Below are 56,779 nucleotides of genomic sequence, written 5' to 3' on the forward strand. Positions count from 1 at the left end.
ATACAGCCCCTCATAGGGTACTGCTACATCATCCAGGATCATGTGTTCTCCAGGTCCTCGGGAAGGGGTTCCCCACGGATCAGTGCGGCCACGGATTCGGCGGCGCGGCCGCTGGCGTTGCGGCGCAGCTGACGGTGGATTTCCGAAAAGATGGCTCGTTCGTGCTCAATGGTCTCCGGCGCGGTCAGCCGGGTTTTCAGGGCCGTACCCAGGGCCTCCGCCGTGGCATCCTCCTGCAGAAACTCGGGGACCACCGGTTCCGGGGCCAGCAGGTTGGGCAGCGCCACATGGTCCACATAGACCAGGCGTGAAGCGATCCAGAAGGTCAGCGCGTTCACCCGGTAAGCCACCACCATGGGCCGCTTGAGCAGGGCCGCCTCCAGTGTGGCGGTGCCGGAAGCCAGAAGAACGGCATCCGCGGCCGTCATCACAGTGCGCGACTGGCCGTCCACCAGCCGCACGTCCAGCGCCTGCCAGGCCTCGTTCCCACGGATCATCGCCTGGATCTGTTCCCGGCGCTGACGGTTGATGCAGGGAATCACGAACGTGGGCGCCGGCGTCATGGCGTCAGCCAGCCATTGGGCGGTTTCCAGGAACAGCGGACCCAGGCCGCCCACCTCACTGCCCCGGCTGCCGGGCAGCAGCGCCACCATCTGGCCGGCTTCGGGCAGGTCCAGCTCCCTGCGGGCCGCCTGCCGGTCTGGTTCCTCGGGGATCTGGTCGGCCATCGGGTGGCCCACGAACCGTACCGGAATGCCGTAGTCCCGATAGACGCTGGCCTCGAACGGCAGCAGCGTCAGCATCAGGTCCACTGATTTCGCAATGCCTTTCAGGCGCCCGCGCCGCCAGGCCCAGACGGAGGGACTCACGTAATGCACTGTGGGAATGCCGGCTTCCCGCACCTGGCGCTCCAGCCCCAGGGTGAAATCCGGCGAGTCGATGCCGATCAGCGCGGCAGGCCGATTGTTCAGGCAGTACTCGCGCACCCGGGCCCGAACATCGAACAGTTCCCGGATACGCCCGAGCACCTCCACCAGCCCCATCACGGAGAGCCGCTCCATGGGAACGATGGACTGGAGGCCGGCCGCCATCATGCGCTCACCGCCGATACCGACAAAATGGGCATGGGGAAAATGGCGTTTCAGGCTGAGAATGAGGTCCGCGCCCAGAAGGTCTCCCGAGACCTCTCCCGCCACCAGGACAATGACCGGGCCGGGCGCGGGGGCTGAGCCCCGGGAAAGCAACGATTCCATGGCCAATCAGCGGACGATGCCGCGTTCCGCCCGCCGCAGGGTGCTGGCAAAAAGCGCCACTTCGTCACTGCCCCCGAACTCCTGATCCAGGCGCTCGATCGCCTGCTGCAGGGTGAGGCCCTCACGGTAGACGATGCGGTAGGCACGGCGCAGCTCATGCAGCGCACTCTTGCTGAAGCCACGGCGCTTGAGGCCTTCGATGTTGAGCCCGTGGGCACCGGCGGACTGGCCACCGGCCATGACGAAGGCGGGCACATCCTTGAGCACGATACTGCCCCCGGCGGTCATGGCATGGGCCCCCAGATGACAGAACTGATGCACCATGGTGCCGCCGCCGAGAATGGCATGGTCGTCCACGTCCACATGGCCGGCCAGAGTGGCGCAGTTGGCCAGGATGGTGTTGTTGCCGATCATGCAGTCATGGGCCACATGGACATAGGCCATGAACAGGTTGTTGTTGCCGACCCGTGTCTCGCCGCGGTCCTGCACAGTGCCCCGGTGCAGGGTGCAGCTCTCGCGGATGATGTTGCCGTCACCGATCACCAGCGTGGTGGGCTCACCGCCGTACTTCAGGTCCTGGCATTCCTCACCGACACTGGCGAACTGGAAAATGCGGTTGCTGGCGCCGATCCGGGTGGGGCCATTGATCACCACATGGGAACGCACCTCGGTATGGTCACCGATCTCCACATCGGGCCCGATCCAGGTCCAGGGACCAACAGTCACCCCCTCCCCGAGCCGGGCTCCGGGATCAACAATGGCCTGGGGATGCACTCCCGGATGAGCATCGGCCGTCATCAGATTGGCCCCTCGGCGGTGGTGATCTCACCGGCACAGGCCAGTTGATCACCGACCCAGGCCTTGCAGTCGAACTTCCAGATATTGTGCTTGTCCGCCACCAGCGTGGCCTCCAGCGACAGCTGATCCCCCGGCACAACCTGGCGCTTGAAGCGCACCTTGTTGCAGCCGGCAAAATAGTGGGTGAAGCCATCCGCCGGTGAGCGCCCCACCGTGACAAAACCGAGCACACCCGAGAGCTGCGCCATGGATTCGACGATCATGACGCCCGGCATGATGGGCTTGGTTGGGAAGTGCCCCTCAAAGTAATGTTCGTTGACGGAAACGTTCTTGATCCCGGCAATGTACTCACCGGCACGCACCTCGGTCACCCGATCCACCATGAGGAAGGGGTATCGGTGCGGAAGGTACTGTTTGATGTCTTCAATCTGCATGCGCCACAGCCTCGACGTCATTCACTGAGTTTTTTTTCAATCTGGCGCAGGCGCTGAGCCATATCGTCGAGCTGACGAAACCGGACCACACTGCGACGCCAGTCACGATTGGGTTCCACCCCGGTCCCTGAGGAGTACACTCCCGCTTCCTTGAGGCTGCGGGTAACCATGGTCATACCGGTAAGCTGCACGCCATCGGCAATGGTCAGGTGGCCACCGATTCCGGAGGCACCGCCAAAAACGCAGTGCCGCCCGATGCGCGTGCTGCCCGAGATGCCGACCAGGGCCGCCATGGCGGAATGGTCACCGATCTCCACATTGTGGGCCACCTGCACAAGGTTATCGATCTTCACACCGTTGCCGATGACGGTATCATCCAGAGCGCCCCGATCGATGGTGGTATTGGCGCCTATGTCCACGTCGTCACCGATATGGACACCGCCAATCTGGGCAATCCGTTCCCAGTTCCTGCCGGTGTGCGCGTACCCGAAGCCATCACTGCCAATCACGGCACCACTGCTGATTCGGCAGCGCTCACCCATGGTGACGCCGTGGTAGAGCGTCACGTTGGCGGCCAGCACGGTGTCCGCACCCACGCGTGACCCCGCCCCCACAACACTGTTCGGCCCGACCCGCACCCGTTCACCGACCTCTGCATTTCTATCAATCACCGCACCCGGTCCGATCCAGGCAGTATCGGCCACAGCGGCGCTTTCCGCCACGGATGCCGAGCGGTCGATGCCCGCCTCGCGTACCGGTTCCGGATTGAAAAGGTGACTCAGCCGGGCGAAGCACTGATAGGGATCGTCCGTCACCAGTGCGTTGCACGGACACTGGTCGGCCTCCGCCGGCCGAACGAGAACCGCGCCAGCCCGGGTTGTACCAAGCTGACGCGTGTATTTCTCATTGGCCAGAAAGGTTATGTCATCCTCACCGGCACTGGCCAGAGTCGCCAGGCCGGTGATCCGTTTACTGCCGTCCCCCCGGAGCTCCGCGCCCAGCAGGTCAGCCAGTTCGGAAAGGGTTCGTTCCACGCTGTGCATCCACACTCCCGCCGCGGATCAGCGCCGCTCAATTGTTGTTGTCTGTGTTACCGTTGCCGGCCTGCTCATTGAGCAACTCGACCATTTCATCGGTCAGATCCATATCCGGCTTGGCGTAGATGACCGCCTCGGCCGGGATCACGATGTCCAGATCATGCTCTTCCAGCAGCGTTTCCATGGCTGAGTCCACCGCTGGGCGGGACTGCTGGAGAAACTGCTGCTGGCGCTGGTTCACGGCCTGCTGGAAGCGCGCACGGCGCTGCTGGTACTCCTGGACCTTCTGCTCAAACCGGGATTGCAGGTCTTCACGCTCGGATTCGTTCATCATGGCGCCATCACTTTCCAGGCGCTGCTGCATCTCCTGCGCTTCGCTTTCGAGCTGACTGATGGCGTTCTGCTCTTCCTTCAGCTGGCCCTGAATGACATCGCCGAACTCCGCGCCGGCATCCGATGAGAACACGGCCTCACGCAGATTGACCACGCCAATGCGTTCCTGTGCCAGTGCCGGCACCGATGCTGCCAGCATCAGCAGAGCCGCAGCGACTGTCAGCATCCGTTTCATGGATTGCCTCCCCGTGTTGATGTTTGTCATGCTGAATGAATGCTGCCCATTGTGCCCGCCCGGGCCGAATTCTTCCAGAGCCCCACTCAGAATTGCTGACCGAGCGAGAACTGGAAGCGGCGCGTGTCGTCTTCCGCCTCGTCGTTGAGCGGCTCCGCGAAACTGAAGCCCAGCGGGCCGATGGCGGTGATCCACTCAAAGCCGATCCCCACGGAATAACGGATCTCATCAACCGCCGGATCGAAGCCGCGCGCGGTATCAAAGACGTTACCGCCGTCCAGGAACACGGAGGACCGCATACTGCGGCTGTCAGCCGCGAACGGCACCGGGAAAATCAGCTGGGCACTGGCTTCGGCGAGGACGTTGCCGCCGAAGGGCCGATCATCGCTGAAGGGATCATCATCGGCGGGCGTCGCCTCATTGCCCATACTGTTGGCCTCATAGCCCCGCACGGAGTGATAACCACCCGCGTAATAATGCTCGTAGAAGGGCAGCGACCCCGTATCAGAGAAGCCATCGCCATAACCGAACTTGGTACGCAACCGTGCCACCCAGCGTTGGTTGCTGGTCAGCGGGTAGTAGGCATCCGTTCGCTGGGTGATCTTGTAGTAGGTCTGGTCACTGCCGGGCACCGCCGTCTCCACGCTCAGGCTGTTGCGCGAGCCGGCCGTGGGCATGCGCCCGCGATTGTGGGTGTTGCGCACAATGGAGCCCTGCAGCAGGAATGCACTCTGGGAGTTGCCCTCTTCGTCAATGAACCCGGTAACCTCCTGGGCCGGGAAACGCCCGGGCTCAATCCGGTTGTATTCATACCCGGGCCCGAAGTTCAGCCGCGTATACTGGCTGATCGGGTAGCCAAAGTTCATGCGCGCGCTGAGGGTATCCAGCACGAAGGAGGACACTTCCTCCTCCTCATAGTCTGTTTCCCGCGCCTGAAAGCTGAAGCCACGGCTGACCCCATCCACGGTGTAGAAGGGGTTGGTGTAGGACAGGTTGGCGCTGGTAACCGAATCACTCTTGTTCAGCCCCAGCGAGGCGCGCCGGCCGCTGCCGAGGAAGTTCTTCTCCGAGACACTGGCGCCAAAGATCAGCCCGGAAGTCTGGGAGAAGCCGATGTTGGCCGAAAGACTGCCGGTGGGCTGTTCTTCCACCGAGTAGGTGACGTCCACCTGGTCGTCCGTGCCGGGCACCGGCGAGGTGTCGGCATTGACCTGCCCAAAGAAACCGGTGCGCTCCAGCTCATTGCGGGAATTCTCGATCTGGCTGGAGGAGGCGACACCTCCTTCCATCTGGGTCATTTCCTGGCGCAGGACCTCGTCATGGGTCGCGGTATTGCCCTCAAAACGGATGCGGCGCACGTAGGTGCGTTTGCCCGGCTGCACATCCACTGCAATGGTCACGGTGCCGTCATCATGGGTGCGCGGCGTTGCTTCCACGTTGGCGAAGCTGTAGCCCTCGCGCCCGAGCCGGCGGGTAATGAGATCCGTGGTCATGGTCATGCGTTCCTGGGAGAAGAGTTCGCCCTCCTCCAGCACCACCAGATTGCGCAGTTCCTCTTCGTCCACGATCAGGTTGCCGTTGAGCGTGACCTCACGAACCTTGAACTGTTCACCCTCATCCACCGCCAGGGTCACGAATACCTGCTTCTTGTCCTGGGCCAGGGAGATATTGGTGGATTCAACATTGAATTCCACATAGCCGTTGTTCAGGTAGTGGGAGCGCAGACTTTCCAGATCCCCGGAGAGTTTCTCGCGCGCGTACTTGTCCGCGTTGGTGATGGAGTTCCACCAGCCGGTCTCGCGCAGCTCCATCAGGCTGATCAGCTCTTCCTCGGTGAACGCCTCGTTACCGATGATGTTGATGTGCTGGATGGCGGCAACTTCGCCTTCATTGATGCTGAAGTTGATGGCAACGCGGTTGCGCGCGAGCTCTTCAACCTCGGCATTCACGTCGGCGTTATAGCGGCCCTGGGCAACGTAGGAGCGCAGGATCTCGAGCTCAAGACGCTCCAGGGTGGCGCGCTGGAAGATCTGGCCTTCCTCCACCCCGGCCTGGCGCATGCCTTCCATGAGCTGTTCGGTCTCGATGTTCTGGTTGCCCTCAACCTCGATCCGGGCAATGGAAGGGCGCTCCTCGACGGAGACAATGAGCACACCGTCTTCTCGGGCGAGGCTGATATCGGCGAAGAGACCGGTCTGGAAGAGATTGCGGACGGCATCGGCGACCGTGGCGTCGTTGACCCGGTCACCAACCTCAACCGGCAGAGCGCTGAAGACGTTGCCCGCCGAGACCCTCTGAAGACCTTCCACCTGAATGTCCGAAACCCGGAAGGTCTCGGCTGGAGCCGACAGGCTGGTCAGTGCCAGTACTACTGCCGGCAGCAACGTCCGTAAAAGGCCTTTCATGGATTCGCTAAACGCCTTCTGATCTCGTGACTTGGAAAACAGGGCTGACAGCCTAACGGATACCATCAGTTCGGCGAACACGCCGCCCCATTACGAAAGTGTCATGGCGACCGGGCGCCGACAGAGCCGGGCAATTCTCACAATCGGAGCACGTCATTGTAAAGCGCAAGGACCGTCAGCATCGCGATCAACAGAAGGCCCAGCCGCAACCAGAGCCCCTGGACCGCCTCTGAAACCGGGCGTCCGCGTACCCATTCCCATCCATAGAACAGAATGTGACCACCATCGAGAATGGGGATCGGCAGCAGGTTGATGATGCCCAGACTGATGCTCAGATACGCCAGGAACCGCACGAACGACTCGAAACCAGTGGTCACCGTGGTCTCTGCCACGCGGGCGATGGTAATCGGACCGCTTATATTGCGCACGGAAAGCAGCCCACTGGCCATCTTGCCCACGGCCACCAGCGTGGTCCGGGTGTCGTTCCAGAACTGGTTGAACGCCTCCGGGACCGCCCGGATCGGCCCCAGCTGGGTCTGACGCTGCATGCCTTCAGGCCAGGACACCGACTCCACACCGGCCCCGATACGGCCAATGTGTTCGCCTTCCCCGTCCGTCCGGGAAGCGGGCGTCACGGTAAGGGTGCGCTCGCTGCCATCACGCTCAATGCGCATGGAAAGCGCCTCGCCAGGCGCCGCCTGAATGCGGTCCACCAGGGCGAACCAGTCCGCAACCGCCTCGCCCTCAACAGCCAGAATGCGATCGCCGGGCTGAAGACCGGCCTCCTCTGCCGGTGATCCAGGCCGGATCTCCCCCAGCACAGGGGGAATGTCAGGCCGCCACGGCTCTATACCGAATTCCCTCACTGGATCCGGGTCCCGGGCGCCCCCCAGCCAGCCATCCAGGGCTGTACTGCGCTCAAGACGGCGGCCTTCCTGTTCCAGCATGAGGCGCACCTCGCCCTGCTCACCGGCACGCTGCAGCAGCGCCATACCCACATGGCGCCAGGAGGGGGTCTGGCGTCCATCGACCTCCAGCACCTCCATGCCGGACTCAAGTTCCATGCGCTCCGCGGGGGTGCCAGGCTCCACATCGCCCACCACGGGCGCAATCGTCGTGAACCCGATCACGGCCAGCAGCCAGTAGGCGAAAACCGCAAAGATGAAGTTCGCTATGGGACCGGCGGCCGCCACGGCGATACGACGCGGCGGTGTCTGGCGGTTGAAGGCCAGATGTTTCTCGTCTTCCGGCACCTCGCCTTCGCGCTCATCCAGCATTTTCACATAGCCGCCGAGCGGGATGGCGGCCACGGCGTACTCGGTGCCATGGCGATCGCGGCGCATGAAAAGCGGCTTGCCGAAGCCGACCGAGAAACGCAGGACCCGGATACCCAGGCGGCGCGCCACCCAGAAGTGCCCGAATTCATGCACGGTCACCAGGATGCCCAGGGTGACGATCAGCGCCAGGACGGTCTGAATCACACTCATGAGGCGTTCTCCGCGGCGTTGAGTCGGTTCATGGCCCATTCACGGGCACGCCCATCACAGGCCATGACCGCCTCAATGGAGTCAGCCGGGCGCGGGGCCAGCTCCGCCAGGGCCTCGTCCACGAGACCGGCGATGCGGGTAAAGCCGATGCGCCCACCAAGGAAGGCATCCACTGCCACTTCGTTGACCGCGTTCAGGATGGCGGGCGCCGTGCCTCCGGCCCGGAAGGCCTCAGCGGCCAGGCGCAGGGCCGGGAACCGCTCCAGGTCCGGCCGCTCAAAATGAAAGGAGGCCAGCTCAAACAGATCCAGCGGTGCCACCCCTGCTTCAATACGCTCCGGCCAGGCCAGGGCGTTGGCAATGGGGGTACGCATATCCGGACTGCCCAGCTGCGCCAGCACGGAGCCGTCCCGGTATTCGACCATGGAGTGGATGATGCTCTCGGGGTGCACATGCACCTGCACATGCTCGGGCGTGGTGGCGAACAGCCAGCAGGCCTCAATCAGCTCCAGCCCCTTGTTCATCAGGGTGGCTGAGTCCACCGAGATCTTGCGCCCCATGGCCCAGTTGGGATGGGCGCATGCCTGATCCGGACCCACGTGCTCGAGTTCGCTGGCCGGTGTGGTCCGGAAGGGCCCACCGGAGGCGGTCAGGAGAATACGCGTGACGCCCGATTCCCCAACGCCGGCACCGGCCCGGGGCAGGCACTGGAAGATGGCATTGTGCTCGGAGTCTATGGGCAGCAGCGTGGCCCCGTGACGTTCAACAGCCTCCATGAAGAGCCCCCCGGACATCACCAGGGCCTCCTTGTTGGCCAGAAGCACCCTCTTACCCTGCTCAATGGCCGCCATTGTCGGGGCGAGCCCGGCAGCGCCCACTATGGCGGCCATGACCGTATCCACGGCGGCATCCGAAGCGGCCTCGCACAGCCCCGCCTCGCCACTGAGGATCGTGATGTCCAGCCCACTGAGTGCGCTCCGGAGCTCGGCCTCACGCTCAGCATCACTGATGACCGCAACCCGGGGACGGAACTGCCGGCAGAGTCGCGCCAGCTCCTTCACGTTGGCGTGGGCACTCAGTGCGTGCACGCGGAAGCGTTCAGGATGACGTGCAACCACATCCAGCGTGCTGGTGCCGATGGAGCCGGTAGCGCCAAGTATCGTAAGGGTCTGTGGTGAGATTTCACCCATCCGGGTTCCAGTCCGTATCGAAGCGTTACTGAACCGGCGTCAGCCAGCCCAGGAGGGTAAAACAGGACGCCAGCACCGGAATCGCAACCAGCAGGCTGTCGATCCGGTCCAGGATACCACCGTGGCCGGGCAGCAGCTGACTGCTGTCCTTGATGCCGCGGTGGCGCTTGAGCATGCTCTCGAACAGATCGCCCAGCACCGACGCGAGCGCGGTCAGGACCGAGGCAAGGACGAACTGAATCACCGCGATGCTGGCAAGGTCAAGCCACCAGGCCACAGCCAGCGCCAGTGCCGCCACCACTGCCAGACCACCCCAGACACCCGCCCATGTCTTGCCGGGGCTGACGGCCGGCGCCAGCTTACGGCGCCCAAAGGCACGGCCGGCGAAATAGGCGCCGATATCCGCGCCCCAGACCACCAGGAAGGTGTACAGGATCAGCAGCAGATTGTTACCGGTATGCCCCAGCGCCAGATCACCAGCACGCAGGTGATTGAGTGCCAGCCAGGCCCCGACAAGCGCCAGAATGCCCAGGATCAGCCGTACCGGGCGCGGATGCCAGACACCGGTGCCTGCGGGATAGGCGGCAACCATCGCCGCCACCAGCACCCAGAACACCGCCAGCGCCCCGAGAAGGGGCACGACCGGCAACGTCTGGAAGACGGCCATAAGAACAACCAGCACCAGCGCGAAAGCCCAGCGCTGCAGCCCCCCTTCAAATCCGGAGAGGTTGGCCCACTCCCAGCCGGCAATGGCCAGAAGGGCACCGGTGAAGACCGCAAACCCCATCGGAGGCAGCAGAAAGAGGCCGCCCACAACAATGGGTGCCAGAATGACCGCCGTTATCACCCGCTGCTTCAGCACTGCGCCCCCTTATCCATACTGCTTCTGGGGCATGGCGGGCTCGGCAACCTGTTCACCGGTACGCCCAAAACGACGCTGGCGCCCCGCAAAGTCCGCCAGTGCCTCACGCATGGCAGTATGCTGGAAATCAGGCCAGTACAGGGCCGAGAAATAGAATTCGGTATAGGCGAACTGCCACAGCAGGAAATTACTGATGCGCTGCTCCCCGCCAGTACGGATCAGCAGATCCGGCATGGGGCGATCTCCCAGACTGATGTACTGCTGCACAAGCCGTTCATCCACGTCCTCCGGGCTCAGGCTGCCCGCAGCCACCTCCTGCGCAATGCGCCGGCTGGCCTGGGCCACATCCCAGTGCCCGCCGTAGTCCGCCGCGATCACCAGCTCCATGCTGTCGCAATGCACGGTTTCCTGCTCCGCCCGGGCCATGTGCTCCTGGAGCGTATGACTGAAGCGCTCACGGTTACCGATGAAGGACAGGCGGATGTTGTTCTCCCTGAGGCGCCTTACCTCCTTGCGCAGCGAACGCAGGAACAGCGTCATCAGGGCGCTGACCTCCTCTTCCGGGCGGCGCCAGTTCTCACTGCTGAAGGCGAACAGGGTGAGCACCTCAACACCGGACTTGCCGCAGGTCTCTATGGCCGCGCGCACGGACTTCACGCCCGCCCGGTGGCCACTGATGCCACGCTGGCCCCGAGCCCGGGCCCAACGGTTATTGCCATCCATGATCACCGCCACGTGACGCGGGCAGCCCGCCAGTGGCGGCATGTCCGTTTCCTGGTCCGTCTCGCTCATGCTTGCCCCTGCAACCCGGGCCTCAGATGGCCATCAGGTCGTTTTCCTTGTTCTTGAGGAGCTCATCGATCTTGGCGACGTACTTGTCCGTAAGCTTCTGGATATCAGCCTCAGCCTTTTTCTCTTCGTCCTCGGTGATTTCCTTTTCCTTGAGCAGATCCTTGATGTCGCTGTTCACATCCCGGCGCACGCCGCGCACCGCGACGCGACCCTGCTCAGCCTCGTTGCGCGCATGGCGAACGTATTCCTTACGGCTGTCCTCGGTCAGGGTGGGCATGGGAACACGCACAACCTCGCCCGTGGTCGCCGGATTGAGACCCAGATCGGCTTTCATGATGCCTTTCTCAATCTTCGGCGCCAGGTTCTTCTCATAGGGCGACACAGCCAGTGTGCGCCCGTCCTCCACGGAGACGTTGGCGACCTGTTTGAGCGGTGTCTCCATGCCGTAATACTCCACCGTCACCTCATCCAGAATGCTGGGATGCGCCCGCCCTGTCCGGATACGTGCAAAGGCCTTGTTGACGGAATCCACCGCCTTCTGCATGCGTTCTTCAGCGTCTTGCTTGAGCTCGTCTAACACGGTTTCCGCCCTCTTGTTCAGGCTTCCTCAATGAGTGTTCCTTCGTTGCCGCCCAGTGCGATGTCACGCAGAGCACCGGGTTTGCCCATGTTAAACACACGGACCGGCATGTTGTGATCCCGGCACAGGCAGATGGCGGTGAGGTCCATCACACCCAGACGGCTTTCCAGCACCTGATCGTAAGTGAGCCGATCGTACTTGAAGGCTTCCGGGTTGGAGACCGGATCGTCGTTGTAGACGCCGTCCACCTTGGTCGCCTTCAGCACCACGTCGGCGTCGATCTCAATGGCCCGCAGGCACGCCGCCGAATCGGTCGTGAAAAAGGGATTGCCGGTACCGGCGGTGAACACCACCACATCGCCGCCCTTGAGGTCACGCATGGCCTCACGGCGATCGTAGTGCTCCACGATGCCGCTCATGGGAATGGCCGACATGACCCGGCTCTGGATGTTGGAGCGCTCGAGCGCATCGCGCATCGCCAGTCCGTTCATCATGGTGGCCAGCATGCCCATGTGATCACCGGTCACCCGGTCCATGCCGGCCTCGTTCAGAACGGCTCCCCGGAAGAGATTGCCGCCACCGATGACGATGGCCACCTGTACGCCAATGCTTACAAGCGAATCGATCTCGACCGCCATGCGGTCAAGAACCTTGGGATCGATCCCGAATTCGTGATCACCGATCAGGGCCTCGCCACTGAGTTTGAGCAGAACGCGTTTGTATCGGGTCTGTGTCGTACTCTGGGTGGGCATGGCCTGTGACCTCCTGACCGGTGTTCTGGATACAAACCGGCCGCACTCTCCCCAACGCGCCATGCGCCGGGAGATGCGGCCCGAGTTATTGGCGGGTCATGCCCGCCGGCTGCGTAGGGATCAGCCCTTGAGCTGCGCCGCAACCTCGGAGGCGAAGTCCGTCTCTTCCTTCTGGATGCCTTCGCCCACTTCGTAGCGTACAAAGCTCACGAGCTCGGCGCCATGCTCCTTGAGAAGATCCTTGACGGCCTGATCCGGGTTCTTGACGAAGCCCTGCTCCACCAGGCTGTTCTCCTTCAGGAACTTCTGGATCCGACCGGTCATCATCTTCTCGACAATTTCCGGCTTCTTGCCTTCCATGTCGGGCTGCGAGCGGATGACCTCACGCTCCTTCTCGACTTCCTCTTCAGGCATGTCCTCCGGCGTACCAACCCGCGGGTTCACGGCCGTTACGTGCATTGCCAGATCGCGGGCCAGCTCACCGGAGCCGCCCTTGAGCGCCACCAGCGCGCCCATGCCGTTAGTGGAGTGAACATAGCCACCCACAACGTCGCCCTCAAGGCGGACAGCACGGCGTGCGGTAATGTTCTCGCCAATCTTCTGGACGAGCTCTTCGCGCTCTTTCTCCAGGTCATCGACAACCAGCTTCTCGATGTCGGTTTCGCCGTTCTGGAACGCGGCGTCCAGCACGCGGTCCGCAAACGCCAGGAAACCCTCATCACGGGCGACGAAGTCGGTCTCGGAGTTGACCTCAACCATCATGCCGACGCTGGCATCATCGGTCACCTTCAGGCGCACGACGCCCTCGGCGGCGGTACGACCCGCCTTCTTGGCAGCCTTGAGGCCGGAGTTCTTGCGCAGATTGCTGATGGCGGTTTCGACGTCACCTTCCGCTTCCACCAGCGCTTTCTTGCATTCCATCATGCCCAGGCCGGTGCGCTCACGCAGCTCCTTGACCTGTGCGGCAGAGATTGCAGCCATTATCTGTTCCCCACTTGAATCAATTCGGTTATTGCCGTTCGCGCGGGCCGCGGCTTATTCAGCCGCCGGCGCCTGCGGTTCGTCTTCGCTGACTTCAACAAACTCATCAGCGGCACCACCACCTGCCTGGGTGCCTTCAATCACGGCGTCAGCCACGGCGCGGACGTAGATCTGGACCGCACGGATGGCGTCGTCGTTACCCGGGATGACCACGTCAACGCCCTTGGGATCACTGTTGGTATCCACCACGCCGATCACCGGAATGCCCAGCTTGTTGGCTTCCTTGATGGCGATGTCCTCGTGGTCCACGTCAATGACAAAGAGCGCGTCCGGCAGACCGCCCATGTCCTTGATACCGCCAATGTGGCGCTCAAGCTTTTCCATCTCGCGCCGGTGGTCCAGCGCCTCTTTCTTGGTCAGCTTGTCCAGCGTGCCATCCTGATCCTGCTGTTCCAGATCGCGGTAGCGACGGATGGACTGGCGGATGGTCTTGTAGTTGGTGAGCATGCCACCAAGCCAGCGGTGGTTAACGAACGGCATACCGCAGCGTTCCGCTTCTTCCTTCACGATCTTGCTGGCGGAGCGCTTGGTGCCCACGAACAGGATCTGGTTCTTGTTCTCGGCCATCTTCTGAACCTGGTCGAGCGCCTGGTTCAGTGCCGGAACGGTATGTTCGAGGTTGATGATGTGGATCTTGTTGCGCGCGCCGAAGATGTACTTGCCCATCTTCGGGTTCCAGTAGCGCGTCTGGTGTCCGAAGTGTGCGCCTGCCTTGAGCAGGTCGCGCATGCTCACCTGTGCCATTGCTATCACCTTTGTCTGATTGGGTTACGCCTCCACGCATCCCATTATCCGACTCTGGGGCCACCTGGCCACCGGAGCACCCGGGACAATGTGCCGATACGTGTGTGTATTTGGTTTTTACCGCTTCCGGTGAATCCGCCTGGAACTCCCCGGAACGGCGCGCGAATTTTTACCATAAAACGCGCCAGAAAGGAAGTTACACCACCGAATGAATTGCCTTCTGCCGGCCCTGCCGCCGTCGCCGCGGGCAGGTTCAATCTCCGGGCCTGAGCCGGTAGAATAGGTTGCCTTTGAATCAACAGACTGCGGGAGCGGCATGAGCGTTCAGATCAAAACCGCCGAGGAAATTGAGAAGATGCGGGTGGCGTGCCGACTGGCCGCCAGTGTTCTGGAGATGATCGGCGAGCACGTGAAGCCGGGTGTCACCACCGAGGAACTCGACCGGATCTGCCATGAGTACATTGTTGAGCACGGGGCGACCCCGGCACCGCTGAACTACAAGGGGTTCCCCAAGTCCGTGTGCATCTCCGTCAATCAGGTGATCTGTCACGGCATTCCCAATGAGAAGAAGGCCCTGAAGAACGGCGACATTCTCAACATCGATGTCACCGTCATCAAGGACGGCTATCACGGCGATACCAGCATGATGTTCGTCGCCGGCAAGGCCAACCCCGCGGCCGAAAGGCTCAACCGGGTCACCCGGGAGTGCCTGTTCCGCGGCATCGAGATGGTGCGCCCGGGCGCGAAGCTCGGTGACATCGGCGCCGCCATCCAGAAGCACGCCGAGGCCAACCACTACAGCATCGTGCGCGAGTACTGCGGCCACGGCATCGGTCAGGGCTTCCATGAGGAGCCCCAGGTGATGCACTTCGGCAAGCCGGGCACCGGCCTGGAACTGCAGGAGGGCATGACCTTCACCATCGAGCCCATGGTCAACCAGGGCAAGCGCCACAGCAAGGTACTGCCGGATGGCTGGACAGTGGTTACCCGGGATCGCAAACTGTCCGCACAGTGGGAGCACACAGTGCTTGTAACCGCCGACGGTTACGAAATCCTGACCCTGCGCAATGGCGAGGAGCCCGCATAATCCCGTAGGAGCGCGCTCGCGCGAACCGCGCCTGAACCGCGATCAGAGCACCGCGAAAGGACCATCGCGGCCGTGGCCGCTCCTACCCTGACCCATGAGGCAGTCACCGATGGATCATTCGGCGCCCGTTTTCGATCCGGAGCAGCACCTGGATACCACCGCGCTGGCCGACGAAATCCGTAACGCGCCTTCTCCGGGCGTGCCGGTACGCCGCCACCTTGAGCACCTTCAGAAGGTCATGGCGGATGCCTTCCGCGCCGGCACCGATGTCCGCTCACTGGTGCACGGTCGCGCCAGGATCATGGATACCGTGCTGGCGCTACTGTGGGAACACTCGCCCCTGGGCGAAGCACAGGATCTTTCACTGGTGGCGGTGGGTGGTTATGGCCGTGGCGAACTGCACCCCTGGTCGGACATCGACCTTCTGATCCTGACCGGTGAAGCCGGCGCCCAGGCGCACGAAGAAGCCCTCTCCGACTTCCTGACCCTGCTCTGGGATCTGGGCCTGGACATCGGCCACAGTGTGCGCAGCATTGAGGAGTGCGTGTCCACAGCGCGCGAGGATGCCACCATCCTCACCAATATGCTCGAGACCCGGCTGATCGCCGGCAACACCGAACTCCCCGGCGAGCTCCGCAAGCGCGTGTACTCCAGCGACACCCTCTCCGACCGCGAGTACTTCGCCGCCAAGCGCCGCGAGCAGCAGCAGCGCCACGGCAAGTACGGCGCCACCGAATACAACCTGGAGCCCAACCTCAAGGCCTCCCCCGGCGCGCTGCGCGACATCCAGACCATCATCTGGGTGGCCCGCCGCCACTTCGGGCTGACTGACCCGTCCGACCTGATGCAATTCGCCATCCTTTCGGACGAGGAATTCGAGATCCTGCGCGAAGGCGAGACCTTCCTGTGGCAGCTTCGCTTCGGGCTGCAGATCCTCGCCGGACGCAACGAGAACCGGCTGCTGTTCGACTATCAGCCGGATCTCGCCCGCATGCTCGGTTTCGAGGAACAGCACGGGCGCCTGGGCGTGGAACTGATGATGCAGGCCTACTACCGCAGGGTGCTGGCGTTGGCGGAGATCACGGATGTGATCCTGCAGCACCTGGATGAAGAGATCCTGCGCGCGGACGAGCCGGAGCAGATCCAGCCGATCAACCGCCGCTTCCAGATCCGCAATGGCTATCTTGAGGCAAGCAACACCCAGGTTTTCGCCTATGCGCCCTACGCACTGCTGGAGATCTTCGTGGTCCTGGCCCAGCATCCGGAAGTGAAAGGCATCCGGGCCCCGACCATCCGCGCCATCCGGGCCCACCGGCACCTGATCGACGATGCCTTCCGCCAGAACCTGGCCTGCACCACGCTGTTCATGGAACTGCTGCGCACGCCCCACGAACTGGACACCACCCTGTCCTACATGAAACGTTACAACGTCCTCGGGCGCTACCTTCCCGAGTTCGGCAGCATCATCGGCCAGATGCAGTACGACCTGTTCCACGTCTACACGGTGGACGCCCACACCCTCCGGGTGATCAGCAACATGGTGCACATGCAGACCGCCGAGGGCCGTGAACAGTTCCCGCTGGCCTCGCGACTGAGCCACCAGCTCCCCAAGCCGGAACTGCTGTACGTGGCCGGCCTGTTCCATGACGTTGCCAAGGGCCGCGGCGGCGACCATTCGGAACTCGGGGCCATCGACGCCGCCCGCTTCTGCGAACAGCACCACCTGAGTGACCGCGACACCAAGCTGGTCGCCTGGCTGATCGAGAACCACCTGCTGATGTCGCTCACCGCCCAGAAATGCGACATATCAGACCCGGCCATTATCCGCGAGTTCGCGCGCAAGATCCCGTCCAAGGTGCACCTGGTCTATCTCTACATCCTGACCGTGTGCGACATCGCCGCCACCAACCCGAGCCTCTGGAACACCTGGCGGGATTCACTGCTGCGCCAGCTCTACATCGAGACCCGGCGGGTGCTGCGCCAGGGCATCGACAGCCCCTTCGACCGCAACGACTGGATCCGCGCCACCTGCGAGGAGGCCCGGGACATGCTGCGCAGCCAGGGCTACAGCAACGAGCAGATCGACCGGGTCTGGAACACCCTGGACGACGATTTCTTCCTGCAGGACGCCACGGTGGACATCGTCTGGCAGACCGCCGCCATCATCCGCCACGGCGACAACCCGGACCCGCTGGTGATGATCCGGGACACCACCGGCGGCCCGACGGACGGCTATACCCACATCATCATCTACATGCGCGACCGCGCCGCGCTGTTCGCCGCCACCACCGCCGTGCTGGAACAGCTGCACCTGAACATCGTGGATGCCCGGATTCTCTCAGGCGAAGGCCCCTACAACCTCAGCAGCTACGTGGTGGTGGACGAGCAGGGCCAGCCCCTGGGCAAGGATCCCGAGCGCCGGGACCACATCCGGGACCGGCTGGTGGAGGAGCTGGACGACCCTGATGACTACCCGGCCATCATCGAGCGCCGTGTGCCGCGCAAACTCAAGCACTTCGCCTTCCCCACGGAAGTGACCATCTCAACGGACACGGCCAACCACCGCACCATGCTGGAAGTGGTCACCCCGGATCGCCCCGGCCTTCTGGCGCGCATCGGCCGTATCCTGCTGGACCACCATATGCGGCTGGTCAGCGCCAAGATCGCCACCCTGGGCGAACGGGTGGAGGACATCTTCTTCGTGACCGACGAACGCGGCAACCCGGTGGAAGACCCGGAAGCCTGTGAGTCCGTGCGTCAGGCGCTGTGCCAGCAGCTGGACGAAGTGGCCGGTCTCAATGGCCACAGCGAACAGGAAATCACGATATGAACCCGAGGCTCGACGACCTCCACCCCTACCCGTTCCAGAAGCTGGCTCAGCTGTTTGAGGGGACGCAACCGCCGGAGCAGCCGCACATCGCCCTTTCCATTGGCGAACCCAAACACCCGGCGCCAGCACCCGTTCTGGATACCCTGCGTGACAGCCTCGCGGACGTGGCCCGATACCCCGCCACCAAGGGCCTTCCGGAACTTCGGGAGGCCATCGCGGACTGGGCCACGCCCCGCTTCAATCTTGGGGCGGGCAACCTGGACCCTGACACCCAGCTGTTGCCGCTCAACGGCACCCGCGAAGGCCTCTTTTCCTTTGCCCAGGCCATGCTGTCCGGCACCGCGGATTCACTGGTGGTCAGCCCCAACCCCTTCTACCAGATCTACGAGGGGGCGGCCCTTCTGGCCGGTGCCCAGCCGTATTTTGTCAACAGCACCCGGGATGGCGGGGGCCTGCCGGACTTCGGTAACGTGCCGGCTGGTGTCTGGGACCGGTGTGAGCTGGTCTATCTGTGCTCACCGGGCAACCCCAACGGGGCCGTCATGGGCCTTGAGGACTACCGCCAGCTGCTGGAACTCGCGGACCGGCATGATTTTGTGATCGCGGCGGATGAATGCTACTCGGAGATCCACCACCCGGAGGCCGAACCGCCGCTGGGCATGCTCGACGCCTGCCGCCGGCTCGGGCGTGACGACTACCGCCGCTGCGTGGCATTCCACAGCCTCTCCAAGCGCAGCAACCTGCCGGGCCTGCGCTCGGGGTTCGCCGCCGGGGATGCGGACTGTCTCGCGCGCTTTCTGCGCTATCGCACCTACCACGGCTGCGCCATGCCCATCCATCACCAGAAAGCCAGCATCACCGCCTGGCAGGATGAGGCACACGTCCAGGCCAACCGCGAGGCCTATCGGGCCAAGTTCGATGCCGTACTGCCCATCCTGGCGCCCTGGCTGGACGTGGTACGCCCCGAGGCAGGCTTTTACCTCTGGCCACGCACGCCCATGGACGACGAGACCTTTGCCAGAGCGCTCTACAACGAGGAAAATGTCACCGTACTGCCGGGGCGCTATCTGTCACGCACCAGTGACGGCGTGAACCCCGGCGAAAACCGGGTCCGCATAGCGCTGGTCGCCTCCCGGGAGGAATGCGTGGAAGCCGCGCAGCGCATCGCCCGCTTCATTGAACGCCGGACACAGAACGGATCCATCTAACAGGAGAAAACCAGGACCATGAGCTTCGCATTCGGCATTGGCATCGGCACCCGCAACCAGAAACACGAATGGCTGGAAGTGTATTACCAGCAGCCCATCCATGACCCCGACAGTACGCTGGTCGGGATCGTGCGCGACAACATTGAGGGTCTGAGCGAGGGCAACGCGGCCGCGGATGCCGACGCCAACCAGCTTCAGACCCTGGCGGACCGGCTGGAGGAAGCCGGTTACGCGGACCTTGGGGCGCTCGCCGATCAGGCCAGTGAGAGTTCGCTGCCCGTGGTTGTAACGCTCCTGGACACCGACGCCGAAGCGAGCAGCACCCCGGAGGTCTACCTCAAGCTCCACCTGCTTTCCCACCGGCTGGTGAAGCCCCATGGCGTGAACCTCAAGGGCATCTTCCCGCTGCTGCCGAATCTGGCCTGGACCAACGAGGGTGCCATCGACCTTGAGGAACTGCCCCAGCGCCAGCTCCAGGCGCGTGCCGCCGGCCGGGTTCTGGAAGTGAAGGCCGTGGACAAGTTCCCGCCCATGACCGATTACGTGGTCCCGAAAGGCGTTCGGATCGCGGACACTGCCCGCGTGCGCCTGGGCGCCTATGTGGGCGAAGGCACAACCGTGATGCACGAGGGCTTCATCAACTTCAACGCCGGCACCGAAGGCAAGTCCATGATCGAGGGCCGTATCTCGGCCGGCGTGGTCGTTGGACAGGGCTCGGACCTGGGCGGCGGTTCGTCCACTATGGGCACGCTCTCCGGCGGCGGCAACATCATCATCTCGCTGGGTGAGAACTGCCTGCTGGGGGCCAATGCCGGCATTGGCATCCCTCTGGGTGACCGCTGCACCGTGGAAGCCGGCCTCTATGTCACCGCCGGCACCAAGGTCCGGGTGCTGGATGACAGTGGTGCGCACGTCCAGACCGTTAAAGCGCGGGATCTGGCCGGCCAGGCTGACCTGCTGTTCCGCCGCAACTCCGAGACCGGGGCAGTGGAGTGCCGGACCAACAAGACAGCGATCACGCTGAACGAAGAACTCCACGCCAACAACTGAGTGAGCGAATGAGCGAGCCGCGCAGCGCCACCCTTGAACTGGCCCGGGAGCTGATCAGCCGGGCCTCGGTCACGCCGGACGACGCCGGCTGCCAGCCGATGCTGACAGAACGCCTGGCTGAGGCGGGCTTCATAGGGGAAGACTACCCGTTCGGGGAAGTCCGCAACCTCTGGCTTCGCCGTGGCGAGGGCGGCCCGCTGTTCGTATTCGCAGGCCACACCGACGTTGTTCCCCCGGGTCCGGAAAACGGCTGGACCACCCCGGCCTTTGAGCCCACCGAGCGCGATGGCATGCTCTACGGCCGGGGCGCGGCGGACATGAAGGGCTCGGTGGCGGCATTCGTGACGGCGGCGGAGCGCTTTGTGGCCCGTTACCCGGAGCACCAGGGCAGCATTGCCCTGCTTCTGACCAGTGACGAGGAAGGCCCGGCCCGGAACGGTACCCGCCGCGTGGTGGATGCCCTCTCCGAACAGGGTATCCGCCCGGACTGGTGCCTGGTGGGCGAGCCTTCCAGCAGTGAACGCGTGGCGGATACCATCAAGAATGGCCGCCGGGGCTCACTCTCCGGCAGGCTAGTGGTTCAGGGCACCCAGGGCCACGTGGCCTACCCCCAGTTCGCGGACAACCCGGTGCACCGGGCCGCCCCGGCTCTGGCAGATCTGATCAATACCGAATGGGATACGGGCAATGACCACTTCCCGCCCACCGGCTTCCAGATCACCCGGGTGGAAGCCGGGGAAGGCGCCAACAACGTGGTCCCCGGTTCCATGGAAGTGGACTTCAACTTCCGCTTCTCCACCGAAGTCACCGAAGCCCGGCTGCGGGAACGGGTGACCACCCTGCTCGACCGTCACAGGCTGGACTACAAGCTGGAGTGGCAGCTCAGCGGCGAGCCCTTCCTTACAGACCGCGGCGACTTCATTGATGCGGCCGTGCGCGTGATCGAACAGACCACAGGCCAACCCCCGGCGCTTTCAACCGGCGGCGGCACATCGGACGGTCGCTTCATTGCGCCCACTGGGGCCCAGGTAATGGAGCTCGGCCCGCTCAACGCCACCATTCACAAGGCGGATGAGTGTGTATCGGTTGCGGATCTGGAGACGCTTTCAGGTATCTACGAGGGGATTCTGGAGGAACTGCTCGCGGGCCAGATGACCTGACCCGCGGAGGGAGACGAATCAGTCTTCGTCGAGGGTCGTTACGTCGTTGGCCTGAAGGCCCTTTTCTGCTTCGACCACGGTGTAGCTCACCCGCTGGCCCTGACGGAGGACCCGCCGGCCTTCGCCCTGGATAGCGCGGAAGTGAACGAACACGTCGCCGCCGCTGTCACGGGTGATGAAGCCAAAGCCTTTCTTGACGTTGAACCACTTGACGGTGCCCTCTTCCGAGTCCTTGCTCTTTTTGCGCCCCGGACTTTTGCCACCTTTGGAGGCCTGCTTCTGCTGACCGCTCCCTGTACGTGTGGCAAGACCGGACGCCACCAGCGCCACGATGACAAACAGGAGATAGGCGAGCAGGTAGTCCACCAGTGATGCTGAGGTCTCCAGGTACAGCTCGATATTCCCGTTCATGGGAATCAGCGCCAGGATGAGCGGCGCCGGCAGGGAGACCAGCAGTGATGCGTAAAGTGCTTTGCGATTGATTGGCATGGTTGATGTTACTCTCTTGTGACCTCTTTGTTCAGGCAGCGCGCATCATACCAGAACGCATCCTGTGCTGACGAAGCCGCTCCCGTCCCCTCCAGCCAGGAAACCACCGCAGCCTGATCCAGAACCAGCTCGGGCGGCTTCTCATGCCACTCCACGTCCAGAGCCGCGCGCTCCACGGAGGCATCATGGTCCAGAACGTACCCAGGCGTATCGCCACGCGCCAGGCTCACCAATTCCGCCTGCTCGTCCATGGCCTGCCTGCGGGTAAGATGCTGCAGCCGGACAGGGCCACAGGCCCATTCAAACCGGACCATGGCCGCAGCGGCACTGAGCACGGACAGCACATGCCCAGGGTCGGCCTCCTGGCCCAGAAGCCCCTCTTCCATGGAGCCGAACGTTCTGTACTCGCCCTGGGAAGTCGCCGCCGAATTCACCGCTACCTCCAGAGCCGACTGCTCCACCGGCATGCCAAGCCACGCCTCCATCGCGGGCTGGCGCTGCCGGCACCACGCCAGTACATCCGCCGCACAGGAAGCAGGTACCCGGAGACTGTGGCGCATCCGGGGCGCGCCGGCGGGCACCCGTGACTCCGGCGGCCCGTCGTGGGCAACCATCAAGGCAATCGAGGGATCACCGATCAGCTCCGACCACGCCATAAGTCCCTCCGCCTGAACCACGGATGCCAACAGCTCAGCCCCGGTGGACTCCAGCAGAAACCAGCAGACAGCGGCATCAGTATCCGCCCGGATCGCCCTCATGGTCCGGCATACCGCATCCCCGTTGCGGATCAGTGCCAACACCGGCACCAGCCAGAGCTCATGCGCATGGCCGGTGGCCGTTTCCGCCACCAGGCGGGCCTGTTCCGCCAGGCCTCTGGCGGCAAGTGCGCCCCCGCGGCACAGCTCAATCGGCCCCCGCACGGAACCGGCAAGCGCAGCGAGCCGCCGGGACTGGGCCAGCGCCGCTTCGCCGACGGGCGCAATCCGTTCAGGATAAGCGTTAGGGGTTTTGATGAGATGGGGTTCTGTGGCGTTATGCCAGTCTTCCATACCAATTCCCTCTGGTCTGTGGGGGCAGCATCCAGCCGCCCCGGGGTCAGTCTCTGTCAGACGCGGTTGTAATTGTCCTCAAACCGGACAATGTCGTCCTCTCCCAGATAGCTGCCCGTCTGCACCTCAATCACCTCCAGGGGAATCACCCCGGGGTTGGACAGACGGTGGGCCACTCCAAGTGGAATATACGTGGACTCATCCTCGGTCAGCAAGGTTTCCTCATTATTCTGAGTCACCAATGCGGTACCGCGCACAACCACCCAGTGCTCCGAGCGGTGGTGATGCTTCTGCAGCGACAGCGTGGCTCCGGGATCCACCGTTATCCGCTTGACCTGGAACCGCTCGCTGCGGGCCACGCCCTCATAGCTGCCCCAGGGCCGATGGACCTTGCGGTGGAAGCGGTACTCATCGCGGTTCTGATCCTTCAGGCGGCTCACCAGTTTCTTCACGTCCTGTACCCGGCTGCGATCCGCAACCAGCACCACGTCATCCGTCTCAACAATGACATGGTTATCCACGCCGATTGCCGCGACCAGGCGCCCTTCGGAATGGAGGTAGGACTGATGGACGTCCTCGGTGATCACATCCCCCCGAACAACATTGCCATCATCGTCCTGATCCTGGAGTTCCCACAGCGATGACCATGACCCCACATCACTCCAGCCAGCGTCCAGTGACAATACGACGGCACGTTCCGTGCGCTCCATCACCGCATAGTCAATGGAATCCTCCGGGCACTCCGCAAATACCGCCTCTGAAACCCGCACGAAATCCTGATCATCCCGGCGTGATGCCCAGGCCCGCTGGCAGATCTCAAGGATTTCCGGGCGATGGCGCTCCAGTTCCGCCAGGTAGTCGCTGGCCCGGAAGAGGAACATACCACTGTTCCAGTAGTAATGGCCGTCATCCAGGTACCCCTGGGCCGTAGCCGCATCCGGTTTCTCCACAAATGCCGCCACAGGCCGCGCACCGCCAGCGACCTGCTCGGACTCGGCCCGGATGTACCCATAGCCGGTATGCGCACTGGTCGGCACCACCCCGAACGTCACCAGACGCCCCTCGCGGGCCGCTTCCTCACCCGCCTGAACCGCGCTGGCAAAGGCCTGCGTGTCCTTGACCACATGATCCGACGGCAGCACCAGCATTACACCATCCGGATCCGTCTCCTGAATCCGCAGCGCTGCCAGTGCAATGGCCGGCGCCGTATTGCGCCCCACCGGCTCCAGAAGAATGCGCCCCGCCTCCGCCTGCTGCCCGTAACGCTGCAGATGCGCCGCCACAATAAACCGGTGTGCCTCATTGGTGATCACGGACAGACTCGAACAGCCGGACACCGCACAGGCACGCTGCAGGGTCTCGTCCAGAAGGGATTCGTGGGTGTTCAGTGCCAGAAATTGCTTGGGGTAAGCCTCACGTGACAGAGGCCAGAGACGGGTACCGGAACCACCGGATAGGATGACTGCGTGCATGATTCTTCCCTGTTGTCTGATACCCCAAAGGGTACCGCAGCCAAACGCCCGGGAAAACAATCCATCCCGGATCAAATGCAGACTGTGGGAGCGCGTTCAGATTCGGCCCCCACAGCTATTACGCAGCCGCTTCAGCTCTCCTGCCAGCGCGCTACTTCTTCCTTGCCATACTGCTTGCGCCACGCATTCAACGTCTTGTGGTTACCACCACGGGTCTGAACCACTTCACCGGTATGCGGGTTGCGATAGGTCTTGAGTGGACGCTTTTTGCGACCATCATTCGCACTGGACGAACCACCGCCCTGCTCCAGCTTGTTCTTGACACTCGAATCCAGCGTCGCCAGAACCTCCAGCATGTCCTTACCGGACTTGCCGTATTTCTCCATCAACTGGTTCAACTCCTCCTTGAAGTCGAGCTCTTTCTTGAGCTCCTTGTCCTCTTCCATCTTCTGGAGTTCGTCCTGAAGTTGTTTAACGGCTTTCTGTTTTTCGTAGTAGGTGGAGATTTTGCCCATTGGAAGCCTCTTAGTTAATAGTGCTTTTCTCAAAGCTCAACTATTATATGCGACAAACGCCACAACACAATATTATTCAATCAACCTGTTCTGGATTCATTAAATCCGGCTGGCGGGGATAATAACCATGGAACCAGAAACGCGGCTTTATGCCTACACTAACATTCTCAGAAGCCCAAATCCTATCTTTCTCCATGAAGGTATAGTAATCCCATACTTTGCTCCCCCACCCAAGAAGGAGCAAAAACACAGCGAATGCGGCAAAAGCCCTCAGTTTTGATTGTGCGAGATTTCTTTTGTGGACTTCTTTAACGTCATCAAACACCGCAACAAAAAGGCCAAGAACAACCAGACCAATCAGCATCGATGGTGGTACGATGAAGACACCAGAAACGCCCGCATGGGTCAGAGCTGCCACCACCGACATAAAAACACCACACGCGAACAGAATACGTGAATCAGAGACTTCGCCTTGTGCAATCAAGCGACGAAAATGCAGAACCCGGAATGCATAATGCACCCCGATCAAGCCGAGTCCCAGAACACTCAGCCAGCCGTATTCGGCGGCCCAAAGCAGGTACATATTGTGCGGGCTTCCAAGTGTCTTCCCTTCCCGATAGGCTTCCGTCAAAGGCTCATGGGTCAGCCATGCCTGAGTTCCCATACCGAATGGAAACCGCTCCAAACTCATCATCCAGGCCTCTGTCCATAAAGGAATTCGCCCGGATGTATCAGTCCCGATCGACCGCATGTCAATATCGATTGACATCAAGGATGGCACAAGTACCGAAAGCACTGCCCAGAAGCCAACGCCCGCAAGAAGCTGAGTGCCCAGAAGACGATAGAAGCGCCATCCCGCCCCCCTAAAAACCAATGCAGTGATGACAAAAGCAATAAGAAGCGCACAGAAGGTACCCCTTGCGGATGAAAGAAAAACCAGCCACCACCAGATACCCGAGGCAAGAACGACGATCACCCGCCACAAGCGAACCTGAGAGAGGGAACCTACGATTAATGCCAGAGGAAACAAGGGGAGCAACCAGGTTGCTGTATGGCTCCAGAATCGAATATTCGCGAACCCCCATGGCAGATAACCATCTGGCCTAGTGATGCCATCAAAAACAGCAAACAAGTACACAGAAGGCGTCAACAACGCGTAGAGAACGCCACATAGAGCCAGCCCTTGAACAACTGCCCACCCACGTCTTGATCTATTGCGCTGAACAAGGATCGCGAAACCGGAAACTGCCGCAAGATAGATTGGATAAAATAGGCTCTCAACTAAAGGGTAAGGCGTAGTACCAAAAAAAAACGTTGATAGGAGGGCTCCCGCTACGAAAAGAAGCCAGCCGGAGGTCTTAAGAGTAGCTCTTGAGTGATTGGACACCAAACAGCCAACAGGCGCCAATGCCCCGCAGACACCTACGAGTACCCAACGCTGAAAATCATAACCTCCAGAAAAGACACCTATGTCATCAAGCAGCGCTAGAGCTCCCAAAATCACGGAGACCGCAATTAATATCAGAACCACCTCCCATATACCGAAAAGTTCACGCTGCCTCTCCAGATGTCAGATCCCGTATGATTGATAACCTCTTTATGGAAGATTTCCGGTCGATCAGCCCGCCATTGTTTATCGCCTGTATCGGCGGTTGGTGGTTCAGATCCCGTTGAGGGATCTGTTGGTTTTAAAGCCAGTTGTAGCGCTTGAGCGTGGTCTCAAGATTCTCGCTGGATCCATAGCGTCGTGTGGCGAGTACGTCACTGATGCATCCGCTGAAGCGGTTCAACTCCAGATGCACAAGTTCACGAGCTACCAGCAGAGGGTAACTCTTTCTTGGGGTCCGATCATCCGACACCTTACATCTACCATGAAAAAGGCCCGAGGCAAAACCTCGGGCCTTCCACATCTATCCTGTTAAAACTCAGAGCAAGACCACCTTAGGTGGTGTTGCTGCAGCCGTCAGGCATAAACTCGTTGGAGCTGTCATTGCCCGCCGAACCGTCATAATAGCACTGCCATGCTCCATCAGTATCACGATAAAGCTCCACTGTTACGCCATCGACTTGAGGGTTTCCTGAAACAGTGCCCTTAATAAAGCTGGTGCCTTGGCCGCCGCTATTAGCGTAATCGACATCTATCGACTTACAGGCGCTAGCTGAGAGGCCAATATCACTAGCATCACCGCCATTAATATCGCCTGTATCACCACGATTGACCATCGTCTCGTAAGAAGTCTGGCCTGCCGAAATTTCTGAATAGCATGCGTTAACCGCAGACCGGGACGTGTAGTCTTGATACTGCGGAATCGCGATCGCCGCCAGAATACCGATGATCGCAACCACGATCATCAGTTCGATGAGCGTAAAGCCCTGTTGGTTTTGATTCGTCTGAATCGATTGCATTGGCGCACCTCCTGAGGGTGTTGTCTTTTTGAGTACCGGCATCAGCAATGGACGCTGCCTTTGCCTGCCTTAACCTAAACATAGCAGCTCCCATGCCAGTTTTCCTTCCAGGGATTTAGATCCATCAAATCAGGAGCCTAAGGGGCTTCCCTTAAAACAAGCTACCTTACCAAAGGCGTCAATGTGACACTGTTTGACGACAAGAGGTGACACATTACGTCACCTTTATGCATTTTTCATCACTGGCTGAACCCTCAGCCAGCCACTAGACTCTTGGGGCAGTTCAACACAAGACCTGAGAGACCATGGCTTCTGACCCCCAGAACGTAACGCTCACCGGCCTGGCCCGGCGATTTGTGGACGACGGCATCCTCGATGAGACCGTGGCCCGGGAGGCCTTCGTCCAGGCCAACCAGGACCGCATCCCGCTGATCACCTATCTCATCCAGAACGAGCTCGCCCCCGGCCAGGCGCTGGCCTTCTCGGCGGGCATGGAATTCGGCGTTCCGGTGATGGACCTGAACGCTTTTTCCGCCGACATGATGCCGGAAGGGCTGGTGGACGAGAAGTTGATACGTGCCCACAGCGTGCTGCCACTGGTCCAGCGCGGAAAGCGGCTGTTCGTGGCCATGGCGGACCCCACCAACCTGCAGGCGCTGGATGAAATCAAGTTCCACACCGGGCTCAGCACTGAAGCGGTCCTGGTGGAAGAAAGCAGCCTGCGCCAGGCCATCGACAAATACATGGAGTCGCAGGACACCTCCATGCAGGATCTGGGCGGGGACTCGGATCTTGAGGATGTGGACTTCGAGAGCGGCGATGACGAGGAGGGGCAGGACAAACATGCCGTGGATGCCACGGACACCGATGATGCGCCCATCGTCAAATACGTGAACAAGCTGCTGCTCGATGCCATCAAACAGGGCGCCTCGGACGTCCATTTCGAGCCCTACGAGAAGATGTACCGCATCCGCTACCGGTCCGACGGCATCCTGAACGAGGTCGCCAAGCCCTCGATAAAGCTCTCCCACAAGCTGGCGGCGCGCGTAAAGATCATGTCCCAGATGGACATTTCCGAACGCCGGGTGCCCCAGGATGGGAGGATCAAGCTCAAGCTCTCCAAATCCAAGTCCATCGACTTCCGCGTGAACACCCTGCCTACCATCTGGGGCGAGAAGATCGTTCTGCGGATCCTGGACCCCACGGCTGCGCAGATGGGCATTGATCAGCTCGGCTACGAAGAAGACCAGAAACAACTCTACCTGGAAGCCCTCAAGTCACCCCAGGGTATGATCCTGGTCACCGGCCCAACCGGTTCCGGTAAGACCGTCTCCCTTTATACCGGCCTGAACATCCTCAACACCCCGGAAGTGAACATCTCCACGGCCGAGGATCCAGCAGAGATCAACCTGGAAGGGATCAACCAGGTCAACGTGAACAACAAGGTGGGGCTGACCTTCGCCGAGGCGCTGCGCTCGTTCCTGCGTCAGGACCCGGACATCATCATGGTGGGCGAGATCCGGGATCTGGAGACCGCGAATATCGCCATCAAGGCTGCCCAGACCGGCCACCTGGTCCTTTCCACCCTGCACACCAACAGTGCTGCGGAGACACTGAGCCGGATGATGAACATGGGGGTCGCCTCGTTCAACATCGCCACCTCGGTCAGCCTGATCATTGCCCAGCGGCTGGGGCGCCGCCTGTGCAGCAACTGCAAGCAACCCTACGACGTCCCCGAGGACGTTCTTCTCAAGGAAGGTTTCACACAGGAACAGATTGATACAGGGTTTACGCTTTACAGACCGGTAGGCTGTGATAAATGTAAAAACGGGTATAAGGGTCGGGTAGGCATCCTCGAGGTGGTCCGGATCACCGAAGACATGGAGAGCATGATCATGAACGAGGCCAGTTCCATCGAACTCGCCCGCCAGGCCCGCAATGAAGGCTTCAACAGCCTGCGCCAGTCCGCGCTCGAGAAGGTGATTCAGGGCGTGACCAGTCTGGAAGAAGCGAACCGTGTAACGAAGGACTAACTCCATGGCGGCCAACGAACAGAAGCTGGACACCTTTACCTGGGAAGGCAAGGACCGCAAGGGCAACAAGACCAGCGGCGAGACCACCGGCGCCTCACCGGCGCTGGTCAAGGCCCAGTTGCGCAAGCAGGGCATCAAACCCGGCAAGATCAAGAAAAAGAGCAAGCCGCTGTTCGGTGGCCGGAAAAAGATCACGCCCTTTGATATCGCCACCTTCACCCGCCAGATGGCGACCATGATGAAGGCGGGCGTGCCGCTGATCCAGTCCTTTGACATTGTCTCCGACGGCCTTGAGAACAAAGGAATGCAGGAGCTGATCATCGCCATCCGTAACGATGTGGCTTCGGGTAACAGCTTCGCCAACGCCCTGCGCCAGCATCCGAAGTACTTTGATGACCTCTACTGCAACCTCGTGGATTCCGGTGAAGCCGCTGGTGCACTGGAAAGCATGCTGGACCGGGTCGCGACCTACCTTGAGAAGACCGAGAACCTCAAGCGCAAGGTCCGGAAGGCCATGACCTACCCGGTCTCCATCATCATCGTGGCGGTCATTGTTACGGCCATCCTCCTTGTGAAGGTGGTGCCGCAGTTCGAATCCCTGTTCCAGGGCTTTGGCGCGGACCTGCCCGCCTTTACCCAGATGGTGATCGGGATGTCCGAATGGCTCCAGGCCTGGTGGTGGGCCGTTCTGATCGGCATCATCGGTACGGTCTTCGGGTTCCGGACAGCCAAGAAACGGTCCCCACGCTTTTCGGATGCCGTGGACAAGTACGTACTCAAGCTCCCTGTTGTGGGCATGATCCTTGACCAGTCCGCCGTGGCCAAGTTTGCGCGGGTTCTTTCCACCACCTTCGCCGCAGGTGTGCCACTGGTTGATGCCCTGGATTCCGTTTCCGGCGCCACCGGTAACGCTGTCTATCGGGATGCCATCCTCCAGGTCAAGGATGAAGTTTCCTCGGGGACGCAGCTGCAGACCGCCATGCGCCAGACAGGGGTGTTCCCGGTACTGGCCATCCAGCTCACCTCCATCGGCGAGGAATCCGGTAACCTGGACGAGATGCTCGGCAAGGTGGCCGACCACTACGAGGCCGTGGTGGATGACCTGGTCGATAACCTGACCTCGCTCATGGAGCCGGTGATCATGTCCGTTCTGGGCATTCTCGTCGGTGGTCTCATCATCGCCATGTACCTCCCCATCTTCCAGATGGGCTCGGCCATGTAACCCTTTACGCCAAGGATCCGGTCTTGCAGAACCTGATACAGATTATTCTCAGTACACCCTGGCTCCTGTGGCCAGCGGTGGTAGGCGTCTCGCTGTGCGTAGGGAGTTTCCTCAACGTAGTGATCCTGCGCCTGCCGCGGATGATGGAGCAGGCCTGGCGCCAGGAATGCGAAGCCCTGTTCCCCGAGGCACTCGGTAGGAGCGGCCAAGGCCGCGATTCCGGCCAACCCGGTACTGAGCAGGATACTGATCGCGGCCATGGCCGCTCCTACGGGCTTTCCTACCCTCGTTCGCATTGCCCGGAATGTGGTAATACGATCCGGGCCATCGACAACATCCCGGTACTCAGCTGGCTCTTCCTGCGCGGGCGCTGCCGGAACTGCGGCACGGGCATCTCCGCGCGCTACCCGGCGATCGAGGCGCTGACGGCAGTGCTTTCAGTGCTTACCGTGCTCATCCTGGGCACCAGCGTCGAGGCACTGATTGCCCTGCCACTGGTATGGGCGCTGCTCGCCCTGACGGTCATCGACCTGGAAACCACCCTGCTTCCAGACAGCATCACCCTCCCACTGCTCTGGGCCGGGCTTGTGGCCAGCGCCCTGGGGCTGGGCCAGGTTGGGCTCGAAGCCGCCTTCTGGGGGGCCGTTGCGGGCTATCTCAGTCTCTGGAGTGTCTACCATCTCTTCCGCCTTCTGACCGGCAAGGAAGGCATGGGCCATGGGGATTTCAAGCTGCTGGCCGCCCTCGGTGCCTGGCTGGGCTGGACCATGCTGCCGGCCATCATCCTGCTCTCGAGCCTTGTGGGTGCTGTGGTGGGCATTGCGATGATCGCCATACGTGGGCATAATCGCAATATTCCGATTCCCTTCGGCCCCTACCTCGCCGCCGCGGGCGTGATCGCGCTCTGGTATGGGCCGGAACTGCTGGATCTGTGGCTGTCCTTGATGAGGGTCTGACATGTTTGTGGTTGGCCTGACCGGAGGCATTGGCAGCGGCAAGAGTACCGTGGCCGATCTCTTCCGTGAGCACGGCATCTTCGTGATTGACGCGGATGATGTATCCCGCGAGGTGGTTGAGCCCGGCGAACCGGCACTGGAAACCATCCGGAACCACTTTGGCGATGCCGTTCTCCAGCAGGACGGCACCCTGGACCGGGCTGCGCTGCGCAAACGTGTCTTCAACGATGACGGCGAACGCCAGTGGCTGGAGGCCCTGCTGCACCCCCGCATTGCCGAACGCCTGAAACACTATCTGTCTGAAGCGGATTCGCCGTATCAGATGCTGGTGTCGCCGCTTCTTCTGGAAACCGATCAGCACAGGCTCTGCCAGCACATCGTGGTGGTGGACGTCAGCCACGAGACCCAGATCCAGCGCACCATGAGCCGGGATGACAACGACCGCGCCCAGGTGGAACGCATTATTGCCGCGCAGATGCCCCGGGAGGACCGGCTCAGGGCTGCGGGCAACGTGATCGACAATGACCAGCCGCTGGAGCGCGTGCGCGAGGAAGTCGCAGGCCTGCACCAGCACCTGCTTGCCATGGCCGCCGAGGTTTCCGGGGACACCCTTTCATGAAGGGAAGCCTTGTTACCGGTCTGGCCATTATCCTGCTGTTCCAGCTCGCCGGCCTGGCACTGGAGCAGATTCCAGGCATGCCGCTGCCCGGACCGATTTTCGGCATGGTGCTGTTCTTCCTGTATCTGGTGATCACGGGCGGAGGCTATGACCCGGAGCGCGAAGCCGCCCGCCACTTGCTCACCCATATGGCACTGTTCTACATCCCCGCGGGCGCCGGCATCGTGACCCTGGGCGCACTGCTCATGGAGCAGGCCCTGGGCATTACCCTGGCACTGACCCTGGGCACCCTGATCGCCTTCGTGACCACCGCCCATCTCATGCAGTGGCTGAGCCGATGAGCACCCTACTGAACTCGCCCCATTTCGCCATTACCCTGACCCTGCTGGCCTATCTCGCCGGCCATGGCCTGTACCGGATCACCGGCAAGCCCAGCTTCCTTCAGCCTGTGGTTTCCGGCATCGCCCTCGTGGGGGCCACGCTGCTGGTGCTGGATCTCGATTACGGCACCTACATGGAGGGCGCCAGCATCATCCACTTCATGCTTGGCACCGTCACCGTGGCCCTGGGGCTGCCGCTTTACCAGAATCTTGGCCTCATACGCCGCCATCTGCTGCCGTTAATGGTCACACTTGCCGTCAGTGGTGTTGTGGCGGCGGGCAGCGCCACCGGCCTGCTCTGGCTCACCGGCTCGGACCATGCCACCCTGATGTCCATGGCCACCAAGTCCATCACCACCCCCATAGCGATCTCCGTCACGGAATCCATAGGCGGCTACCCACCGCTGGCTACCGGCTTCGTCATGGTCACCGGGATCCTGGTCGCAGCCTGCGGCGGCCCGGTACTGCGCATCACCGGCGTCACGCACCCCGCCGCCAAGGGCTGCGCCATGGGCATGATCGGCCATGGCGTGGGCACCGCCCGCGCCTTTGAGATGGGATCGGAAACCGGCGCTTTCTCCGCGCTCTCAATCGGCCTGATGGGCCTCTACACCGCCATCGGCCTGGGACTGCTGATGCCGTGAGCTGGATCCGGGCCCTGATCGGCACCAGCTGCCTGGCCATAGGCAGCGTGGAAACCACCTGGGCCACCCTGGCGCCACCAGCGGACCCGGAGCCACCGCCGCGGGTGGACATTGAGGAGCTCCCGGAAGATTTCTTTGACTGGGATGGCCCCCGCTACCTTGACCCCCAGGACACCTGGCTCGACCAGACCGGCCACTGGGTGGTGCGGCGGCGGCGCATCCATTCGCGCCAGGTTGAAGCCCTGGGGCTGGGTATTGACCAGACCCTCTCCGGCCAGACCTGGGTGGATCAGGACAACGACAGCTACCTGCGGCTGGGCGCTTTCAACCGCTATACCGAGGATGGACGGATGGGCTTTGAGCCGGAAGCCCGCTTCAAGCTTGATGTCCCCACCTCCGAGGAAAAGTTCCGCATCATTGTGGAAAGCGATGCCAATGATCTGGCCCCTCTATCCGAGCAGCAGCAGCGGGGTACGCTGACGCCGGAAGAGGCGGATGAGAACAGCTTTACAGCCGGTGCCCTGCGTTTTCTGTCGCCTCTTTCCGAGCGCTGGAACGCCAGCACTGATGTGGGCGCCCGGCTGCACATGCCACTGGAGTTCTTTGCCCGGGCACGCACCTGGTCTGACTGGCAGCTTTCCAGAGAATGGCGGCTGCGCGTGGATCAACGGGTGTTCTGGTACCTCCAGGAAGGCTGGATCTCCCGGTCATGGTTCGGATTTCACCGCCCGCTTGGCCCCCACTGGCGGTTCCGGGCATCATCAGAGGTGCGCTGGGTCCACCGCAAACGTGGATTCGAGATGGCCCAGATCTTCCGCCTGCAGCGCCGCTACCGCAACCGGCACTTCGTGCGCCTGCGATTTGGCGTTCTGGGAGACACCTTCAATAACTGGGCCCGCACCGAATACTTCACGGACATGCTCTACCGCAAGCGCCTTCATGATGACTGGCTTTACGGCGAAATCATCCCCTCCCTGCGTTACCGTCGCGAAGAGGACTTCCAGCCTGAAGCCAGCCTGACCTTCCGCATCGAAATGTTCTTCTCAAGCAGCGGAGATCTCCAGTGAACAGCGATTATGGCGTCACGCCCATTGGCACGGTCCGCTCCTGTTTTCCGGACAAATTCGGCGTTCCCCGCCAGCCGTCCCTCTGCCCACACGCCCGGGGCGAGGTGGTTCTCAGCTCCCCCTGGAACACCGAGGAGGCCTTCCGGGGGATCGAGGATTTTTCCCACGTCTGGATCAGCTTTCTGTTCCATCAGGTCCCGGCGGATCAGGCACCCTCAGCACTGGTCAGACCCCCCAGACTCGGCGGCAACACCCGGGTCGGCGTCTTTGCCAGCCGCTCTCCCTTCCGACCCAACCGCCTTGGCCTGTCACTGGTGCGAAACCAGGGCCTCACCCGGCGCCACGGGGAGCTGTGTCTGGCGATCAGCGAGATCGATCTGGTGGATGGCACCCCCGTGCTCGACATCAAACCCTTCCTGCCCTGGTGCGATGCCCCGGAAGCGGCCACGGGCGCCTGGGCCAACGAACCACCGGCCGCCACTCTGCCTGTAAGATTCAGTCCGCAAGCGGAGCACCGATTACAGCAGATCCAGTGGGACTATCCGGAGCTGCGCGATCTCATCCGCGAGGTTCTCAACCAGGACCCACGACCCGCCTACCACCGGGATGATCCGGAGCGGCGTTATGCGCTCCGCCTGTACGACCTCGATGTCCATTGGCTGGTAGCGAACGGTACCTGTGTCGTCGAACGCCTTGAAAAGGCGTAATTGTGGAACGGCACCGGTGACACTATCATGACCCCCTGAGTCACCATGGCCACTGACAGGAGCACAAGCCCCTATGCGATACAACCGACTGATCCGCACCACCTGCCTCAGCGCCGCGCTGTTCACCGCGTTTGCCGGCACAACCCATGCGGACAGCCTGGACCTCAGCCTGAGCAACGATTCCGTTCGGGGTGAATACAGCTTCACCGACGCCAGTGAGGAGCTCGGCGGTGGCGTGGGCTACACCTATCATGACGGCAGCCGCCATCTGGCAACGCTCGATCTGCACGCCCAGGGCCGCACCGCTATCCAGAACATCCCCATGACCGTGGGCCTGGGTGTGCGCAACATGTACTTCGATGACGGCGACCGTGACATCGACGGCGGCGCCACCGCGCCAGGGGTCTTTGCCCGTATGAATATCCCGGAGGTTCCCGGGCTTTCCGTTGGCGGCAGCCTCTACCTCTCCCCATCGATTCTTTCCTACGGGGATGCGGACGGCATGCGCCATACCGATGCCACCGTCAGCTATCGACTGATCCGCAACTCCGAGATCTTTGCCGGCTACCGCTACGTGGGCGCGGATCTCGATACTCGCGGTGACGACGACTACCGCTTTGAGGAAGGCCTGATCGGCGGCATGCGCATCCTCTTCTGAAGAACCCGGAATGGTTCACGGCAGGCCCTCCGGCGCTGGTTTAGACTCGTAGAACAATCGTGTTTTACGGGACCAGCCCGGAGGGTTAGATGCGTACCCGCCTGTTTTATCCCCTGCTCACCCTGAGCGCCCTGGCACTGACCGCCTGCGGCAGTGGGGATCCATCCGTGAGCGATGAGAATTCCTTTGACATTGGCACCCCTCCGGATTTCCGCGATGGGGGCTCAGGACTTCGATGTCAGGGCACCAGTAACCTTGAAGACAACCAGCTACTGGTGAGCGTCCAGACCCCAAGTAACAGCCCGGATGCCGAAAAAGGCAGCGGGCTGAGCACGACGACCAGCGCCGATCTCAGCCTGGTTGAAGTTGGCAGTTCATGGTCACAGAGTCTCAGTACCGAGAACGTTGGCGAGGAGTTCGTCGTCACTTTCGAGGACGGCGTGCCTCGCCGTATCGACCTCGCCATTGAAGCCTCTGTTGCCGGCAGCACCTACAAGGCTCCCGTAGCCTCTGAATGCGGACACGTGTTCGTGAATCCGTTTTCGGACGTGCTGATCGATGAAGTCATCCAGGATCTGGATGACAGCGCCATCAGTGAAATCAACAGCTGCAATGATGTGGCCTGCACGTACGATCTGGTCTGGCAACCCGTAGCCGACCGTGTCCAATCCTTCGAGATCGATGTCACAGAAGGCCAGTCGGCACTCAGAGACCGCGCGGACTTCATGGCATTCCTGAGACAGGCTGAAACCCTGTTGACCCAGGAGGCGGCCACCCTCTCCAGCGGCGAGAACGAGGATATCGCGCCCGGCTACAACGCCGTCCAGTACGGCATCAGCCTGAATTCGGGGGACAATACTGGATTCTGGGCAACACACACCCTCGACCGCGGCGTCAGCGAGGCCAACGGCACCGCCTACACCTATCCCCGCTACTCGATTGGTAACCTGCCGCTGTCCGAGCTTGGTTTTGATCTTGCTCTGGGCACAGTGGATATTCCACTCAGACGACGTTCCTTTCACTCGACGCTCGACGATGCATTCAGGAGCTACAGCACCCAGGCGAACCAGCTGTTCGCACCCCAGGATGACAACGGCACCCAGAACAACATGCTATCCAGCCTCCGCCCCATCCTCCAGACTGTCAGCGATGAAGGTACCCGAACCATTGGATGGGCGCCCAACCCCCACGTCTACAGAGCCGGCGCCCTGAGGGACAGCAACGCCCCTCCCCAGGCCATGCTCAGCAGCTACTTCCTCGCAGCGCGGGGATGGGAGCTTTCCGGAACCGCCGATACAGGATACGAGCGCGAAGCAATTCTTGAGCAACAGGCTATTGCCAGCGTTGAACTCAACCTTGCCGAGTGGGACGACGGCAACGAGTTCAGCTCAAACTCCGAATATCAGTTCGCCGGATTCGAACTGAAACCCGCCCAATCAGGTAGCGATAAAGCTGCAAGAGCTAGCATTGGTGATTGGCAGATGGGAGGAAACACAGGAACTGAGAATGTTGATCCAGGGGATACCTGGTCTGTTGGTAATGGTTCGATGCCTGAGTACGCAGACTTTGATCTGGAATCAGTAACCCCAAAAGACACCCCCAACAGCAACATTGATGCGTTTCAGGGCCAGCTCTTCCTCAACTACGAGAAAGCTTCCCAGGAGGGCAACTCAGAAACGGACCGGATTCCCAATGCGGCGGTCTCAGCCAATGAGCGCTGGATTGCCGCTTCCTCACGCCCTGCTTCAACCAACAGCCACGGGGGGTCGCTTCTCAGGATTGCGTACAAACAGGACGACTCAGATACCCTTCCTTCAGGATCGTCTACGTATCAGGTTCAAGGGTTCAGTATCAGCAGCGCCGACGCGCTTACCCAGCATGAAAATGCATGCCTTCAGCTCGGCAGCAGCAGTGCGGATTACAGTTTTTCAGGCCATCGAACCAGTTATGAGTCCAGTTCAGGTAATTTCACAGTTGCTAAGCAGCAGCTGAATTCTAAAAACAGCTGCGACCTAGCTACTGATGACGGCGGAGAGACGTTCTCCATCAACAATTGCACAACAGATGGCCTTCAAATCGAAGGCTTTGCGGCTGACAACGGCAACACCCTCGTCATGATCACCCGCAAATCTAACGAATCCGTAGGATTCCTGTTAGGATTCAGGGACGACAGCGCGGAGGGGTGCCCCAACTGATCCGAACTCCAGCCCTCCGCGTAGCTGTATCTAAACGCGGAGGTATTGATGGAATCTCGTCCCGTACCAGCCCTGATTCTGGTGGCTGTTCTTGTGGTAGGTGGTCTGGCCGCCGGCTTTATTGCCAGCCAGGTGGAGTTTGAACGGCCCACGCCGAAGGTTTCCGAACCGCAACTTCTGGACACTGATGCCATCCCAGGATGGGCGACGGCTCCCCTGCCGGACTTCACCCAGTACAGCGTTGTCTCCGAGAAGAAGGACGCCTTCTTCGGTTACCTCTTCCCCCGTATTGCCCTGGCCAACCTGCGGATCCAGGCTGCCCGGGACTACCTGGAACAGCTCAGCAACAAGCCGGAGCTGAACGAGGAAGAACGGAAATGGCTCACCACCCGCGCCACACGCCTGCGGGTTGATGGTGAGACGACAGAGGATCTGGTCAGTGGTCTTGAGCGCCGGATGCACATCATTCCGCCGTCACTGGTACTGGCGCAGGCCGCCAATGAATCCGCCTGGGGCACCAGCCGTTTCGCCACCCAGGGCAACAACCTGTTCGGCCAATGGTGCTTCAACCCCGGCTGCGGCCTTGTCCCGAACAGCCGCCCGGCGGGAATGACCCATGAGGTGGAGGTTTTCGAGTCACCTTACCGCTCCATCCGGGCCTATCTCACCAACCTCAATCGCCACAACGCCTACCAGAACCTGAGGGAACGCCGGCTTGCATTACTGAACGAGAACCGGTTCCCCGACGGCATCAATCTCGCGGGCGGGTTGCAGTCGTATTCCGAACGTGGACAGGCGTACGTGGAAGAAATCCGAAGTATGATCCGCGTCAATAACCTTTCGGATTACGATCAGCGTCAACAGGCGCTGTCAGCGGCAGAGAACCCTCTTGAGAAGCTGGATGCACTGATCAGCGATCACAGGGAACGGTTCAGCAACTAAGGTAACAGCTGTTCACTGAAAAATTGGCAGGGCGCACTGCCAATGTATAATGGCGTCCGTCGCGAGTAACCCATTCACCGGACAGACGGTCGCCAACATGCTGGATTTCCTTCCTGCACCGCTCAAGGGCACACTCTGTGTTCTGCTGATCCTTCTCAGCACCCTGATTCTGTACCCCCTTCTGCTCCTGCTTGCCATCCTCAAGCTGATCATTCCGATCACCCCGGTTCGCAAGCTGTGCACACGGGGGCTCAATGCCATCGCCTTCGTCTGGATCGAGAACAACGGGCTGTTCATGCGCCTGCTCAACCGCATCGAGTGGGACGTTGAGCTCAATGCCAACCTGAGCCGGAACCAGTGGTACTTCGTCACCTGCAACCACCAGTCCTGGGCGGACATCCTGGTAACCCAGGTGGTGCTGAACCGTCGTATCCCTCTCATGAAGTTCTTCCTGAAGAAGGAGCTCATCTGGGTACCACTGCTCGGCATTGCCTGGTGGGCTCTGGATTTTCCCTTCATGAAGCGCTATACGCAGCAGCAGCTCATGAAAAAGCCCCATCTGAGGGGCAAAGACCTGGAGACCACCCGCAAAGCCTGTGAGAAGTTCGAGTACACGCCGGTTGCGGTATTCAACTTCATGGAAGGCACCCGCTTCACCCCGGCAAAGCATGAGCAGCAGAACTCCCCCTACCGCAACCTGCTCAAACCCCGCTCCGGTGGCACCGGTTTTGTGCTGGGCGCCATGGGCAACCTGATGAGCATCATGCTCGACATCACCATCGTCTATCCAGATGGCCCGGGTGGCATCTGGGACTATCTCAGCGGGCGCACACGCCGTGTGATCATACGGGTTGATGAAAAGCGGATTCCGGAGCAGTTCCTGGGGCGGGATTACCAGAACGACCGCGAGTTCCGGATCGAGTTCCAGAAGTGGATCAGCGAGCTATGGAACAACAAGGATGAGCTGATTGACCGGATGAAGGAACAGGAAACCGCCAATCCATCCTGAGCTCCGCTCTCACCACTCACATACTAAAAAGCCCCGCCGAAGCGGGGCTTTCTGTTTCCAGCGCCGGCCCGGTGGCCGGCATGGAATCAACGGCGACCAGCGCGGCGCAGGGCGCTCGGTGTGTAGTCCCGGAACTGGCGTTCAATGCCGAAGGTATAGGGATCGTCCATTTCATTGGTCAGACCCAGTACCAGATAGCGGCCATTGAGCGTGTCATACAGCGTCTCGAAGGCGTACCAGGGGACACGCTCATCGTAGAACTGCATGGTATGACCCTCGGCCACACGCCAGAGCTCACCACGGCCGTCGTAATGGTCCACAACGGCAGCCGCCCAGGTGTCCTCATCAAAGTAGAAGTCACGCTTGGCGTAGATGTGGCGCTCATCATCCTTGAGGGTGGCGGTCACATGCCATACACGGTGCAGTTCATAGCGCGCGTGGTCCTGATTGATGTGGCCCGCCTGGAGCAGCTCATCATAGCTCAGGGACGGATCATCCAGCCGGTAGCCGTTATAGGGAATGTACATTTCCTTCTTCCCTTTCAGCTCCCAGTTGTAGCGGTCCGGTGCGCCATTGAACATATCCAGGTTGTCCGAGGTGCGCTGGCCGTCCGCGGCTGTACCCGGCCCGTCATAGGCCACCTGCGGCGCCCGGCGCACCCGGCGTTGACCCGCGTTGTAGACCCAGGCCCGGCGAGGCTCCTTCACCTGGTTGATGGTCTCGTGCACCAGCAGTACGTTACCGGCCAGACGGGAGGGCGAGCGGATCGCCTGCTTGAAGTAGAACAGGACGTTGGAGTCCTTGCCCGGCTCGTAGTCTTCAAACGACGTCCGCCAGGTCAGCTCCTCATCGAAATGGATCGGCGTAAAATTGCCATTCTCCTGGGGCACGGCCTGATGGACGTTCCGGTTTACCGCACCGCCACGATAGCGGGTGATGTGGTTCCAGATCACCTGAAGACCGTTTTCCGGAATCGGGAAAGGCACCGCCGTATCGAAGTTCTCGAGACCATTACCGCCCTCAACGAGAGTGGTATTGGTGGCGTTCTCCTTTGCCTTTTCGTAGACCCGCTCCGGCAGAGCCGCCGTGCGGCGGGTCTTGTAGACCGGCATCTTGTAGTCTTCGTACTCGTTGATCATCTTCACCTGACCTGGTGAGAGACGATCCTTGTACTCGTCCACGTTGCTCTGGTCGATCACGAACTTCGGCTCATCCTCCGGGAAGGGATCCAGATAGTGGTTCCCCTCATAGTTGTCCGGCGGCGTCGTCAGCCCGCCATCCCAGGCCGGGATCTCGTCGCCATTGCCAGCTTTCTTGGCGCCGATTGGCGTGAGTTCGTTGCCCAGCTTCGCGGCCTCCTCCTCGGAGACCGCGCCCATGGCCGGTGCGGCTGCCAGCGCCAGGGAGACAATGCTCCCTGTCAGTACGTTCTTTCGAAAATTCATCGCTCGTCTACCTCGCTAGACGTTGGTGGTACAGCTTTATTTCTTCACACACTCTCACGGATCAGAACGAATACGTCACGCTGGCCGTGATGTTGTCCCGGTCCTCGCGGGTGTTGTAATCACCACCAAAGTAGTTGGTGTAGTTGATCGCCGCTTCGTAGTTATTGCGGTACTCCGCAGCAAGACCCAGACCGACCGCTTTGTTGCCCTCATTGAAGGCACCGCCCGGCGCCGGCGCATAGCCGTTCACATCGTGCGACCAGGAGAGCGACGGCTTCAGCGTCGCGCCCATGAAGGCGTTGTTGTAGGTCAGCGTGCCGCGCATGCGATAGCCCCAGGCGAAGTCGCTGACGAAACCATCGTTGGTGCAGTTGCTGGGGTTGATATTAGCAAGTGGACCAGAGCTACATGTCACAGCTCCATTCAGTGCTTCATAGTCACCGATCCCGTAGATCCCTGAACGACCGTAGCGGGCCTCAGACTTCTCCGGAAGATCGTGCACATAGGTCATGCCGACCTCACCGACAAAACTCAACCGGCTTGCCCCAAGAACCCGGTCAAAAAACTTAATGAAGGTCGTTTGAGCCTGAGAGACCTTGAAGCGGTCGTAACCTGGGATCTCATTCCCCGGCGTAATGGCCAATCCTTCAGATTTTCTCTGTTGATAGAACTTAGAGGCCCCAGCGGGAAGGGTTGCAGCAGGGGCTCCGGCCGCTTCTTGTCCGGCCAGAACGCCACCATTGAGCAATTCAAAAGCGTTCCACTGCAAGGGCATATTTTCACGGAAACTGTACTCAGCCCCTATAGACCACCCACCGGGAACATTCGTATTCATGCTCAAGCCATAAAGTTTAATGTCTTCAGGGTAGTCCACGGAATAATCTGGCAAGAAACTGCCTACGGCCAACTTTTGCTGGGATGCAATCTGACCGCTTATATAGGGCAAACGGCTGTCATAACGGACATGGTAGGCTCCAAACTCTGTATTACCCAGACTCGGCGAATACCAGCGTAAGGCCACACCGTACTGATCGTCACCATCAGGCTCATTAGTGCCAGCGCGATTAATTACTGTAGGTCCGCTATCAGGCAAGGTCTTCTGATCTGTGCCTCCACTAGGATAAATGGTATTACAGTCATTGGCCGTAAAATCATTTGTTGAGAAGAATGTCCCGCAGTCCTCGAGCCGGGTCTCATCCCAGTCGAACTGGGCGTAAGCCTCGACAGTTATATTCTGTGTCAGACCAATCGACGTATAGAGTGCCTCAACCGGCAGCAGCGCATCACGGATTTCAGCCCCCGGGGCCCGGATAGCACTGACGTTGATCGGGTTGGTGGCGTTGATACCGCCCTGAATGAAGGTACTCTCGCCCCAGTTGATGACCTGGTTCCCGTAACGAACCGTGACGGGCACTTCGCCGACATTCCAGTCCGTCCATACATAGGCGTCCAGAAACTCACCACCTGACGCATCGTCCTTACCGCCGTCACTGAGCGGATACTCAAAGTCGTCGTCCTTAGTCTTGAAATCGTACCAGTACCTGCCGCGCACAAACGTGCCGACACTGGACAGATACTCCCCACGCGGTGCGTAATCCAGGTAGAGTTCACTGGTGCCACTGACCCGCTCCGAGTAGGTGTCACCGGATTCAAAGTTCTGGTTGCCGTCGTCGTAGTTTGTGGTGGAAGCACCGACGTTGGAGGGGCTGCTTACATTCGGTAGATTTCCCTGCCCAATCAGATCCTTGTTCTGGCTCTCCACCCGCCAGCCAGCCGCAGCCGTCAGGCTGGTATCAAAGGCACCATTAACCTCACCGTAATTGAAGGTAAACGCTCCCGCCGGCGCGGACATACCCGCCGCAATGGCGACCGCAAGGGGAAGGCGAGCTCGCTTCTGCCACTGTTGTGTTCTTTTTGTCATCGAAACGCTTCTCCGTTGTCACTGAATCGCTACCCGGGTAATGGAATTACCACAAGTTCACATGCAATATAGACACAAAATCACAGTTCCACCAACTTTCCGGTGGCTGATTTTGTGTTTCGTGGACTGCTTCACGGAATTGCAATAAATCACACCCGCAGACTGATCCAAGAGGCAATTTTATGCACGACCCTTCCATCTACATCACCGCCGCCCGCCGCACCCCGATGGGCGGCTTCCTTGGGGCACTCTCCCCTCTCAGCAGTCCTGCCCTGGGCGCCGAAGCCGTTCGTGCCGTCCTCGCCGACTCCGGGCTCAGCGTAGATGCAGTCGAGGAAGTGGTGATGGGCAATGTGTTGCCTGCAGGCACTGGTCAGGGCCCAGCTCGCCAGGCAGCGAGGGACGGCGGCCTGCCGGACAGCGCCGGGGCCACTACCGTCAACAAGCTCTGCGGCTCCGGCATGAAGGCCACCATGTTCGGGCACGACCTGATCCGCGCCGGCAGTGCGGAGGTGGTTCTGACCGGTGGCATGGAGAGCATGTCCAATGCGCCCTACCTTCTGACCGACGCCCGCCGGGGTTACCGCATGGGCCCCGGCCGGCCCCCTCAGGATCATATGTTCATGGACGGGCTGCAGGATGCGGAGACCGGGCGCCTCATGGGTGAGTTCGCCCAGGAGACGGCGGATCGGCTGGGCTACCCCCGGGAAGCCATGGACGCCTTCGCCATCCGCTCCCTGGAACGGGCCAATGCGGCCATCGATAATGGCTGGCTGGGCGCGGAGATGGTTCCGATCACCCAGACGGACCGCAAGGGCAATGAAACGACCGTCAGTAACGACGAGCAGCCCGGCCAGGCCAACATTGACCGGATCCCCTCCATGCGCCCGGCCTTTGCGAAGGACGGCACCATTACCGCGGCCAACGCCTCCTCCATCTCGGACGGTGCCTCAGCGCTCATGCTGATGAGCGAAGCGGCCATGGAGCGCCATGGCTCGCAGCCGCTGGCGCGCATCCTCGGACATGCCACCTTCTCCCGCCACCCTTCCGAATTCACTCTGGCCCCGGTGGGTGCGATCCAGCGCCTTCTGGAGCGCACCGGCTGGTCAACCCAGGACGTGGACCTCTACGAGATCAATGAGGCATTTGCGGTGGTGTCCATGATCGCGATGGATGATCTGGGGCTGGCCCCGGAGAAGGTGAACATCCACGGCGGCGCCTGCGCCCAGGGTCACCCCATCGGGTCCACCGGCTCGCGTCTGGTCGTATCCCTGATCCACGCGCTGAGGCGCACCGGCGGTCGAAGGGGCATAGCCTCACTGTGCATCGGTGGCGGCGAGGCCACGGCCGTGGCCATCGAGCTGTGCGACTGAGCGTGTCAGGCTTTGTGGGGCAGTTCCAGGTAATCGTGGGACTGCATCTCCAGCAGACGTGATTCAGTGCGCTCGAACTCGAACGCCAGGTTGCTCCCGGTGTAGAGATCCGGGATCGGCGCCTCGGCGGAGATGATCAGCTTGACGCAGCGGTCGTAGAACTCATCCACAAGGTTGATGAAGCGACGGGCGCGGTCGTCCGAGTCCGCGCCCATCACCGGTACGTTCGAGAGGACGACGGCGTGGAACTCCCGGGCCAGCTCGATGTAGTCGTTCTGGCTTCGGGGCCCGTCACAGAGCTCCTGAAAGTCGAACCAGACCACGTCATCGGCATGGCGCCGCGCATGGATCAGACGCCCGTTGATCTCCAGATCCTGCCCCTGGTCACCACCGGTCAGCGCCAGCTCTTCATAGCTCTTGAGCAGGCTCTCTTCCGCCTCCGGCCCCAGCGGGGTGTGGAACAGCTGGGCCTGCTCCAGAGTCCGCAGCCGATAGTCCACCCCACCGTCGATGTTCAGCACCTTCGTGTAGCGGTTGAGCAGGTCAATGGCCGGCAGGAAGCGGGCGCGCTGGAGGCCGTTCCAGTACAGGCCGTCCGGCTCAATGTTGGAGGTGCAGACCAGGGTCACACCCCGATGGAAGAGCCCATCGAGCAGGTTCGCCAGAATCATGGCGTCTCCGATTTCGGAGACGAAGAACTCATCAAAACAGATGACCCGGCACTCGGCCGCGAACCGTTCGGCGATGGTGTCCAGCGGATCGCTGTAGCCCTCCAGCTCCGCCAGTTCCCGGTGGACCCGCTGCATGAAGCGGTGGAAGTGGACCCGCAGTTTGCGTTCGAACGGCAATGAGTCGTAGAAAAGGTCCATCATATAGGTCTTGCCGCGACCAACCCCACCCCAGAAATACAGCCCGGTGACCGGTTCCTCACGCCCACGCCGGAGCTTGCGCATCAGCCGTTTGCCAGCCCGGTTACGCCCAGCCTCGGCGGCCACAAGCTTCTCATACAGGGACTGGAGGTTCTGTATAGCGGTCTCCTGGGCGCTGTCGCGCTGGAAGCCGGCGTGATCCTGATCCTCGCGGTAGCGGGCCAGCGGCCCCGCGGATGGTGTTGCGTCACTGGCGCTCATGCGTGCCTCACGACTGCCATTTGAGGAGAGCATTATCCGGATTTTTGCGCCGCCCTCAAAATCCCACTATGGTCGGGACTGTTGCCGGGGCGCGCTTTGTCATACCATGATCGCGTTACGGCTGGTCACAGACCAGCGCCTTCCAGGCAACAGAAGGATCGTACTATGGAGTCCATGCTCGCTGTCGGTATTGCGGCATTGGTGATCGGCCTCGCTCTGGGCTGGGTTATTGCACGCTCAACAGGCGGACGCAATGTGCGCCAGCGCCGGCTTGCCCAGCAGCTCGACGCGCTTCAGAACGAGCACACCCGCTATCAGGCGCAGGTGAATGAACACTTCATGGAGACGGCGGAACTCTTCCGGCGGCTCAATGATTCCTATCGGGAAGTGCATGAGCATCTGGCCAAGGGCGCATCACGCCTGTGCACGGAAACCGATGCCCGCGAGGAACTGGAGCAGGTCCAGCGTGACCACCAGTTGAGCTACAAGGGCCCCACTGACGATGAGGGCGGCGTAGAGCCTCCGCGGGATTATGCCCCGCGCAACACGCGCAACGACAACGGCATGCTCTCCGAGGATTTCGGCCTGAAGAAGGAAGAGTCTTCCTCCTGAGTCCGGCTACGCCGGGCTCGGGTCCTCGATGAAGCGGTGCTCAATGCCATGGGCCTCGGCGAGTGCCGCACCCAGTGCCTGCACTCCGTCCCGCTCCGTGGCGTGGTGCCCCGCCGCAAAGTAGTGAACCCCCTGCTCCCGTGCGCTGTGGACCGTCGGCTCCGAGATCTCGCCGGAAAGATAGGCATCCGCCCCCAGCGCGGCCGCCCGGTCAATCATGCCCTGGGCACCGCCACTGCACCAGGCCATCCGCCGGATCAGCTCCGGTCCGCCCTCAACAGGCAGCGGCGCCCGCTCAAGGCGCGACTCCAGCCGTGAAGCCAGCGCCTGCGGTGTCACCGGTTCATCCAGGTTTCCGGCCCACATCAGCTCACAGGGATCGTCCGAAACAGGTGCGCCATCGGAAACTCCCAGCGTGCGCGCCAGGCAGGCGTTGTTGCCCATGGTCCGGTGCGCATCCAGCGGCAGGTGGTAGGCAACCAGAGAGACGTTGTTACTGAGCAGAAGCTCAATCCGCCGCTGCTTCATACCCCGGATGCAGGGATCCTCGCCCTTCCAGAAATAGCCGTGGTGCACCAGCACCATATCGGCTCCAGCCTCAATCGCCTGCTCCAGGAAGCGCTGGCTGGCGGTCACCCCGGAAATGACCGTGCTCACCCGGTCGCGCCCCTCCACCTGGAGGCCATTGGGGCAGTAGTCCCGGAACAGCTCCGGGCGCAGCCACTGGTCCATGGTCGCGACAAGTTCATCCCGCCGTGGTGCGCTCATGCCGTTACCTCGCCACTGTTGAGAATGTCGTCAAGGGCGGTCAGCAGCGCCGTCATCTCCTCGCCGGTACCGATGGTAACCCGCAGATACTGCTCGATCCGTGGCTTATCAAAGTGGCGCACAATAATGTGACGCTCACGCAGCTGCGCCGCCAGCTCCGCGCCACTGACCGCCGGGTGGCGGCAGAACACGAAGTTTGCCCTGGACGGCACCACCTCGAAACCCAGCGCTTCCAGCCCGGCATTGAGCCGTTCGCGCTGCTCGATGACCGCCTGTTGCCCGGCCCGGAATCCCGCCTCATCCCGGAAAGCCGCGATGGCACCGGCCTGCGCCAGCCGATCCAAGGTATAGGAATTGAAGCTGTTCTTGATCCGCTCCAGCCCCTCGATCAGGTGCTGTTGCCCCAGTGCATACCCTACCCTGAGTCCGGCCAGTGACCGCGACTTGGACAGGGTCTGGGTCACCAGCAGGTTGGGGTGATCCGGGATCAGCCGGGCAGCGCTCTCACCGCCGAAATCCACATAGGCCTCGTCGATCACCACTACCCGGTCCGGGTTGGCCACGAGAATACGTTCGACGGATTCCAGATCCAGGAATCGGCCCGTGGGCGCGTTGGGGTTCGGGAAGATCACCCCGCCGTTGGGCGGCTGGAAGGCCTCCACCGGGATCCGAAGCTGCTCATCCAGCGCCACGGTACGGCTTTCCAGACCATAGAGCCCACAGTAGACGGGGTAGAAGCTGTAACTGATATCCGGGAACAGCACCGGCTCGCCGGGCCGGAACAGGCCCTGGAAGATGAATGCCAGCACCTCGTCGGAGCCGTTGGCCGGAAAGACCCGTGAGGCCTCCAGACCGAACCAGTCCGCGATGGCCTGGCGCAGTCGCGTGGCGTCCGGATCCGGGTACAGGCGGAGACGTTCATCCGCAGCCTCGCGGATTGCCTGTGTGACCGCCTCGCCGGGCCCGAACGGATGTTCATTGGTGTTGAGCTTGACCAGATTGGTCATCTGCGGCTGCTCACCCGGTACATAGGGGGTGAGCTGCTGCAGCCGTTCGTTCCAGAACCGGCTCATGGTCGCTCCTCAGTCGCGGATACGGTATTCGGCCGAGCGTGCGTGCGCCGTCAGCCCCTCGCCCCGGGCCAGCACGGAGGCACAGCGGGCGGCGCGATCCGCGCCTGCCGCCGAGAAGTGCACCACGGAGGAGCGTTTCTGGAAGTCATAGACGCCCAGAGGGGACGAAAAGCGGGCAGTGCCACTGGTGGGCAGTACGTGGTTGGGGCCCGCGCAGTAATCCCCCATCACCTCGGCTGCCCAGGAGCCCATGAAGATGGCGCCCGCGTGGCGGATCTGGGGCAGCAGTGCGTCCGGATCGGCGAGCGACAGCTCAAGGTGTTCAGGCGCCACAAGGTTGCTTACCCGGGCCGCCTCTTCCAGAGAGGCGCACTGGATCAGTATGCCGCGATCGGCCAGCGACTGGCGGATGATCTCCGCCCGCTCCATCTCCGGCAGCATGCGCGCCATACTCGCCTCAACCCGTGCGATGTAATCCGCATCCGGCGAGACCAGGATCGCCTGGGCCTGTTCGTCGTGCTCGGCCTGGGAGAACAGGTCCATGGCGACCCAGTCCGGGTCCGTATGGCCATCGGCCACCACCAGGATCTCGGAGGGACCGGCGACCATGTCGATGCCCACGCGCCCGAAGACCTCGCGCTTGGCCTCGGCCACGTAGATGTTGCCCGGCCCCACGATCTTGTCCACCGCCGGCACCGTTTCGGTGCCGTAGGCCAGTGCCGCCACCGCCTGGGCGCCACCCAGGGTGTAGATGCGGTCGATGCCGGCTACCCGAGCAGCGGCCAGTACCAGGTCATTCAGCTCGCCGCCCGGCGCCGGCACCACCATGACAATCTCCTCGACGCCCGCCACCTTCGCCGGGATGGCGTTCATCAGTACCGAGGAGGGATAGGCCGCCTTACCACCGGGCACATAGAGGCCGGCACGGTCCACTGGCAGCACCCGCTGGCCGAGGCGGGTACCGTCCGCTTCCTCATAGGACCAGTCCTGCGGCAGCTGCTCGCGGTGGTAGCGCCGGATCCGGTCAGCAGCGGCTTCCAGCGCCTGGAACTGCTCATCCGTGATGGCGTGCATGGCCGCGTCGATGCGCTCACGCGGCACTTCCAGTTCGTTCACGGACGCCACGCTGAGGCTATCCAGCTTCGCGGTGTATTCCAGCACCGCCGCATCGCCTTCCTGGCGCACCCGTTTCAGGATCTCGGCCACGGTCTGGCGCACGCTGGTGTCGACGCCTTCCTCCCACTCGGTATGGCGGCGCAGCGCCACCTCGAAGTCCGGGTCAGCGGTATTGAGCCGGTTAATGGACAGTTCACTCATGCCTTTACTCTCACTGCGTCTGCCTGCGGGCGACGGCCTCGCCCATGCGATCCAGGATCGGCTGGATCCGTGCGTGCTTCATCTTCATGGAGGCACGGCTGACCACGACCCGGGAACTGATGTCCGCGATGGTCTCGCGCGGCTCCAGGCCGTTCGCCTTCAGGGTGTTGCCGGTATCAACAATATCCACGATCTCATCCGCCAACCCCAGAAGCGGCGCCAGCTCCATGGCGCCGTAGAGCTTGATGATGTCCGCCTGTTTGCCCTGGGCCGCGTAGTACTCGCGCGCCAGACGAGTGAACTTGGTGGCCACGCGCACACGGCCCTCGGGCACGGCCTGGCCGGCCACGCCTGCGGTCATAAGGCGGCACCTGGCAATGGCCAGATCCAAGGGCTCGTAAAGGCCATCACCGCCGTGCTCCATGAGCACGTCCTTACCGGCCACGCCCATGTCCGCTCCCCCGTACTGCACGTAGGTGGGCACATCCGTGGCGCGGATGATCAGCAACCGCACGCCCGGCACGGTGGTTTCAAAGACCAGCTTACGGCTTTTCTCCGGGTCTTCTTCGGGCTCAATACCCGCCCCGGCGAGCAGCGGCAGTGTTTCTTCCAGAATACGGCCCTTGGAAAGGGCAATGGTCAGCTGTTCCGACATAGTCCCGTCAGTGTCTGCGGAGGTCACGAGGGCATCCGGCGGATGGTGGCGCCGAGCAGCTGGAGCTTCTCCTCGATGCACTCGTAACCCCGGTCAATGTGATAGATACGGTCGACCATGGTCTCGCCCTCGGCCACCAGCCCGGCAATCACCAGACTGGCCGAGGCGCGCAGGTCCGTGGCCATCACCGGCGCGGCGGTGAGCCGGTCAACGCCACGCACGATGGCGGTGTTGCCCTCCAGGCCGATATCCGCGCCCATGCGGATCAGCTCCTGGACGTGCATGAAGCGGTTCTCGAAAACCGTTTCCGTCACCGACCCGGTGCCGTCGGCCACTGCGTTCATGGCCACGAACTGGGCCTGCATGTCCGTCGGGAAGGCCGGATAGGGCGCCGTCCGCAGGTTGACCGCCCTGGGGCGTTGCCCGTGCATGTTGAGTTCAATCCAGTCGGCCCCGGTGTTCACCTCAGCCCCGGCTTCCCTCAGCTTGATCAGCACGGCCTCCAGGATGTCCTCACGGGTGTCCTTGAGCAGCACATGGCCTTTCGTTGCGGCCGCCGCCGTGAGATAGGTGCCGGTCTCGACACGATCCGGAAGCACATCATAGTGACAGGGGTTCAGCCGCTCCACGCCGTGGATCTCGATGGTGGCCGTGCCCTGCCCGCGCACATCCGCGCCCATGGCATTGAGGCAGTCGGCAAGATCCACCACCTCCGGCTCACGCGCCGCATTCTCGAGAATGGTGACCCCATCCGCCAGTGCCGCCGCCATCATCAGGTTCTCGGTACCCGTGACGGTGACCGTATCCAGAAAGATGTGCGCGCCCTTGAGCCGCTGCGGCGCATAGGCGTGGATGTAGCCACTGTCGACCTGGATCTCGGCGCCCATCTGCTCCAGCCCCTGAAGGTGCAGGTTGACCGGGCGGGTACCGATGGCACAGCCACCGGGCAGTGACACATGCGCCTCACCGAAATGGGCTACCATGGGCCCCAGCACGAGGATGGAGGCCCGCATGGTCTTGACCAGCTCATAGGGGGCGGTGAGGTTATTGATGGTGGTCGAATCCACCTCGACGCTCATGCGCTCGTCGATCATGAGCTCAACGCCCATGTGACCGAGCAGCTCGATCATGGTGGTGACGTCGTGCAGGTGCGGCAGATTGCCAACGCTCACCTTGCCGTCCGCCAGCAGGGTCGAGGCCAGTATCGGCAGGGCCGAGTTCTTGGCGCCGGAGATCCGGATTTCGCCGTGCAGCGGCTGGCCGCCCTGAATCAGCAGTTTGTCCACGTTATGCTCCCGGGGCTCTGGGCCGCCTTCACTGACTCTGGCGCGCCTGCCATTCCTGCGGCGTCATGGCGCGGATGGTCAGGGCATGGATTGTGCCTTCCGCCAGCAGATCCTCGAGCTCCCCGTAGATCAGCTGCTGGCGCTTCACGCGGTTGAGCTCGGCGAAGCGCTCGCCAACAGCGACGACCAGGAAACGGTTCCCGTCGTTCTGAACCTCAATCTCGCATTCCGGCAGCGCTTCCGCGAGCCGTTTCTGAACATCTTCAGCCTGCATCCAAACTCCCGTTGTCTCCGGCGGTTACTGTCGCCGACGCGGACACCGCGCCGGGGGCGCGATTATAGCCCAGATGACGGGTGCTTGACACGTTGCGTGCGGACCAGCCGCCGCCTAGCCGTTGTTCTTCTCCTGCTCGACCGCGTCCTCAAGACCCTCGATGTCGCCCACATCGGCGGACCATTCGTCGATGACGGTGCTCACGTTGCCGTCAGCGGCCTGCATTTCCTGTTCAAACCGGTCGCGGAAGGCCAGCCCCATGTTGATGCCCTCAACGATGACGTTCTCGACCTGCCATTTGCCATCATCCGGTTCGTACATGGAATAGGCCACGCCATAGCGCTCACCGGAATTGGTGATGATGGAGAGATTCACCGTGGCACGGTCCTCATGGCGGGGATTGATCTTGACGCTGTCGACTTCCAGCTCAAAATCAGTGCTGTCGATGCTGACCGCGGCACCGCCATAGGCATCGTAGAGACTGCGACGGAAGGCCCGCACGAACTCATCCCGTTCCTCGGGGCTGGCCTGGCGTGCGTACTTGCCCATGATCCGGGCAGCCACGCGCCGGAAGGCCACAAACTCGCCCAGAGCGTAATCCATGGCCTCATAGAAGGCTTCACGATCCGAGTCATAGAGCTCGCGGATCTCGTTCAGCTGGTCCACAAGGCGGATGCTGTTCTCGCGCACGTACTCACGCAGCTTTTCCTCCTCGGACTGGGCCGTGGCCATGGGCGCTGCCAGCAGCGCGATGATGAAGCCCACCAGCAGGGTAATAGGGGTCAGGGTTCGGATTCTGTTCACTGCGTCCTCCTGTGTGCTGCAGCGGTACCGCCACGTTCAGCGTGGCCTGACAATGCGTCGACGGATTAACGTCTCAATACTCATTGCCGACTGTGTATCCTCGATATAGTCATTATCCGAGAGCGTTTCCGGGTGGCCTCCCGGGGAGATCTCAATATACTGCTCGCCGACAAGCCCTGCGGTCATAATGATGGCGACGCTGTCGATGGCCAGGTGATCGAGGCTCTGGTCAATGCGCATCCGCACCTTGGCCCGGTAACCACGCGCATTCAATTGTACGTCAGCCACCTCGCCCACGGTCACCCCGGCCAGCGCAACACGGGCGCCCGGTTTCAGTGTGCCAGCATCCGCGAACTCGGCGTAGAGGGTGTAGTGCCCGCCCGCGTCCGCCCGCTCACTGCCGCCGGGCGGCGCCAGCCACCCTGTGACCAGCAGCAGGGCCAGCGTGGCGACACTGCCCAGGGCAAAGAACACCAGACGCTGCATGTGCAATGGAATCGTCTCTCCTGCCCGGCTTCCCGGATCATCCTGCCGGCTCCCCGGCTGTACGAAGATCCGGCCAGCCGATACAGTACGACGCCAATCTGCTGCCCACAACCCACGGAGCCTTACATCATGGTCACTGCCCTGCTCGCGGTCCTGGCCGGCCTGACCCTGCTGATCTGGAGCGCTGACCAGTTCATCACCGGCGCCATCGACAGTGCACGGCGCCTGGGCATGAGTCCGATGCTGATCGGGCTGACGCTGGTGGCCTTCGGCACCTCGGCCCCGGAAGTACTGGTCTCGGTGGTCGCCGCCATCACGGATGCGGGCGACATTGCCGTGGGCAACGCCATCGGCTCGAACATCGCCAATCTGGGGCTGGTGCTCGGCATTACCGCCCTTCTGGCACCGGTGGCACTGGCCCGGCCCACCCGGCGCATCGAACTGCCACTGCTGGCCATCGTGACCATTGGCACCTGGCTGCTGTTCCAGGACGATCACCTGAGCGCCTGGGATGGCCTGTTCATGCTCGGCATTCTGGCTGTGGCATTCACCGTGCTGGTGCGCTATGGCCAGGCCGCCAGCATGCTGGCCGAAGAGATGCCAGAACCCCACGAGAACCGCTCAACCGGCTTTCTGACCCTGCAGATAATCGGTGGGCTTATCCTGCTTCTGGCCAGCTCGCGGCTGCTGGTCTGGGGCGCGGTGGAACTGGCGCTGACGCTGGGCGTGAGCGAGCTGGTGGTGGGTCTCACCGTGGTCGCCGTGGGCACCAGCCTGCCCGAACTCGCGGCCAGCATCGCCAGTGCCCTCAAGGGCCGCCATGACATGGTCATGGGCAACCTGATCGGCTCCAACCTGTTCAACCTGCTGCTGGTGCTGGCGGTACCCGCACTTGTCGCCGGCATCCCCCTGAATGCCGAGGCCATTACCCGGGATTACGGCGCCATGGTTGCGGTCACCCTGCTGCTGGCGGGGCTGGCCGTTGTCTACCACCGCCAGGGGCGGCTGAGCCGGATCGGAGGTGGTATACTGCTGGCATTCTACATCGGCTACGTTGTGCTGCTGGTGACCGGTGATGCGCCGGTGCCGGCGGCGACACTGTCAGCACTCTGAGGAGAACCATGGCGCCTTCGGACGCACTCACGGAATCGGCGCGCCGCACCATTACCCTGGAGCGCGACGCCATCGACGCCCTGCTGCCACGCATTGACGAGCAGTTCAGTCATGCCTGTGAGCTCATCCTGCAGTGCAAGGGGCGCGTGGTGGTCACCGGCATGGGCAAGTCCGGCCATATAGGCACCAAGATCGCGGCGACCCTGGCCAGCACCGGTACACCCGCATTCTTTGTGCACCCCGGGGAAGCGAGCCACGGTGATCTGGGCATGATCACGGGCGAAGACGTGGTCATCGCCATCTCCAACTCCGGCAGCACGGGCGAACTGGTCACCATCCTGCCGCTGATCAAGCGCAAGGGCGCCGCCCTGATCAGCATGACCGGCAAGGCCGACTCCCAGCTGGCCCGCCAGGCCCATGCCAATCTGGATATTGCCGTGGAGCAGGAAGCCTGCCCCATGAATCTGGCGCCCACCTCCTCCACCACGGTCACACTGGTCATGGGCGATGCCCTGGCGGTCGCACTGCTGGAAGCGCGCGGTTTCGGGGCCGAAGACTTTGCCTTCTACCATCCCGGCGGCTCGCTTGGCCGGCGGCTGCTGCTCAAGGTCTCGGACCTGATGCACACGGGCGACGCCCTGCCACGCGTGACACAGCAGACGCCACTGGGTGAGGCGCTGCTGGAGGTCTCGCGCAAGGGGCTGGGCATGACCGCCGTGGTGGATGACGGCGACCGGGTCATCGGCATCTTCACGGACGGTGACCTCCGCCGGACCCTGGATCAGGGCGTGAACATCCACAGCACCCCCATCGGGGATGTCATGACCAGCCACTGCCGGACGGTGAGCGAGAACATCCTGGCCGCCGAGGCGCTCAAGGTCATGGAGGACAGCAAGATCAACGGCCTGCTGGTGACCAACTCAGAGCTGCGGCTGGTAGGGGCTCTCAACATGCACGACCTGCTGCGCGCGGGCGTGGTCTAGGAGAACGGGATGACGGCACCCCTCAACGAGCGCGGCGCAAGGATCCAGCTTCTGGCCATGGACGTGGACGGTGTGCTGACCGACGGCAGCCTCTACTTTGCCGCCAGCGGCGATGAACTCAAGGCCTTCAGCATCCTGGACGGTCAGGGCCTGCGGCTGATCCAGAAGCAGGGGTTGATCACCGCTTTCATCACGGGCCGTACATCGCCACTGACGGAGGCCCGGGCCAGAAACCTCGACATTGGTTACCTGATCCAGGGTCGCACGGACAAGCTGACCGCGCTGCGTGAACTCTCTGAACGGACCTCGATACCGCTGGAGGCCATCGCCTACGTGGGCGACGACCTGCCCGATCTTGCCGCCATCGAAACAGCCGGCGTCGGCATCAGCGTGCCCAATGGCTGCGCCGCGGTACGCGCATCGGCGGACTGGTGCACCACTACCCCCGGCGGTAGCGGCGCCATCCGCGAGGTCTGCGAATGGCTTCTGACCTGCCGCGGGGTCCTGGATCAACTGGTTGACGGGTACCGTGCACCATGAAATTACCCGAGTGGATGCTGCCTGCCTGGCTTAGGGACCGCTCCATCGCCCTCTGGGGCATTGTCGGTGTCGTGCTCCTGGGCCTGGCCCTGCTGGTGCTCCAGGAGGATGACCCGATCCGCGACACCACGGCCACCGACCTGCGTGGGCCGCAGAAGCCGGACGGCTTCGTGGTCAACGCCACCTTCCGCGCCTTCGACAGTGAAGGCCGCCTCAAGTCACGCATCCGCACCCGCCGGGCCGAACAGTTCCAGGATGAGAACCGGGTCACCATGGAGCGTCCCCGCGCCATGCTCATGGCCCGCGACGGCGGCGCCCCCTGGTTCGTGCGTTCACGTACCGGGCTTTACCGGCCTGATGTCGCCAAACTCATGCTTGAGAAGGATGTCCGGGCCCGCCACAGCAGCACTGAACGCGGGGATGTGCTGATCCTCAGCGAACGGATGACGCTGGATAACAACGAACGGATTGTGCAGACTGATGCGCCGGTGACCCTGATCGACCGCAGCAGCGTGACCAATGCCGTCGGCATGACGGGCTGGATCGACGAACGCGCGGTCAGACTCGAAAATGATGTCCGCAGCCGGTACTTCAACCGCTGACGCACAGGAGATACAGCCTGCTCATGACCAACCCGGAACGCACCCGACACGCCTGGCGGTTTCTGGCAGGACTGCTTCTGAGCAGCCTGTCACTGCCCCTGTACGCGTTCAACCTGGATTCCGACAAGCCCATCCGGGTTGAGTCCGACAATGCCCGCCTGGATGACCAGGAAGGAACCGCCACCTATACCGGAAGTGTCCGGGTGACCCAGGGCGAAGCCCTGCTGACGGCGGACCGAGTCGTGCTCTTCCGGGGCGAGGCCCAGAGCCTCAACCGGATGGAAGCCACCGGCGAGCCCGCCACCTACGAGCAGCCGGAAACCGAACAGGGCCCGGCTGTCTACGCCGAGGGCCGGACCATCATCTACCAGGCCGACGAAGAACGCATCACCTTTGAGCGCGAGGCTTTCATCCGACAGCAGGGCGACACCTTCCGGGGCAACCGGATCGTGTACGACGTGGCCGAACGGGTGGTCACCGCCTCCAGCTCCGAGGACGACGCGGATGACCGGGTTGAGATGACCATCCAGCCCGGCCGCGACAGCGGCAACGACAACAGCAACTGAGCGGATCCCATGGCGAGACTGGAAGCCCTGAACCTGGCCAAGAGCTACCGCCGCCACCCGGTGGTGATGGACGTTTCCCTCAGCATCCAGAGTGGCCAGATCGCCGGGCTGCTGGGGCCCAATGGCGCCGGCAAGACCACCTGTTTCTACATGATCGTGGGCCTGGTTCCCCATGACCGGGGCCGCATCC

At 61.9% G+C, this 56,779-nt stretch carries 57 protein-coding genes and 2 pseudogenes (2 of these 59 only partly in view); 25 read left to right on the forward strand and 34 right to left on the reverse strand.

Features of this window, described 5'->3' with window-relative positions; translation table 11 throughout:
• The 15 genes from rnhB to rpsB form a co-directional block, all read right to left on the reverse strand.
• Positions 1–42 carry the beginning of a ribonuclease HII gene (gene rnhB / locus CK501_RS13310; protein WP_095618234.1) on the reverse strand. It extends 549 nt beyond the left edge of the window, so the window shows 42 of its 591 coding nt (coding positions 1–42); it begins with the start codon at positions 40–42; its stop codon lies beyond the left edge, outside the window.
• Positions 39–1,253, reverse strand: a complete 1,215-nt coding sequence (gene lpxB, locus CK501_RS13315) for a lipid-A-disaccharide synthase (RefSeq protein ID WP_095618235.1) — start codon at positions 1,251–1,253, stop codon at positions 39–41. Before lpxB ends, rnhB begins: the two co-directional genes overlap by 4 nt.
• Positions 1,254–1,259: 6 nt before the next feature.
• Positions 1,260–2,051, reverse strand: coding sequence for an acyl-ACP--UDP-N-acetylglucosamine O-acyltransferase (gene lpxA, locus CK501_RS13320; protein ID WP_095618236.1), 792 nt, complete (start codon positions 2,049–2,051; stop codon positions 1,260–1,262).
• Positions 2,051–2,485, reverse strand: a complete 435-nt coding sequence (gene fabZ, locus CK501_RS13325; protein ID WP_077530689.1) for a 3-hydroxyacyl-ACP dehydratase FabZ — start codon at positions 2,483–2,485, stop codon at positions 2,051–2,053. Before fabZ ends, lpxA begins: the two co-directional genes overlap by 1 nt.
• 17 nt (positions 2,486–2,502) lie before the next feature.
• Positions 2,503–3,528 (reverse strand): UDP-3-O-(3-hydroxymyristoyl)glucosamine N-acyltransferase, encoded by a 1,026-nt coding sequence (gene lpxD, locus CK501_RS13330; RefSeq protein ID WP_095618237.1) that lies wholly within the window; start codon positions 3,526–3,528, stop codon positions 2,503–2,505.
• 28 nt (positions 3,529–3,556) lie between these two features.
• Entirely contained in the window at positions 3,557–4,090 is a 534-nt protein-coding gene (locus CK501_RS13335; protein ID WP_158223125.1) for an OmpH family outer membrane protein, read from the reverse strand.
• 86 nt (positions 4,091–4,176) lie between these two features.
• The gene (bamA, locus tag CK501_RS13340; protein WP_095618239.1) at positions 4,177–6,495 is read right to left on the reverse strand and encodes an outer membrane protein assembly factor BamA; all 2,319 of its coding nucleotides are present in this window, start codon (positions 6,493–6,495) and stop codon (positions 4,177–4,179) included.
• Positions 6,496–6,632: 137 nt separating this feature from the next.
• Positions 6,633–7,982 carry an RIP metalloprotease RseP gene (gene rseP / locus CK501_RS13345; RefSeq protein ID WP_095618240.1) on the reverse strand — a complete coding sequence of 450 codons (1,350 nt, stop codon included), beginning with the start codon at positions 7,980–7,982 and terminating at the stop codon, positions 6,633–6,635.
• A complete protein-coding gene (ispC, locus tag CK501_RS13350; protein ID WP_198949521.1) occupies positions 7,979–9,172 on the reverse strand; it encodes a 1-deoxy-D-xylulose-5-phosphate reductoisomerase in 1,194 nt (397 codons plus the stop codon). The genes rseP and ispC overlap by 4 nt, the downstream gene beginning before the upstream one ends.
• 25 nt (positions 9,173–9,197) lie before the next feature.
• Positions 9,198–10,034, reverse strand: a complete 837-nt coding sequence (locus tag CK501_RS13355) for a phosphatidate cytidylyltransferase (RefSeq protein WP_095618241.1) — start codon at positions 10,032–10,034, stop codon at positions 9,198–9,200.
• Between the two features lie 9 nt (positions 10,035–10,043).
• A complete protein-coding gene (gene uppS, locus CK501_RS13360; RefSeq protein ID WP_095618242.1) occupies positions 10,044–10,826 on the reverse strand; it encodes a polyprenyl diphosphate synthase in 783 nt (260 codons plus the stop codon).
• A gap of 22 nt (positions 10,827–10,848) precedes the next feature.
• Entirely contained in the window at positions 10,849–11,406 is a 558-nt protein-coding gene (frr, locus tag CK501_RS13365; protein ID WP_095618243.1) for a ribosome recycling factor, read from the reverse strand.
• 17 nt (positions 11,407–11,423) lie between these two features.
• Positions 11,424–12,158 carry a UMP kinase gene (gene pyrH, locus CK501_RS13370; RefSeq protein WP_095618244.1) on the reverse strand — a complete coding sequence of 245 codons (735 nt, stop codon included), beginning with the start codon at positions 12,156–12,158 and terminating at the stop codon, positions 11,424–11,426.
• A 120-nt stretch (positions 12,159–12,278) separates the two neighbouring features.
• Positions 12,279–13,139, reverse strand: a complete 861-nt coding sequence (gene tsf, locus CK501_RS13375; RefSeq protein ID WP_095618245.1) for a translation elongation factor Ts — start codon at positions 13,137–13,139, stop codon at positions 12,279–12,281.
• 54 nt (positions 13,140–13,193) lie between these two features.
• Positions 13,194–13,943, reverse strand: a complete 750-nt coding sequence (gene rpsB / locus CK501_RS13380) for a 30S ribosomal protein S2 (RefSeq protein WP_077530678.1) — start codon at positions 13,941–13,943, stop codon at positions 13,194–13,196.
• Between the two features lie 316 nt (positions 13,944–14,259).
• Here rpsB and map point away from each other — a divergent pair, with 316 nt between their 5' ends.
• The 5 genes from map (at position 14,260) to dapE (ending at position 21,278) form a co-directional block, all read left to right on the forward strand.
• The gene (gene map / locus CK501_RS13385; protein WP_095618246.1) at positions 14,260–15,030 is read left to right on the forward strand and encodes a type I methionyl aminopeptidase; all 771 of its coding nucleotides are present in this window, start codon (positions 14,260–14,262) and stop codon (positions 15,028–15,030) included.
• 109 nt (positions 15,031–15,139) lie between these two features.
• On the forward strand, positions 15,140–17,860 hold the full coding sequence (locus CK501_RS13390; RefSeq protein ID WP_095618247.1) for a [protein-PII] uridylyltransferase: 2,721 nt from the start codon (positions 15,140–15,142) through the stop codon (positions 17,858–17,860).
• Complete coding sequence (dapC, locus tag CK501_RS13395; protein ID WP_095618248.1) at positions 17,857–19,068, forward strand: succinyldiaminopimelate transaminase; 1,212 nt, start codon at positions 17,857–17,859, stop codon at positions 19,066–19,068. Before CK501_RS13390 ends, dapC begins: the two co-directional genes overlap by 4 nt.
• A gap of 18 nt (positions 19,069–19,086) precedes the next feature.
• Entirely contained in the window at positions 19,087–20,118 is a 1,032-nt protein-coding gene (gene dapD, locus CK501_RS13400) for a 2,3,4,5-tetrahydropyridine-2,6-dicarboxylate N-succinyltransferase (protein ID WP_095618249.1), read from the forward strand.
• A gap of 8 nt (positions 20,119–20,126) precedes the next feature.
• Positions 20,127–21,278: a succinyl-diaminopimelate desuccinylase gene (gene dapE, locus CK501_RS13405; protein WP_095618250.1), complete on the forward strand. Its 1,152-nt coding sequence runs from the start codon at positions 20,127–20,129 to the stop codon at positions 21,276–21,278.
• 18 nt (positions 21,279–21,296) lie between these two features.
• Here the strand turns inward: dapE and CK501_RS17115 are convergent, their stop codons facing one another.
• The 8 genes and pseudogenes from CK501_RS17115 to CK501_RS17270 all read right to left on the reverse strand — a co-directional run.
• Complete coding sequence (locus CK501_RS17115) at positions 21,297–21,767, reverse strand: cold-shock protein (protein WP_095618251.1); 471 nt, start codon at positions 21,765–21,767, stop codon at positions 21,297–21,299.
• Between the two features lie 8 nt (positions 21,768–21,775).
• Positions 21,776–22,816, reverse strand: coding sequence for a hypothetical protein (locus CK501_RS13415; RefSeq protein ID WP_095618252.1), 1,041 nt, complete (start codon positions 22,814–22,816; stop codon positions 21,776–21,778).
• Positions 22,817–22,872: 56 nt separating this feature from the next.
• Entirely contained in the window at positions 22,873–24,288 is a 1,416-nt protein-coding gene (locus tag CK501_RS13420; RefSeq protein ID WP_095618253.1) for a mannose-1-phosphate guanylyltransferase/mannose-6-phosphate isomerase, read from the reverse strand.
• A 131-nt stretch (positions 24,289–24,419) separates the two neighbouring features.
• Positions 24,420–24,803: a histone-like nucleoid-structuring protein, MvaT/MvaU family gene (locus CK501_RS13425; protein ID WP_095618254.1), complete on the reverse strand. Its 384-nt coding sequence runs from the start codon at positions 24,801–24,803 to the stop codon at positions 24,420–24,422.
• Positions 24,804–24,879: 76 nt separating this feature from the next.
• A complete protein-coding gene (locus tag CK501_RS13430) occupies positions 24,880–26,334 on the reverse strand; it encodes an O-antigen ligase family protein (protein ID WP_158223126.1) in 1,455 nt (484 codons plus the stop codon).
• Positions 26,325–26,593: pseudogene (locus CK501_RS17320) on the reverse strand (hypothetical protein); the annotation flags it as partial. The gene CK501_RS13430 and the pseudogene CK501_RS17320, both read right to left, overlap by 10 nt.
• Before the next feature lie 151 nt (positions 26,594–26,744).
• A complete protein-coding gene (locus tag CK501_RS13435) occupies positions 26,745–27,056 on the reverse strand; it encodes a pilin (RefSeq protein WP_233128913.1) in 312 nt (103 codons plus the stop codon).
• Positions 27,057–27,079: 23 nt separating this feature from the next.
• Positions 27,080–27,209: pseudogene (locus CK501_RS17270) on the reverse strand (prepilin-type N-terminal cleavage/methylation domain-containing protein); the annotation flags it as partial.
• A 305-nt stretch (positions 27,210–27,514) separates the two neighbouring features.
• On the opposite strand from CK501_RS17270, the gene pilB reads away from it, so the two are divergent.
• The 12 genes from pilB to CK501_RS13495 all read left to right on the forward strand — a co-directional run bounded on the left by pilB (position 27,515) and on the right by CK501_RS13495 (position 39,641).
• A complete protein-coding gene (gene pilB, locus CK501_RS13440) occupies positions 27,515–29,242 on the forward strand; it encodes a type IV-A pilus assembly ATPase PilB (RefSeq protein ID WP_095618257.1) in 1,728 nt (575 codons plus the stop codon).
• 4 nt (positions 29,243–29,246) lie between these two features.
• Positions 29,247–30,464 (forward strand): type II secretion system F family protein, encoded by a 1,218-nt coding sequence (locus CK501_RS13445; protein WP_095618258.1) that lies wholly within the window; start codon positions 29,247–29,249, stop codon positions 30,462–30,464.
• 23 nt (positions 30,465–30,487) lie between these two features.
• Positions 30,488–31,420: a prepilin peptidase gene (locus CK501_RS13450; RefSeq protein ID WP_198949522.1), complete on the forward strand. Its 933-nt coding sequence runs from the start codon at positions 30,488–30,490 to the stop codon at positions 31,418–31,420.
• 1 nt (position 31,421) lies between these two features.
• Positions 31,422–32,039: a dephospho-CoA kinase gene (gene coaE, locus CK501_RS13455; RefSeq protein WP_095618259.1), complete on the forward strand. Its 618-nt coding sequence runs from the start codon at positions 31,422–31,424 to the stop codon at positions 32,037–32,039.
• Positions 32,036–32,380, forward strand: a complete 345-nt coding sequence (locus tag CK501_RS13460) for a CidA/LrgA family protein (RefSeq protein ID WP_095618260.1) — start codon at positions 32,036–32,038, stop codon at positions 32,378–32,380. Before coaE ends, CK501_RS13460 begins: the two co-directional genes overlap by 4 nt.
• Positions 32,377–33,063 carry an LrgB family protein gene (locus tag CK501_RS13465; RefSeq protein WP_095618261.1) on the forward strand — a complete coding sequence of 229 codons (687 nt, stop codon included), beginning with the start codon at positions 32,377–32,379 and terminating at the stop codon, positions 33,061–33,063. The genes CK501_RS13460 and CK501_RS13465 overlap by 4 nt, the downstream gene beginning before the upstream one ends.
• The gene (locus CK501_RS13470) at positions 33,060–34,130 is read left to right on the forward strand and encodes a hypothetical protein (protein ID WP_095618262.1); all 1,071 of its coding nucleotides are present in this window, start codon (positions 33,060–33,062) and stop codon (positions 34,128–34,130) included. The genes CK501_RS13465 and CK501_RS13470 overlap by 4 nt, the downstream gene beginning before the upstream one ends.
• Positions 34,127–34,837, forward strand: coding sequence for a tRNA (N6-threonylcarbamoyladenosine(37)-N6)-methyltransferase TrmO (gene tsaA, locus CK501_RS13475; RefSeq protein WP_095618263.1), 711 nt, complete (start codon positions 34,127–34,129; stop codon positions 34,835–34,837). The genes CK501_RS13470 and tsaA overlap by 4 nt, the downstream gene beginning before the upstream one ends.
• Before the next feature lie 73 nt (positions 34,838–34,910).
• On the forward strand, positions 34,911–35,495 hold the full coding sequence (locus CK501_RS13480; protein ID WP_095618264.1) for a YfaZ family outer membrane protein: 585 nt from the start codon (positions 34,911–34,913) through the stop codon (positions 35,493–35,495).
• 89 nt (positions 35,496–35,584) lie between these two features.
• Positions 35,585–37,690, forward strand: a complete 2,106-nt coding sequence (locus tag CK501_RS13485; RefSeq protein ID WP_095618265.1) for a hypothetical protein — start codon at positions 35,585–35,587, stop codon at positions 37,688–37,690.
• Between the two features lie 48 nt (positions 37,691–37,738).
• Positions 37,739–38,632 carry a glucosaminidase domain-containing protein gene (locus CK501_RS13490; protein WP_095618266.1) on the forward strand — a complete coding sequence of 298 codons (894 nt, stop codon included), beginning with the start codon at positions 37,739–37,741 and terminating at the stop codon, positions 38,630–38,632.
• Positions 38,633–38,729: 97 nt separating this feature from the next.
• Entirely contained in the window at positions 38,730–39,641 is a 912-nt protein-coding gene (locus CK501_RS13495; RefSeq protein ID WP_095618267.1) for an acyltransferase, read from the forward strand.
• Between the two features lie 86 nt (positions 39,642–39,727).
• On the opposite strand, the gene CK501_RS13500 is transcribed toward CK501_RS13495, so the two are convergent.
• The gene (locus CK501_RS13500) at positions 39,728–41,086 is read right to left on the reverse strand and encodes a DUF1329 domain-containing protein (protein ID WP_095618268.1); all 1,359 of its coding nucleotides are present in this window, start codon (positions 41,084–41,086) and stop codon (positions 39,728–39,730) included.
• Positions 41,087–41,147: 61 nt separating this feature from the next.
• Positions 41,148–43,007 (reverse strand): DUF1302 domain-containing protein, encoded by a 1,860-nt coding sequence (locus tag CK501_RS13505; protein WP_095618269.1) that lies wholly within the window; start codon positions 43,005–43,007, stop codon positions 41,148–41,150.
• A 182-nt stretch (positions 43,008–43,189) separates the two neighbouring features.
• On the opposite strand from CK501_RS13505, the gene CK501_RS13510 reads away from it, so the two are divergent.
• Positions 43,190–44,380: a thiolase family protein gene (locus CK501_RS13510; RefSeq protein WP_095618270.1), complete on the forward strand. Its 1,191-nt coding sequence runs from the start codon at positions 43,190–43,192 to the stop codon at positions 44,378–44,380.
• 5 nt (positions 44,381–44,385) lie between these two features.
• On the opposite strand, the gene zapE is transcribed toward CK501_RS13510, so the two are convergent.
• Positions 44,386–45,510, reverse strand: coding sequence for a cell division protein ZapE (gene zapE / locus CK501_RS13515; protein ID WP_095618271.1), 1,125 nt, complete (start codon positions 45,508–45,510; stop codon positions 44,386–44,388).
• A 165-nt stretch (positions 45,511–45,675) separates the two neighbouring features.
• Here zapE and CK501_RS13520 point away from each other — a divergent pair, with 165 nt between their 5' ends.
• Positions 45,676–46,122, forward strand: coding sequence for a YhcB family protein (locus tag CK501_RS13520; RefSeq protein ID WP_095618272.1), 447 nt, complete (start codon positions 45,676–45,678; stop codon positions 46,120–46,122).
• 6 nt (positions 46,123–46,128) lie between these two features.
• Here the strand turns inward: CK501_RS13520 and CK501_RS13525 are convergent, their stop codons facing one another.
• The 8 genes from CK501_RS13525 to mlaD form a co-directional block, all read right to left on the reverse strand.
• Entirely contained in the window at positions 46,129–46,890 is a 762-nt protein-coding gene (locus tag CK501_RS13525) for a Nif3-like dinuclear metal center hexameric protein (RefSeq protein ID WP_095618273.1), read from the reverse strand.
• On the reverse strand, positions 46,887–47,963 hold the full coding sequence (hisC, locus tag CK501_RS13530) for a histidinol-phosphate transaminase (RefSeq protein ID WP_095618274.1): 1,077 nt from the start codon (positions 47,961–47,963) through the stop codon (positions 46,887–46,889). The genes CK501_RS13525 and hisC overlap by 4 nt, the downstream gene beginning before the upstream one ends.
• Before the next feature lie 9 nt (positions 47,964–47,972).
• Positions 47,973–49,280, reverse strand: coding sequence for a histidinol dehydrogenase (gene hisD, locus CK501_RS13535; RefSeq protein ID WP_095618275.1), 1,308 nt, complete (start codon positions 49,278–49,280; stop codon positions 47,973–47,975).
• A 10-nt stretch (positions 49,281–49,290) separates the two neighbouring features.
• On the reverse strand, positions 49,291–49,935 hold the full coding sequence (gene hisG / locus CK501_RS13540; protein ID WP_095618276.1) for an ATP phosphoribosyltransferase: 645 nt from the start codon (positions 49,933–49,935) through the stop codon (positions 49,291–49,293).
• Between the two features lie 23 nt (positions 49,936–49,958).
• On the reverse strand, positions 49,959–51,221 hold the full coding sequence (gene murA / locus CK501_RS13545) for a UDP-N-acetylglucosamine 1-carboxyvinyltransferase (protein WP_095618277.1): 1,263 nt from the start codon (positions 51,219–51,221) through the stop codon (positions 49,959–49,961).
• 28 nt (positions 51,222–51,249) lie between these two features.
• Complete coding sequence (locus CK501_RS13550; protein ID WP_095618278.1) at positions 51,250–51,495, reverse strand: BolA family protein; 246 nt, start codon at positions 51,493–51,495, stop codon at positions 51,250–51,252.
• A 114-nt stretch (positions 51,496–51,609) separates the two neighbouring features.
• Positions 51,610–52,299 (reverse strand): MlaC/ttg2D family ABC transporter substrate-binding protein, encoded by a 690-nt coding sequence (locus tag CK501_RS13555; RefSeq protein WP_233128908.1) that lies wholly within the window; start codon positions 52,297–52,299, stop codon positions 51,610–51,612.
• Between the two features lie 36 nt (positions 52,300–52,335).
• Entirely contained in the window at positions 52,336–52,785 is a 450-nt protein-coding gene (gene mlaD / locus CK501_RS13560) for an outer membrane lipid asymmetry maintenance protein MlaD (RefSeq protein ID WP_095618279.1), read from the reverse strand.
• 129 nt (positions 52,786–52,914) lie between these two features.
• Between mlaD and CK501_RS13565 the strand changes: the two genes are divergently transcribed.
• The 6 genes in view from CK501_RS13565 to lptB are tightly spaced (at most 23 nt apart) and all read left to right on the forward strand, a layout consistent with a single transcriptional unit that may run on beyond the window.
• Positions 52,915–53,898 carry a calcium/sodium antiporter gene (locus CK501_RS13565; protein WP_095618280.1) on the forward strand — a complete coding sequence of 328 codons (984 nt, stop codon included), beginning with the start codon at positions 52,915–52,917 and terminating at the stop codon, positions 53,896–53,898.
• Positions 53,899–53,906: 8 nt separating this feature from the next.
• Positions 53,907–54,881 (forward strand): KpsF/GutQ family sugar-phosphate isomerase, encoded by a 975-nt coding sequence (locus tag CK501_RS13570; protein ID WP_095618281.1) that lies wholly within the window; start codon positions 53,907–53,909, stop codon positions 54,879–54,881.
• A gap of 9 nt (positions 54,882–54,890) precedes the next feature.
• Positions 54,891–55,421 (forward strand): KdsC family phosphatase, encoded by a 531-nt coding sequence (locus tag CK501_RS13575; RefSeq protein ID WP_095618282.1) that lies wholly within the window; start codon positions 54,891–54,893, stop codon positions 55,419–55,421.
• Positions 55,418–56,023, forward strand: a complete 606-nt coding sequence (gene lptC / locus CK501_RS13580; protein ID WP_095618283.1) for an LPS export ABC transporter periplasmic protein LptC — start codon at positions 55,418–55,420, stop codon at positions 56,021–56,023. The genes CK501_RS13575 and lptC overlap by 4 nt, the downstream gene beginning before the upstream one ends.
• Positions 56,024–56,046: 23 nt before the next feature.
• A complete protein-coding gene (gene lptA / locus CK501_RS13585; RefSeq protein ID WP_095618284.1) occupies positions 56,047–56,589 on the forward strand; it encodes a lipopolysaccharide transport periplasmic protein LptA in 543 nt (180 codons plus the stop codon).
• 9 nt (positions 56,590–56,598) lie between these two features.
• Positions 56,599–56,779, forward strand: the beginning of a protein-coding gene (lptB, locus tag CK501_RS13590) for an LPS export ABC transporter ATP-binding protein (RefSeq protein WP_095618285.1). It continues 545 nt past the right edge of the window; only the first 181 of its 726 coding nucleotides appear in the window; the start codon lies at positions 56,599–56,601; its stop codon lies off the right edge, out of view.

The organism is Halovibrio salipaludis (assembly GCF_002286965.1).
Lineage (GTDB): Bacteria > Pseudomonadota > Gammaproteobacteria > Pseudomonadales > Oleiphilaceae > Halospina > Halospina salipaludis.

Bases quoted from the DNA above. Each gene is read 5' to 3' on its own strand.
- lpxB (WP_095618235.1), bottom strand. From the start codon at position 1,253: ATGGAATCGTTGCTTTCCCGGGGCTCAGCCCCCGCGCCCGGCCCGGTC.
- lpxA (WP_095618236.1), bottom strand. From the start codon at position 2,051: ATGACGGCCGATGCTCATCCGGGAGTGCATCCCCAGGCCATTGTTGAT.
- fabZ (WP_077530689.1), bottom strand. From the start codon at position 2,485: ATGCAGATTGAAGACATCAAACAGTACCTTCCGCACCGATACCCCTTC.
- lpxD (WP_095618237.1), bottom strand. From the start codon at position 3,528: ATGCACAGCGTGGAACGAACCCTTTCCGAACTGGCTGACCTGCTGGGC.
- CK501_RS13335 (WP_158223125.1), bottom strand. From the start codon at position 4,090: ATGAAACGGATGCTGACAGTCGCTGCGGCTCTGCTGATGCTGGCAGCA.
- bamA (WP_095618239.1), bottom strand. From the start codon at position 6,495: ATGAAAGGCCTTTTACGGACGTTGCTGCCGGCAGTAGTACTGGCACTG.
- rseP (WP_095618240.1), bottom strand. From the start codon at position 7,982: ATGAGTGTGATTCAGACCGTCCTGGCGCTGATCGTCACCCTGGGCATC.
- ispC (WP_198949521.1), bottom strand. From the start codon at position 9,172: ATGGGTGAAATCTCACCACAGACCCTTACGATACTTGGCGCTACCGGC.
- uppS (WP_095618242.1), bottom strand. From the start codon at position 10,826: ATGAGCGAGACGGACCAGGAAACGGACATGCCGCCACTGGCGGGCTGC.
- pyrH (WP_095618244.1), bottom strand. From the start codon at position 12,158: ATGCCCACCCAGAGTACGACACAGACCCGATACAAACGCGTTCTGCTC.
- tsf (WP_095618245.1), bottom strand. From the start codon at position 13,139: ATGGCTGCAATCTCTGCCGCACAGGTCAAGGAGCTGCGTGAGCGCACC.
- rpsB (WP_077530678.1), bottom strand. From the start codon at position 13,943: ATGGCACAGGTGAGCATGCGCGACCTGCTCAAGGCAGGCGCACACTTC.
- map (WP_095618246.1), top strand. From the start codon at position 14,260: ATGAGCGTTCAGATCAAAACCGCCGAGGAAATTGAGAAGATGCGGGTG.
- CK501_RS13390 (WP_095618247.1), top strand. From the start codon at position 15,140: ATGGATCATTCGGCGCCCGTTTTCGATCCGGAGCAGCACCTGGATACC.
- dapC (WP_095618248.1), top strand. From the start codon at position 17,857: ATGAACCCGAGGCTCGACGACCTCCACCCCTACCCGTTCCAGAAGCTG.
- dapD (WP_095618249.1), top strand. From the start codon at position 19,087: ATGAGCTTCGCATTCGGCATTGGCATCGGCACCCGCAACCAGAAACAC.
- dapE (WP_095618250.1), top strand. From the start codon at position 20,127: ATGAGCGAGCCGCGCAGCGCCACCCTTGAACTGGCCCGGGAGCTGATC.
- CK501_RS17115 (WP_095618251.1), bottom strand. From the start codon at position 21,767: ATGCCAATCAATCGCAAAGCACTTTACGCATCACTGCTGGTCTCCCTG.
- CK501_RS13415 (WP_095618252.1), bottom strand. From the start codon at position 22,816: ATGGAAGACTGGCATAACGCCACAGAACCCCATCTCATCAAAACCCCT.
- CK501_RS13420 (WP_095618253.1), bottom strand. From the start codon at position 24,288: ATGCACGCAGTCATCCTATCCGGTGGTTCCGGTACCCGTCTCTGGCCT.
- CK501_RS13425 (WP_095618254.1), bottom strand. From the start codon at position 24,803: ATGGGCAAAATCTCCACCTACTACGAAAAACAGAAAGCCGTTAAACAA.
- pilB (WP_095618257.1), top strand. From the start codon at position 27,515: ATGGCTTCTGACCCCCAGAACGTAACGCTCACCGGCCTGGCCCGGCGA.
- CK501_RS13445 (WP_095618258.1), top strand. From the start codon at position 29,247: ATGGCGGCCAACGAACAGAAGCTGGACACCTTTACCTGGGAAGGCAAG.
- coaE (WP_095618259.1), top strand. From the start codon at position 31,422: ATGTTTGTGGTTGGCCTGACCGGAGGCATTGGCAGCGGCAAGAGTACC.
- CK501_RS13460 (WP_095618260.1), top strand. From the start codon at position 32,036: ATGAAGGGAAGCCTTGTTACCGGTCTGGCCATTATCCTGCTGTTCCAG.
- CK501_RS13465 (WP_095618261.1), top strand. From the start codon at position 32,377: ATGAGCACCCTACTGAACTCGCCCCATTTCGCCATTACCCTGACCCTG.
- CK501_RS13480 (WP_095618264.1), top strand. From the start codon at position 34,911: ATGCGATACAACCGACTGATCCGCACCACCTGCCTCAGCGCCGCGCTG.
- CK501_RS13485 (WP_095618265.1), top strand. From the start codon at position 35,585: ATGCGTACCCGCCTGTTTTATCCCCTGCTCACCCTGAGCGCCCTGGCA.
- CK501_RS13490 (WP_095618266.1), top strand. From the start codon at position 37,739: ATGGAATCTCGTCCCGTACCAGCCCTGATTCTGGTGGCTGTTCTTGTG.
- CK501_RS13495 (WP_095618267.1), top strand. From the start codon at position 38,730: ATGCTGGATTTCCTTCCTGCACCGCTCAAGGGCACACTCTGTGTTCTG.
- CK501_RS13500 (WP_095618268.1), bottom strand. From the start codon at position 41,086: ATGAATTTTCGAAAGAACGTACTGACAGGGAGCATTGTCTCCCTGGCG.
- CK501_RS13505 (WP_095618269.1), bottom strand. From the start codon at position 43,007: ATGACAAAAAGAACACAACAGTGGCAGAAGCGAGCTCGCCTTCCCCTT.
- CK501_RS13510 (WP_095618270.1), top strand. From the start codon at position 43,190: ATGCACGACCCTTCCATCTACATCACCGCCGCCCGCCGCACCCCGATG.
- zapE (WP_095618271.1), bottom strand. From the start codon at position 45,510: ATGAGCGCCAGTGACGCAACACCATCCGCGGGGCCGCTGGCCCGCTAC.
- CK501_RS13520 (WP_095618272.1), top strand. From the start codon at position 45,676: ATGGAGTCCATGCTCGCTGTCGGTATTGCGGCATTGGTGATCGGCCTC.
- CK501_RS13525 (WP_095618273.1), bottom strand. From the start codon at position 46,890: ATGAGCGCACCACGGCGGGATGAACTTGTCGCGACCATGGACCAGTGG.
- hisC (WP_095618274.1), bottom strand. From the start codon at position 47,963: ATGAGCCGGTTCTGGAACGAACGGCTGCAGCAGCTCACCCCCTATGTA.
- hisD (WP_095618275.1), bottom strand. From the start codon at position 49,280: ATGAGTGAACTGTCCATTAACCGGCTCAATACCGCTGACCCGGACTTC.
- hisG (WP_095618276.1), bottom strand. From the start codon at position 49,935: ATGTCGGAACAGCTGACCATTGCCCTTTCCAAGGGCCGTATTCTGGAA.
- CK501_RS13550 (WP_095618278.1), bottom strand. From the start codon at position 51,495: ATGCAGGCTGAAGATGTTCAGAAACGGCTCGCGGAAGCGCTGCCGGAA.
- mlaD (WP_095618279.1), bottom strand. From the start codon at position 52,785: ATGCAGCGTCTGGTGTTCTTTGCCCTGGGCAGTGTCGCCACGCTGGCC.
- CK501_RS13565 (WP_095618280.1), top strand. From the start codon at position 52,915: ATGGTCACTGCCCTGCTCGCGGTCCTGGCCGGCCTGACCCTGCTGATC.
- CK501_RS13570 (WP_095618281.1), top strand. From the start codon at position 53,907: ATGGCGCCTTCGGACGCACTCACGGAATCGGCGCGCCGCACCATTACC.
- CK501_RS13575 (WP_095618282.1), top strand. From the start codon at position 54,891: ATGACGGCACCCCTCAACGAGCGCGGCGCAAGGATCCAGCTTCTGGCC.
- lptC (WP_095618283.1), top strand. From the start codon at position 55,418: ATGAAATTACCCGAGTGGATGCTGCCTGCCTGGCTTAGGGACCGCTCC.
- lptA (WP_095618284.1), top strand. From the start codon at position 56,047: ATGACCAACCCGGAACGCACCCGACACGCCTGGCGGTTTCTGGCAGGA.